Origin of the sequence: Pseudomonas xanthosomatis (assembly GCF_019139835.1) — a bacterium.
In the GTDB taxonomy this organism is placed as follows: Bacteria; Pseudomonadota; Gammaproteobacteria; order Pseudomonadales; family Pseudomonadaceae; genus Aquipseudomonas; species Aquipseudomonas fakonensis.
Window position 1 is genome coordinate 2393233 of sequence record NZ_CP077075.1, and the last position, 56363, is coordinate 2449595.

Consider the following 56363-nt stretch of genomic DNA (forward strand, 5'->3'; position numbering starts at 1 on the left):
ATTACGATGACGTCTACGTCTACAACGGCGATTTCGCCTGGGACAACCAGTCCGGGTTCTTCGGCAACCAGGGCATGACCACGTTCATCGGCCGCAACGACTTCGTCAACCCGGTGTTCTCCGACCCGACCTGGGGCGTGTCCGACCAGGACATGTTCGACCGTGGCAACGAAGAACTGGCCAAGCACGATGGCAAGAAGCCGATCTACGCGCTGCTGCAGACCCTGTCCAACCACACCCCGTACGCGCTGCCCAAGGACCTGCCGGTGGAGAAGGTCACCGGCCAAGGCCGCCTGGACGAGCACCTGACCGCCATGCGCTACTCCGACTGGGCGCTTGGGCAGTTCTTCGAGAAGGCGCGCAAGGAGCCGTACTTCAAGCAGACCCTGTTCGTCATTGTCGGCGACCACGGCTTCGGCAACCACGACCAGGTCACCGAACTGGACCTGGGCCGCTTCAACGTGCCGCTGCTGCTGATTGCACCGGGCATCCAGGAAAAATTCGGCGCGGTCAACCACACCGTGGGCACCCAGGTCGACATCGTGCCGACCATCATGGGCCGCCTGGGTGGCCAGACCCGCCACCAGTGCTGGGGCCGTGACCTGCTCAACCTGCCCGAGGGCGACCAAGGCGTGGGCATGATCAAGCCATCGGGCAGCGAGCAGATCGTCGGCCTGGTGCAGGGTGACCGCATCCTGATCGAGTCCAAGGACATGAGCCCGCGCATGTACCGCTACCAGCTGGGTAGCCAGTTCAAGGCCGAGCTGATCGAAAGCCCGGACCAGGCGCAAATGCTGCAAAAGCTCGAGGCGTTCATCCAGACCGCTACCAAGAGCCTGCTGGACAACACCGCAGGTGTAGTGCACGGCACGCCCAAGTAACACCCCATGCGCCAGCCGGCCCCCCGCAGGGGCCGGTTTGCCTGTGGTGCGGACTGAACAAATCGCCACGCCCAGGGTCAAGCAATTACAGGCATCACACACCCGATGTTCTTTGATTGAGAGGGCGATTCAATGAAAGAGTGGGAAGTCATCTTTGCTGACCAGAAGGGCGAGCCGACCAGCTTGCTGCTGCACGGCGACCAGTGCCCCAGCGAGGAGGAGGCGGCCCGCGCCATTCGCTCGCACCTGTTCCCGGTCATGGACGAGCTCGACCTCAACGACTTCCAGGACCGCGCCCCATCCCCCACGGCACGCTGGCTCAAGGAGCAGAACGGCGTAGTCATCACCAGTATTCACGAAGCCCTTTGAGCAAAGGTTGGCGTGGTGCCTGGGCAGGCACTACGCTCTTGGAGTGCGCCGGCCTTTTCTGCGGGCCTGCGTCCATTCGTTTCGCGTCTTGCATCAGCTCGAGCTGCTGGCCCTGCCGGCAGGTGCGTAGTGCACGGAAAGTCTATCCATCGCTTTATTTGGGAGGACGTTTCATGAGCAGCCAGAACGACGACATCAGCAGCAGTGTCCTTCGCCAGATGAAAGCTGGCGGTTTCGATTTCACCCGTATCCACCCCATCGAGTTCTATGCGGTATTCCCCGACGAAGCCGGCGCCCGCCGCGCGGCGCGGCAGTTTCGCGGCGAGTCGACCAACGCCCAGGTGAGCGAGCGCGACGATGGCGCCTGGCACCTGGAACTGAGCAAGGTGATGTATGCCAGCTACGGCGGCATAGGTGCGTTCGAGGAAGATTTCGAGCGTGTGGTACTGCCCTGTGGCGGGGAAGTCGAAGGGTGGGGGGTGCGCCAGGAACGCCTGATTGCCTAGCTGCCTTGCGGTACAGGCAGCGCAAAACAGCAGACTTCACATCGGCGTTCGAGCAGCGGGATCACTGCACTTTGCGCCCCGCCATATGCTTCAGATAAGCCAGCAACGCATCCAGCTCGGCCTCGCTCAGCACCTGCTCCGGGAACCCGGGCATCTTCGCCTGGGGCCAGTGCCGCAGGCTTTGCGGGTTGCGGATGTACTGGCGCAGGTAACCTTGCTGAAAGTATTCGGTTGGGTTGTGCGGCAGGTTGAGGTCCGGGCCGAACTGGGCATCACCAGCGCCATTGAGGCGGTGGCAGGCCAGGCAGTTTTGCTGGAACAGGGCAAAGCCCTGGCGCACCGGCTCGCCGGCTGCCGGGTCTGGCAGCAGGGCCGGGAAACGTGTTTCAACAGGCGCCAGGCGCCGAATCGTGGCGATCTGGAACGGCCACTGTTCCGGGCGAATGCCGCTGGCCTGCGGTTGGGTCCATACCAGGTAGAAGGGCCCGGCCCCCGGTTTGCCGGGGGCCAGCGCCGGCCACGCGTGGGCGGGGTCTTCAACCGCCAGCCAGGCCTGCGCCGGGCCTTGCTGCAGCAACGGCCCGGCTGGCATCTCGGCGGCAAAACCGTCCAGTGCCACGGCCTGCAGGTGATCCTGCGGCCCCACACCCTCGAGCAGCACCGCCAGCGGCACCGCGCGGTAGTGCATGCTGCGTTTGTAGGCGACGTCCTGCTCGATGGTGATATCGCGTGCTTGCGGGTGGGCGAGCAGTTGCTCGCTTTGCCAGGTGCGCTGCTGGCTACCCAGTTGCAGGTTAAGCGGTGCCGCAGCCAGGGGCAGCGTGGCCAGCAGGCAGAGCAGGGCGAGGTACAGGCGCATAGGCAATCTCCAACCATCAAGGTCGGCAGATTACCTGTGCGTTGTCAGAAAACACCACAGCAGTTGTCAGCCAAAGAGCCGGGTAAGGTTCGGCAAGATCAGCAGCAGTGTGGTGGCGAAGAGAATGAGCCCGGCTTGGCGAACTTTCGATTGTCTGAACATGGCGGACCGCCTTCATTGTTGTTATTCCTGAAAAACCCTAGGCTTCCCTGCTGGCGTCGGGTCGATCGCAGCGGCGTTGTGCAGTGCCGCGCCTGCATACCTCATGTTTACGGGTATACAACCAACAGTAGGGCGGCGGGCATTGCAGTTTCAGAACGCTTTGATCTAAGTTTTCCAGCATCGATTGCCAGTCGTTTTAAGGCCAGTGGCCATGCCGCTGGCACGTGCTGCCTAGACGAGTGCGCGGGCAGGGTTACCAAGGGTTACAGGGCCTACCGTTCGTCTGGACATCCTACTTGCTTGTACGGGGCTTTCGCGTCAGTCTCTACAGAAAATTCCTACCTACGTCGTTCAGGACTACCTCTATGTCGTTACGCATCTGCATCCTTGAAACCGATGTCCTGCGACCGGAACTGGTTGCGCAGTACCAGGGCTACGGAAGGATGTTCGAGCAGCTGTTCTCGCGTCAGCCGGTTGCCGCCGAGTTTTGCGTGTTCAACGTGATGAACGGCGATTACCCGCCTGACGGCGAGCGCTTCGATGCCTACCTTGTGACCGGCAGCAAGGCGGACTCGTTCGGTAGCGACCCGTGGATCCAGACGCTCAAGGCATACCTGCTCAAGCTCTACGAGCGTGGTGAAAAACTGTTGGGTGTGTGCTTTGGCCACCAGTTGCTGGCACTGACCCTCGGTGGCAAGGCCGAGCGCGCCGACAAGGGCTGGGGCGTGGGTATCCACCGTTACAGCCTGGCAGCCCATGCGCCATGGATGGACCCCGAGGTGACCGAGCTGACGCTGCTGATCAGCCACCAGGACCAGGTCACTGCGTTGCCCGAAGGCGCCACAGTGATTGCCTCCAGCGATTTCTGCCCGAACGCGGCCTACCACATTCGCGACCAGGTGCTGTGCTTCCAGGGGCACCCGGAGTTCGTCCACGACTATTCCCGGGCGCTGCTCGATGCGCGCCAGGAATATTTGGGCGATGAGGTGTACCAGAAGGCCGTGGCCAGCCTTGCCACCGAGCACCAGGGCGACCTGGTGGGCGAGTGGATGCTGCGCTTCATCCAGCAGCCGGCCAAGGCCCGCGATAGCGCGGCGTGAGTCTGTACCGGCCTCATCGCCAGCACTAAGGCCATGAGGCCCCTGTAGGAGATTCTATGGTCTCAGGGAAGCCCATTAGCTGACTTTGGGTTGATATTCGTCCTGCCCCTTCAGCAGGGCGAATACTACGCGGGCAAGCTTGCGAGCGAGTATGACCAGCACCTGGGTAGTGCGTAGCCCCTTAGCTATGTAACCCTCGTAGACATCCCGCCAGATCGCGGTACGGCGAGCAGACATCGCGGCGTTGTGCAGCAAACGTCGTGCTTCAGGATCCCCTCGTTTGGACAAACTGCGGCGGTTATCTTTCTGGCCTGATTTCGATACCCGAAGATCCAAACCCAGAAACGCAATGAAGGCATCCGAGTTTCGGAAGTCTCCTCGTTGAAAAGCAGTAATCAGGCGAGCGCCAGTCAACAGTCCGATACCCTCGACCTGCATGCATCGCTTCAGTTGATCTTTTAGCCCGGCTGCTTGCAACTGGTCACAAATGGTCTTTTCGACAAGTGCTTCCAATCGCGCCATGGCCTTCAGATGCTTGGTTATTGCTGACTTGAGCAGCGGCTCGTTAGCCCAGCTTTGCTTCAAGCTCACTCGGGCTTGAACCACAGCAGCACGGCGGCGAAAAAGGCTGATAAGACGGCGGTAGAGACCGCTGGGAGGACTCCAGGGACGTAGTTCCTGGCCCTCGTTCTTGAGGTATCGAGCGAGCAGCTTGGCATCTAGCGCGTCGGTCTTGGCTCGGATGTTGACGCCCTTGCGGTAGTGGCTAAGTTCGTAGCCACCCACCATGTAGATGATGCAGTCAAACTCGTAGGCGAGGTCTGCAAACACCAAGTGATAGATATTCGTGGCTTCGATGGCGACAGCTACTTTTCCCGGCAACGCTTTGAGCCATTTCTTGATGGCTGTTTTGTTGTTGGGAATGGTCTCCAACTGATCGGAATCAGCGTGATAGATCACCAGCTCATCCTTGGCGACATCCACGCCAATGATCGGTAGTGAGACAGTAACTGGCATTGCCATTGGGCTTCCTCCCCGTATAAGGTTTCAGGACTTGAAGGGCCACCCAGAGGCGCAGGCTTGTTTCTATCGTCGGTTGCGAGCCAGAAGCATTCTTTATCGGCGCTTGGGTGAAAGGAGGAGGGGTGAAATCTCCTACGGTCTGTACTGCTGCTAACAGTCAGAAGCCGACTTTGTCCCTCCTCCTCCCTTCAAGTCCTACCATACAAGCCGGCTTTCCGGCGATGAGGCCGGTATCAGGCAGCACAACGCTCGACTTGCCCCGCAATACTGCTACAGCCAGCCCGACTTCTTGAAGCTGGCAAACAACCCCGCACAGCCCAGCCCGATCACCCCCAGCACGGCAAAATACCCGTAGTGCCAGCCCAGCTCCGGCATGTTCTGGAAGTTCATCCCGTAGATGCCGGCAATTGCCGTGGGGAACGCCAAAATCGCCGCCCAGGCTGCGAACTTGCGTTGGGTGATGCTCTGGCGTGACGACTCCAGCAGCATGCCGATCTCGATGGTCTGGCTGGCGATATCGCGGATGCCGGCCAAGTCCTCCATCTGCCGCGTCACGTGGATCTGCACGTCACGAAAGTACGGGCGCATGTTCTTGTCGATGAACGGGAAGCTCAGGCGCTGCAGCTCCTCGCTTACCTCCACCATGGGCGCCACGTAGCGGCGCAGGCGCAGGATATCGCGGCGCAGGCTGTGCAGGCGCTGGATGTCTTCTTCCTTCAGCGAGTTGCTCAGCACGCTTTGTTCCAGCTCCTCGATCTCGCCGTGTATCGCTTCGCTGACCGGCTGGTAGTTCTCGGTGACGAAGTCGAGCAGGGCATACAGCACGAAGTCTTCACCGTGCTCCAGCAGCAGCGGGCGCGCTTCGCAGCGCTGGCGCACCAGGGCGTAGGATTTGGAGTGGCCGTTGCGGCAGGTGATGATGTAGCCGTTGCCGGCGAAAATGTGGGTTTCGATGAATTCCAGCCGGCCTTCATGGCGCACTGGCGAGTAGGTGACGATGAACAGCGCGTCGCCGAAGGTTTCCAGCTTTGGCCGGCTGTGTTTTTCCAGGGCATCTTCGATGGCCAGTTCGTGCAGGCCGAACTGGCACTGCAGGTTGGCCAGCTCTTCGGCGTCGGGCTCTTCCAGGCCGATCCAGACGAAGTGCCCGGGCTTGCGCGCCCACTCGGCGCCTTCGTCGATACTGATGTTGGTGACCTTGCGACCGGCGCTGTACACCGCCGCTGCGACGACTCGACCCATGGTTGTCCGCTTATCCGGTTGAACACGACACACAGCTTGGGCCGTGGGGCGGGTTGGGGCAACCTTGTGCAGTGAAGATTTGTGCCGGCTACTCGCCTTGCCGGCGCCAGAGCCTTAATGCTCTGGGTCACTCTGCGCCCAATTCACCTTCCATATGGTCGATGCAATGCTGCATCTGCGCCCGGCACTGCTCGATCAGCGCCGGCAGGTCCTGGGTGGTCAATCCGGCAGTGGCGATGGGGGCCAGCGAGCGCACGATCACCGTGCGCTGGCGCCAGCTATCGAGCCCAAGGCGCTGCGAGTAACGGCTGACGCACACCGGCACGATCGGCACGCCGGCCTCGATTGCCATGTGGAAGGCGCCCTTCTTGAAGGGCAGCAACTGTTCGCTTGGGTTGCGCGTGCCTTCGGGGAAGATCCAGATCGAGGTGTGATTGCGCAGGGTACGGGTGGTGGCCTGCATGGCCCGGCGTGCCTGGTAGGCGTTGGCGCGGTCCACCAGCACGTTGCCGCCCAGCCAGAACAGTTGGCCGAACAGCGGGATCCAGCCGAGGCTCTTTTTGCCGATGGCGACGGTGCGGCGGGGCACGACCTGGCCGAGGATGAACAGGTCGAAGTTGGATTGGTGGTTGGCGATGATCACGCAGCCTGGCGGCTGGTCCCACAGCGGAGCTACCTCGGCCTTGACCCTGATACCCATGAACCAGGCAGCGGGGATGCTGTACAGGCGGGCGAACAGGCGGCTGTTGTCGGGATTGAACGGGCGCAGCAGGCCGATCACCAGGCCCGCCAGGCCCACCAGCAGAAAGTGCAGGGCCAGCAGGAGCATGCGGAGCAGATAGAGCATGGTATGACTCGCAGCAGACAGTCGCGACGCAGTGTACGACTGTGCACTGTGGGGGCAAATTTCGCCTGGGCGGCGGGGGCTATGTGCTTTTGGGGGCTGGAATCTTGGGGGCGTTGGTTGGTTGGTTGGTTGGTTGGTTGGTTGGTTGGTTTTGATAGTTGTATGCGCATTCATTATTTGTAGTGACGCTTATTCGAGGGTGTCAGAAATTTTGTGTTCGGGCATAACATGAGTAAGAGGTGCATGTATGCCAACCAAAAAGAAACCCCTGCGTGACCTGCCCCAAATCCCCAAAGAGCTGCTAGAGCAGTTCGGTGAGGGCCTGATGACTGCCGAAGCTATCGAGGATGCCTCTGCGGCGTTCAAGAAGGCCCTGATCGAACGCGCCCTGAGTGCCGAGCTGGGCCATCACCTGGGTTATCCGCCGGGCGCGCAGCGCCCAGAGGATGAAACCAATCAACGTAACGGCAAGAGTGGCAAGACTGTTTTAACCGGGGACGGCCCATTGCGGCTGGATATCCCCGTGACCGAGACGGCAGTTTTGCGCCCATTCTGATTCCCAAGCATGAGCGGCGTTACACCGGTTTCGATGACAAGATCATCGCCATGTATGCACGTGGGATGACGGTCAGAGAGATCCGCGCCTTTTGTCCGAGCAGTACGGGACGGATGTTTCACCCGATTTCATCAGCTCTGTGACCGCCGAGGTCATGGAAGAAATCGGCGCGTGGCAGCAGCGGCCGCTTGAGCCTATGTACCCGGTCATTTTCTTTGATGCATTGCGGGTGAAGATCCGTGAGGAAGGCCTGGTGCGCAACAAGGCCATTTACCTGGCGCTGGGCGTTCTGCCGGACGGGACGCGCGATATCTTGGGCATCTGGATTGAGAACACCGAGGGTGCGAAGTTCTGGATGAAGGTGTTCAACGACCTCAAGACGCGAGGTGTCGACGATGTCCTTATTGCCGTGACCGATGGTCTTAAAGGCATGCCAGAGGCCCTCAGCGCAGTGTTTCCAGAGACGACGCTACAGACGTGCATCGTCCACCTGATCCGCAACAGCCTGACTTTGCAGCCTGGGACAAGCGGCGGGCACTGGCCAAGGCGCTCAAGCCGATCTACCAGGCCATCAATGCCGAAGCGGCTGAGCAGGCGCTCGATGAGTTTGAAAGTGGGCCTTGGGGCAAGCAATATCCAACGGTCGTTGCGGCCTGGAGACGCGCTTGGGATCGAGTGATCCCCTTCTTTGTCTTCCCGCCGGCCATCCGGAAAGTGATTTACACCACCAATGCCATCGAAAGCATCAATGCCCAGCTGCGCAAGATCATCAAGACCCGGGGTCATTTCCCGAACGATGAAGCAGCCACCAAGCTGATCTGGCTGGGTCTGAGAAACATCACGGCGAACTGGGGCTCAGCGGCGCATGATTGGAAAAGTGCGATGAATCAATTCGCGATTTTGTACGGGGATCGATTCATCAGGCCAACCTGGTGAAAATCAGGGCCTGCTTGACGGCAGGCCGCTACCGGCCCGCACACAAAAAAACTGACACTCCCCTTATTCACCTTTCCGCCCTTACGGCCATCCCTTTCAAGGTCTTTTCGTTTTGGCAGCCTTGATCACCCGGTCTGTTGAAACGTGGGCATGTACCGCCGTTCCCTGTACCCAGGTTTTGGGCTTGGCCACCTTGGGGCCTCGTGGGTTTTTCTCAACCTGCTTGGGCTGGATGTTCTTGGCCAGTTCCAGCAGGCGCCGACCTAATTCTTCTATAGGGACAACCGGTATGTGCTCCGATGGTAGGGCGATCTGCATACCCTCGTAGCCCCCTCGGATCTGGACCGCCAAGTGATAGATCGACGCCTCCCAACTCTCCGGCAGCGTCTCGCGGTGGGCTTGCTCAACACTGCGTTTCAGCAATGCCAGAACGTTGTAGGCCAAGACCGCAGTGGTGAACCCAAAGCGCAGCACGCGGGCTGCCGAGGGTTTCAATTTCACTTTCCAGAATGGCTTCTAGTCGCAGAAACATCCCTTCGATGCTCCAGCGACGACGATACAAATCTGCGATCTGCTGTGTGCTGATGCTCTCGGGCAGGTTGCTCCAGAACATCAGACTGGTATCGCCTGAGTCGTTTTTTGAATGGAGCGTCAACTCGACCCGCCGCCACGTGTGCCCGCCCCTCACCTCGATAGATTGCTCGCGTACCATACCTGTTGCGACGGGCATCGGCGCTTGCCACTCGCCTTCCTGGATTATGCGTGGGTGCTTGGCTTGCTCACGAATGACAAATGAAGTTTTCACCTGCCCGCACGCCTCCATCACAGGAAGCGTGCAGTAGAGCCGGTCAGCGATCCAAACCTGATTGGGCTGGGCATCAGCCAGTAGCGGTAGGACGCAGACTCGCTCACTTGCGTAGGCGTCTTCGCAGGGTTGCAGGTCAATTACCTGATCCAGATCGGGATCGTAGACCACTACCGAAAACCCCGGACGGGCAGCCCCGCGCTCCTGGCGCAACGCGCCAAGACGCTTTTCGGTGGAGGCCAGGTGGCTGCCATCAACCACCCGAATTTGCCAATTGGGAAGCATGGCCGAGCAGCCCAACTCATGGATCGTTGGAGTCAGTCGCTGTGCGCAACCTGTCACCAGGGCACGTAGTAGCGCAGGTTCTGTTCGACTGATTTTGTCGTAAAGCGCTGCCAGGCTGACCGGGAGATCGTCCAACTGCTTTGCCGCAGCATGTAGCGACGGCTTCAGACCCAGCGAAACGAGCGACATGAGCTTGACGATGGTCGAGAACAACAGCTCACGAGAGTACTGCCGCTGGCGGTGCTCTTCGAAAACCTGATCGACCCACTCAGGCGCAATAGCTTGCTCCAAAGCGAGTTTGGCCATGACGCTGGCCGGTGCTTTTTTCTCGAATCGCGCTAGAACATCAGCCCACATCACTCGGGTCTTCCTGACTGGATTTCAGCAGATTCTACCGAAGACCTTGAAAGGGATGGCCCTTACGGCGGCTTACTTTTGTCTTGGCAAAAGTAAGCAAAACCGCTCGCTCCCATCATCCGGCCCCTGCGCTGCGCTCCGGGGTACCCTCACTCCGGGCTTGCTCCGGGGGTACGCGCCGACAGGCCGTCCCTGGCCCGATCGGCGCTCGACCGGCATCCATGCCGGTCGCCCCCCTACGCAATCCCTGCGTTCGGCCTCCTGAAGTCGCGAAGTTAGTGGCGGCGCCTGTGAGTACGCAGCTCGGTCGCTAGTTGCCACCGTGGGAACTCAGGATTGAATCGCGGGGCAAGCCCGCTCCCACGTGGTTCAGCGTGCGCAGTTCTAACGTGGGAGCGGGCTTGCCCCGCGATGGCTTTAGAACAAACCAACATCCCAGCTCTTGATCTGGCTGTTGATCTTGCTTCTAAGCGCGCAATAGCCCAGACAACACAAATCGCGACTTCAGGAGGCCGAGCGTAGGGATTGCGTAGGAGGGCGACCGGCATGGATGCCGGTCGAGCGCCGATCGGGCCAGGGACGGCCCGTCGGCGCGTCCCTCCGGAGCAAGCCCGGAGCGAGGGAACCCCCGAAGCGCAGCGTAGGGGGCCGGATGATGGGAGCAGACGGTTTTGCTTACTTTTGCCACGACAAAAGTAAGCCGCCGTAAGGGCGGAAAGGTGACGAAAAGCCGCCATCGTCAACGAATGCGCATACATCTACAAAAGCAATCACGATAAACCCCGAACTCGAACCCGAACCCCTCAACTCACCCCATATGCCCCTGATCCAGCAAAATCGCCTCATCCAAAGCCTCCAACAACCCCTTGCGCACTTTCAGCTTGGTATTCTTGTGCGCCAGCATGTTCAGCTTCTTCAATTCCCGGGCAACCAGACGTGCCTCATCGAGCAACCGCTCAGCCGGTACCACCTTGTCAAGAAACCCCGCATCCAGCGCATCCCGAGGCTCGAACATCTCGGCATTGATCACCGACCGGTGGAAGGCCGAACGGCGCAGGCGATCGCGGGCCAGTTCGATGCCCGCATGGTGCATGGTCATGCCGATCTGCACTTCATTCAGGCCGATCTTGTACGGCCCCTCGACACCAATGCGGTAGTCAGCCGACAACAACAGGAACGCACCCTTGGCCACGGCATGGCCAGGGCAGGCGACGATCACCGGGAACGGGTGCGAAAGCAATCTACGGGCAAGGGTGGAACCCGCAGTCACCAGGCCTACCGCCTCCTTGGGGCCGGCAGTCATCACCTTGAGGTCGTAACCGCCAGAAAGAATGCCCGGCTGGCCGGTGATGATCACCACCGCGCGCTCTTCCACCGCGCGGTCCAGGGCGGCGTTGAACGCCTGGATGACATCCGGCGAGATGGCGTTGACCTTGCCGTTGTTGAGGGTCAGGGTGGCGACGCCGTCTTCGGCGTGGTAGGTAATCAGCTCGCTCATGGCAGAGTCCTTTAGGTGGCGTGGCGACGACGTTACCCAGCACCGCCAGCCAGGTAAAGCAGCAAGGCTGACTGGCCAGTCAGCCTTGGCCCGTGATCCCGCAGCACAGCGGGGCAGGCCTTTCAGTTGCGGTAAAAGCGCTGGCGACAATGGCAGCATTGCCCTGATGCCCGCGGCTTTTCGGCAGGTGGGCTTAAGCGCATGAAAATTCTGAAAAAAATGCTTGCCAAAGAAAAGACCTTCGACTAAATTAGCGCGCCTCGACAGGCTGAACAGCTTGAAGAGAAACGGTGAAGTGTCCGAGTGGTCGAAGGAGCACGCCTGGAAAGTGTGTATACGAGAAATCGTATCAAGGGTTCAAATCCCTTCTTCACCGCCACATTCTGCGAAAAGCCCCCGAATCGAAAGGTTCGGGGGCTTTTTGTTTTGGCCTTTAAAACCCTGGATCGCGTGGCGGTGATTGATTTTATCTGCAGGGGCTGGACGTCTCCGGCGTGCAGAAAGCCGCGTTGCTTTTGGGGTAGGGGGCGGAGAGTTCAAAGGGGCATACCGCTAAAAGGGTGATGCTTTTTTGATATCACTGGGCAATACTCCATGCAACTCTGCATGGTTATGAAAGCTGTCGCTGCCCCTCGCGTTCTGTATCGGAATGGTGTTCCCTCGCAGCCCTTGGCTGGCGCTCGAATACGCCAGGTGAAGAAGCTCCGTACTTGCACCTGATGCAAGCTAATGAGTGGGATTGCAGAGCGGCCATGCGTAATTTTCCGCTTTGACTATCAAGGATCGAGCCGAATGACCCCCCGCCCGAAAACCATTATTGAAGTGCCCATCGAACAGGTCGAGCAGGCTCGCCAGGTAGCGATCAACAATCTGCTGGCGCAAGAGGTGTATGAAAAGATAAGACGACACCTCACAGAAACCCTGGCACGGCTGCCAGAGGGTTATGCAAAGAGTTTTTCGGATCTGGACGACCACCGCAGCCATGAAGCCATCCTCATCGATGGTGGTCGAGGTACAGGTAAAAGCTCGGTGCTGGTCAATCTTGCGACCTATCTGCAGCACGAGCGCGACTTCCTGATACTGAAACCCGTGGACCCGACGCTGTTGGAAAACGGTGACGACTTGCTGCTGAACGTCATCGTGGCGGCCTTGATGCGCGACAAAAGCGTGAAGCACGCGCTCCAGCACAATGAACAAGGCGCCGAAAGCTTTTACGACCAGTTGCACAAGCTGGGGGCCGCGTTGGAGGGCATCCAGACCCAGAAGGATAAATATGGCCTGGATAAGCTGCGCGCGTTCATGAGTGATCAGGCGTTGGCCGAACAGGTACATGAACTGTTCAGGCGCGTGCTGGCGCTGGTCGACAAGAAAGTCGTCGTCCTTCCCATTGATGATGTCGATACTTCGCTCTCGCTGGCCTTCGAGAACATTGAGGTGGTGCGTAAGTATTTAACCTCACCTTTTGTCATCCCGCTGATCAGTGGCGATCTGAATCTTTACAACGAAATCATCTGGCGCCAGTTCTATCAACGCCTCACCAGCCAGGCGAGAGACGTTGAGGATGCGTCTAGGCAGCGTGCCCGTGACCTTGCGGAAGACTATCAGCGCAAGGTGCTGCCGCTGCCCAAGCGTATCGAACTGCCTCAACTGACAACATATCTCGACGATCCGAACATCATGCTGACTGCTGCGGGGAGGGCATTGTTCCCGTTGCCGATATTACAGCACTGGTTGGACGCCTTGCTGAACGAGCGGGTGAATGGTGAGGGCAATAGCCGGCAACGGTTTCCACTGAAGACTGTTCGCGAAATGTCCCAGTTCATCAATGCGACCAAGGGGCTGATAGTCGGGCTGCCGGCGCAACTGGGGCTCAGCCCGAACATGCTGGTTGATGTTGACGCTTTCAATAAGATCAAACGCTCCTTGTTTATGTCTGATGAGATTTCCGAGGCAGTGCAGGTGTTTGCAGACAGTTATCGAAAAGCTCAAGTTACCCTGGCGGACGGCAAGCGAACGAGTCGAACCGAGCGTGAGCGCGCCTACAGTGCCCTGAGGCGTCGTGTCCAGTCGGCGAAACCTGCATTGAGAGAGGGGCATCGCGAGCATCTGCAACAATGGTATGAAGCGATTGCCGGATACTTCCGCTATCAGCGCAGGGGCGGGGCGGCGTACCTGACTGCCGAAACCAGCATGAGTTGGTTGTCTGAAGGTGATGCCTCGGATGACGGCACGGTCTTGAATCATGACCTGTTCCAACCCTTGAACCATAATCAGAAAATTTTTGAAAACTTCGACCTGGCCTACGATGCGCGCAAAAGCTGGAACGCGACGCTGAAAGGCTTTGTTCCTGATTTGTGGTTGGAGCGGCTGCCAGAAAAAACAATTCTGGCATACCCGACGCCGGAAAGAGGGTACCCGGTCAGCACGCAAAAAACAGGGCCGTGGGCGCTTTCCCAGCATGTCAAAAAAGAGAAGTACTTAGGGGATGCCGAGTTTGTCAGGCGCTTACTGGTACATTGGAGTTTCTTCTCCCCAAGCAAGCGTTCGAACCTGGTGCTGGGTGGGCGTGTTTTCGAACTGCTCATCATGAGCATGGTGCGCGATGTATCGTATGTGGAAATCGCGCAGTTGCTTGATCGTGCGCCATTCCACTCGGTTGCGGCACTGGCGGATACGAAAAGCTTGACGGTATCCGACTCGGATGCCGAGGCGGGGGGCGTGCGTGAAACGGTGGAACCACCGCTCCTGCCCGATGAAGAGTATCAAGAGGATCAATTGGATGCCGCCATCATTCAATTGGCGTCCGATATCAATTCGTGGAGGAAGGATCTTTCGGTGCAGGTGCCACCAAGCTGGCTGGTCTATAATGTAATGAATAAAGTGTTTAATCAGACTCACTATATTTATACAGCAGCTTCGAAGGGTGATAGCGATGCAAGGTTGCTGCGGAATATGGTTGATTTGGGGGTGCAGATTTATAACGCAATCTGGGCGGCGTTTGGCAGTTTTGAAAAAGGTGAGTTGTTTGGGTTTCCAAGGGTGATTGCTAATGTCAATATGACTGAGGCGGGCAAGGAGTTTGAAAAAAGCGTACTGTATAGGCAAAATATTTTGCCGTTCTTACACACAAATCGTAGCCAACAATCCTTTGATTTCAGGACGGGGTCCTATACATTTGCATTGGAGTCGCATCCGCTGCGAGAGTTGTTGTCTGATGTGTTTTCTGAGTTTGACTCGATAGAGGCTAAAGCTGCGGTAAAAGAAAGTTCATCTATTTCTCAGGGCGAGTATGAGGCTGAAAGTTCTCGCCGTCTTTCAAAATATGTAGCTAATTACTTTCGTGGTCTAGCCGCCACCGAAATCAGAAGTATGGATCCTGTAGAGTTGCATGAGCGGATTGAGGGTGTTTACCGAATGTGCCAGCGGGCTGGTATTGAAGCTGCGTTTCGTAGAGTTCCTAATGAAACGGGCATTGCTCGACGCATGCTCAGGGTGTCTTTGGAGCAGTTCGAAAAACTCACCGGGTTGCCTTTTCACGGACTGAACGCCAAAGACGATGCTTGATCAATCCCTGTTCGAACTCGCCAATGCCAGCTGTTTTTCCAGCCAGGCATTGGCGCGGCTGATCCGTGGGTGGCTGCTCAGTCCTGGCCATTTCAACGACTCCCTGGAACGTCGGCATTTCCATGAGCAGTGCGTGCTGGCACTGCGCAATGACCTGGATGCCGATTATCCTCGGCGTTTTCGCATCAACGATATGGCCCAGTCGTTGGCGGTGCTCTGGCCACAGACGATGTTCTTCGGGCCAAGGGGAGGCGAATTGCCGGTACTGGATGCCCTGTTCGATCAGTTGTTCCTCGAGAACGGCGACGTCATCCATTACCGCGATGACTGCATCCAGGCATACGTACGCAGTGCTGCTCGCCTCGACCCTACGTTGCTGGTCGGTTGGCGCATCGCCAGGCGTCTGCGCGAGTCGCCCAGGTTGAACTGCAAGGATCTGATGCGGATCGTGGCTGCCCAGCAACCCTTCTACAGCCCACTGCCCCATGAGGGCCGAGCCTTTGCAGAGAACCACGTTCATCTGGGGGGCGTCCATTATGATGGCCTGGTGCTCATGTCGGGGTTGAGCGAAGCGCTCCAGGGGCTGGCCCATGAGCCAGCACTGGAGGCGCTGCCGTCCTTGCAGGCGCTTGCGCAACGCCTTTTGATGGACATTCGAGGTGTCGAGTCCTCGGTCAGCGCCCGGCAGATATTTGGCGATACTCATGGCAGTCGAAAGTACGGGCAACAGCCCACTGCAATCAATTGGCGCTGGTTGGCACAAAAGCAGATCGAGCATGCCGACGATCCGCGTTCAGCACACTGGTTACGGTTGCAGATCGCGCGAAGCATTGCCAAAGGTGATATCAGCAATGCCTGGTTGTGGTTCGTCATTTGGTGCTGGAACCTTTACCAGCAAGTGGACTGTTCCAGCGACCTGCGCATGGCGATCTTTTTCCTGCTCAATTCCCTGATGAACCTGCGGCGCCAGCTGTTGATGGATGGTCAAGGCCTCACTCGGTTCGTCGAGGTATACAACAATCATGCGCGCCGTAATTTCGGCTGGGAGCATCAATACACCGATGCTGCTCGCCGGGTATTCCAGGGGCGCAACGATGTGGCCGAACTCAAGGTCACGCACCATCGGTTCAGCCCCGAAGCAGTCGTTCAGTGGCTGGGTCATATGGGTTCAGCGGCTGGCCTCAAGCCGTTTTCCCGGATACGGCCCGTACCTCAGGTGGAACATCTGCCTCTGCGTGAGCGCTTCGAGCGCTGGCATTTCTGTATCCATTTGATCCGTGATCCTGCCTTCCAGAGTAATCCCGCTCTCGTCTGGCAAGAGGCCGGTGAAATAGCACGTAAATTGGCGAGCGATGCATCCTGGGAGCGCGAAGAGTTACTCAATACGTCGCCACTGTGGGCTGGCAGGTTGCAGCCAGCGCGCTGGGTGCGTGGCCTGGATGTGGCGGGTGATGAAAATGCGGTTAAAACCGAGGTCTTCGCGCCCTCACTGCGCTGGTTGCGTCAGGGCTTGCAAAACAGGCCTTACCGGCGCGAGCCCAGCCTTGGCCTGCACCTGAGCGTGCATGCAGGTGAAGACTATGCGCACCCGCTCTCGGGCATGCGTCATGTCGATGAAACGGTCGTTTTCTGCGACATGCGTTCAGGTGACCGCCTGGGGCATGCGTTGGCCCTTGGAATTGCGCCTGACACCTGGCTGCAGCGCCACGGTGAGGCCATTCTGGATCTGGATGAGTATGTGGACAACCTGGTCTGGGCTTGGCATCACGCCCGGGAGATGAGTCCGTATCTTGGGTTGGCGGCACAAGTGGTGCCTAAGCTCGAAATGACCCTGGCCAGGCTCGTTCCTTACCTCTCCTGGAGCAACAGCCGCGAGCCTGCTCCAAGTCCGCAGCTACTGCATCAGGCCTGGTTGCTGCGGCGTAACTGTTATCACTACTGGAGTCGCGAACGGCTTGGTGGGCTGGGTGACGCCAAATTCAAGGCAGCAGTGCCTGATGCCGAATTGCTCGATGATACCGACTCAATGGCTGCGAAGTTGTGGCGCAGACGCTGGCAAACCCTGCGTGTGGGAAAGGTGGGTGTCGATGAGCCGTTGATCCCGGCGCAAATCGCCAATCCAGGCGCTTTCAAGGTTCGCATCAGTCAGGATGATCGCGATCAGGCCCGGGACAGGTTTGCGGAAAACGCCCTGAAGTTGATCACCGTGCGTGAAACTTCGAGCGAAGTGAAGTTCATGCATGCTTTGCAGGACTGGCTGCTGGACCGATACGATCGGTTGGGTCTGGTGATCGAGGCAAACCCGACTTCCAATGTCTATATCGCACGTCTGACTAGCCACGTCGAACATCCCGTGTTCCGCTGGTACCCTCCGGATGAGTCGACCCTTCTACCAGGGGCCAGCAACAACTTGTTCGGTCTGCGCCATGGGCCTAACCGGTTCTGCATCAACACCGACGACCCCGGCATCATGCCCACGACCTTGCGCACTGAGTTCGAACTGCTCCGGGAAGCTGCGCTGGAGCATGGCGTATCACGGACTCAGGCCGAGAGTTGGCTCGAGAGGATCAGGGTGTTCGGCGTGGAGCAATTCCATCAAAAGCACGAAACGTTGTGGCGTTGAGTTTTATCGCATCCAGTCAGACGCTCCATTGGCGTCGCGCATTCAATGAAAGGGGTCATCATGCGCATAGGAAGAAATCTAGGACGGCAGGAAACCGCCGGGCGCCTGATGCATTACCTTGAGAATACCAAGGGAGTAGATTGGGGGGCGTCAGGTAAGACGGCGTTGGGCACCGTATTCAATGAGCTCGCCCAGCTGGCTTATGATGATGTTCGCTATTACGACAAGGCTCGAAAGCGGCACCGTCGGTTGTCGCAATTTACCCGTTTCGTTGCCTGGGCTTGTGGTACCGCTGGTCTTTTGGCACCACCGTTGGCGGCAATCAGGCCAGAGTTCAAGGATCTGGCAGCCTACGCCTACCCGGCGCTCGTGGTGGGTGGGGCAACGTTGGTCTTCAATCGTCTGTTTGGTTCGACCAAGGGGCATGTCCGTTATGTGACGGCGCAGTTGGCCCTGGAGCACCGCATCACCCGTTTTCATCTGCAGTGGTCGCAGTGGTTGGCCAAGCATCCCGAAGAGTCTCTCGCACAGGCACAGGTCGATGAGGTTTTCCAACTGTTTTCCGACTTTGCAGGGGATACCTACAAGATCGTCCAGCAGGAAACGACTGCCTGGGGGCTAGCAGTGATCGCTGACATGGAAGAAGTCGGCAAGCAACTGCCCAAAGCCGACAACCCGGGGGCTGGCGCCCCGCAGGCCAACCCGAGGCCGGCAGATCCCAAAGCAGACAGGCAAGGATAAAGTACAGGTCAAAAGGTCTTAGGCTTTGTACGAAAAGTGCCTGCGCGACGATCATGCTGCGTTGAAAACAGGCTGGTGCGCCAGCCCGGTCGGAATGCTCATTTACAACCTGTAAAGTCGAGCGCGACTCCGACCGTTCCTCGCCTGTTTTCGCCTTGCCTGATCGCCGCTCGGCGACTTTTCGTACAAACCCTAGAAACTCACCGAAGCCGACAACCTGGCCGTACGCGGCGCCCCCGGGAACAGATAGTTGTCCCCCAGGTAATCCCCCACATCGCGCCAGTAGCGCTTGTCGAACACGTTATCCACGGTCAGGCGCAGCACCGTGTCGTAGCCACCGATTTGCGTGCGGTAGCGGCTGCCGATATCGAACACCGTGTAGCCGCCCACTTCGACGTTGCCGGCCTGGCTTGCGTACTTGCTGGCGCTGTAGCGCGCGCCGCCGAGCAGGGCAAGGCCAGGGACGGGCAGGGCGTAGTCGGCCTGCAGCGCCGCGCGCAGGCGCGGCACGTTGATCGCCTGGTGGCCCTCGTAAGTATCGGTGCCGCTGTTCTGCACCCGCGCGCGGATGGCTGCGGCGCTGGCGTGGATCTGCAGGTTCGAGGTGACGTGGCCGCTGGCGCCCAGCTCCAGGCCGGTGTTTTTCTGCTGGCCTTGCTGCACGTAGGTGAAGCCGGTGCCCTCGGGCCGGGCGTACTGGTAGGCCTGGCGGATCTGGAACAGCGCAGCACTGAAACTCATGCCCTGCCAGTCGCGCTTGATGCCCACTTCCAGTTGGCGCGACAGGGTAGGGGCGAGGATTTCACTGGCGTTGCTGGCGTACCAAGGCGCGGTGCCGCCGGCCGACAGGCCTTTGGAATAGCTGGCGTACAGCGTGGTGTCCGGCTGCGGCTTGTAGATCAGCGCGGCGTTTGGCAGCAGCTGGTACTGGCGGGTATGGCGGCCGGCAACGCCGTTCTCACCCCAGGTCTTTTCGTCCAGGCGCACTTCGCGGGCGCCGATCACGGTCTGCCAGTGTTCGTTGAAGGTGATGCGGTCGCTGAAGAACAGGCCGTACTGGCGGCTGTCCAGGCGGCGCTCGCTGTCGCCGACCGGGGCACTGGACGGTTGTACGGCGGGCGCGTCCTCGCCGATGTTGCCGTCGCCCACCAGCATGTTGTAGTAGGGGCGCTGGTCGAGGGTGCGGCGCTGGGCGCTGGCGCCCAGGGTCAGTTCATGGCCAACACCCAGCGCCTGGAAGCTGCCGTCGAGCGTGGCCTGGGCCTCGTCGGTGCGGCGGGTGTCGTCGGGGCTGCGAAAATCATAGATGTCGTAGTCGCCCGAGGGGCTGAAGTGCGCGGCATTGCCGCCGTCGCTGCCCCAGGCGAAGGCGCTGTAGTCGTCGATCACCACCTCGCTGCGCGAGGCGCTGAGGGTGCTGTTCCAGTTGTCGTTCAGGCGGTACTTGAAGCGCCCGCCCAGGTTCAGCGAGTCGTTCTGCACAGGCTTGGCCCACTGCTGCCAGGCCAGGTGGTCCTTCGGGTTCACGCTGTGGGGCAGCGAAGTGCCGCCCAGCAACTGATAGCCCGGCACCGAATACTGCTCGCGGTGCTGGTACTCGGCATCCAGTTCCAGCACGGCATCCGGGTTGATCTGCCAGTCGAACGCCACCGAGGCGAAGTCGCGCTTGCCGTCGGCATGGTCGACGTAGGAGCGGATGTCTTCGTGGGCCAGGTTCACCCGCAAACCGAACTGGCGTTCAGCACCGAACCAGCCGCCCAGGTCGGTGGCCAGGTACCGCTCGCCCTGCTCGTTGCTCGACACGCTGACGCTGCGCACATCCTCGGTGCGCTTGGTCACGTAGTTGACCAGCCCGCCAGGCTCGGACACGCCGCTCTGCAAGCCCGACAGGCCCTTGAGCAGTTCCACCTGCTGCTTGTTTTCCAGCGCCACGTTCTGCTCGCCGGCGATGGTCTGGCCGTTGATCTTGTAGCTGCTGGCGGCGTTCAGCTCGAAGCCGCGCACGTTGAAGTTCTCGTAGTAACCCACCGGTGCATAGCTCTCGCCCACCGAGGCATCGCTTTGCAGCACTTCGCTGAGCTTGCGCACCTGGCGGTCGTCCAGCAGTTGGCGGCTGAACACGCTGACCGCCGCCGGGGTGTCCAGCACCGGCGCTGCGTGCAGGCCGCCGACCTGGGTCTCGCGCACCTGGTAGCCCTCGCTTGCATAGCTGTCGGTGACGCGCACCGGGGCCAGGGTCACGCTGTCATCGGCCAAACCCTGGCCACTGTGCAGGGCCAGGCCCAGGCCGAGCAGGCCAAGGGGCAGGCGGGGGCGAAGCGGGGTCATGCAAGGCTCCTTGAAGGGGCGCGCGTCAGCGGTGCGGTGGTGGCTGTCGGGCAGGCGCGGCCGCCGGCGTTGCGCCGGGCAGGCGGACAAAAAGGGCGCCATGTTAGCAGGCGCGCAAGCACGCGTGCCCGCTAAAAAGCGGGCACTTATGGGGAGTAACGATTAAGCCCGGTGAAAATTCAGGCGGCGACCGGGCGCTGATGCCGGCGCCAGCTGTCGTCAATCTTCGACCAGGTCTTGCCATCGGTGATGGCCATCAGCTTGCGCCCATCCTTGAAGGTGGCAAGGAAGGTGACTTCATCCTCCTTGCCGCCCAGCAACAGCCCGGCCAGCAGCCCCACCGGGCCTGCCACCAGCGCACCGGCCATGCCCCAGCCGATGGCGCTGCCCAGGCTGCGAGTGGACTCGAGGTTGGCAAGCTTCAAGTCGGTGATGCGGGTCAGTGAAATGCGCTCGCCAGGCGAGGGGCTGCGCGGGGTCTTGAGTGTGAGCGCTCCATTGCGATACTCGCCTTCACCTTGCAAGAAATCGCCGGATTGCACCGTGAGTCTTGTCATCGTGTCGTCCTGTCGGGAAAGGGCTTCTTGACCAGCGCCTACTGAGCGCTCCGGCCGTTATCAAGTCAACGGCCAGGCGACGGAGGGTCATGTGGCCGGTTGTCGCGGTAACTATGGAAGCAGACAAGGCAAGGGTTCGAATGAACATTAAAGGGTCGCGTTTTCATAATTAAACTTCGAACTTATGAACATGAAACCCGGCGGTCATTAACGGGACTCATGGTTTTACAAGTGTCTGGTTGTACAAGGGGCTATTCGCAAAGAGTTGCTGTTTTCGAAAATGAACAAATATGCAAAAAATTGCTGGACAGAAAGTTTCTGAATGTGTCAGTTTTTTTGCGCCTCATAAGGGCGAGTGACAGGATGAACTCGCCAGGTGGGAGATTCCTGTCGGACATCAACTGCTTTTTGTACACAAGGAAGTTACCTGCATGTCAAAAGCCACACTCAATGCCGTTGCGCCAACTGCGGCCGCGCTGCAACCCCACGGGCCGAGTGCCACTGCCGGGCTGGTTGAGCGTTTTGCCCACCAGTACGACCGTGGCGGCGCCGATATCAACGGCAAGCCCTCGTTCAGCGTCGACCAGGCGGCGGACTTTCTGCTGCGCGATGGCGCCGCCTGGAAAGACCTGAACAAGGACGGCACCATCAGCCTTACTTACAGCTTCCTCACCCGCGCACCGTCGGACTTCTACAGCCGCGACCTGGGCAGTTTCAGCCAGTTCAGCAGCCTGCAGAAAGACCAGGCCAAGCTCGCCATGCAGTCCTGGGCGGACGTGGCCAAGGTCACCTTCACCGAGTCGGCCAGCGGTGGCGACGGCCACATGACTTTCGGCAACTACAGCGCCAACGACGGCGGCGCGGCGTTCGCCTACCTGCCGTTCGATCAACCCGGCTCGCACAAGGGCGAGTCCTGGTACCTGATCAACAGCGGCTACCAGGTCAACACCAACCCCGGCACCGGCAACTACGGGCGCCAGACCCTCACCCACGAAATCGGCCACGTGCTGGGCCTGTCGCACCCCGGCGACTACAACGCAGGCGAAGGCAACCCCAGCTACCGTGACGCCTCCTACGCTCAGGATTCGCGCGGCTACAGCGTCATGAGCTACTGGAGCGAGAGCAACACCGGGCAGAACTTCATCAAGGGCGGCGGGCAGTACTACGCCTCGGCGCCGCTGATGGATGACATCGCGGCCATCCAGAAGCTCTACGGCGCCAATTACGCGACCCGCTCCGGCGACACCACCTACGGCTTCAACTCTACCGCCGATCGCGACTACTTCTCGGCCACCTCGGCCTCGTCGAAAGTGGTGTTTGCGGTGTGGGACGGTGGCGGCAACGACACCCTGGACTTCTCAGGTTTTACCCAGAACCAGAAGATCAACCTCAACGAGGCGTCGTTCTCGGACGTGGGTGGCATGGTCGGCAACGTGTCCATCGCCAAGGGCGTCACCGTGGAGAACGCCATCGGCGGTTCGGGCAACGACTTGCTGATCGGCAATCAGGTGGCCAACCTGCTCAAGGGCGGTGCCGGCAACGACATCCTCTACGGTGGTGGCGGTGCCGATACCCTGTGGGGCGGTAGTGGTGCCGACACCTTCGTGTTCGGCGCGGTCAGCGACTCGACCCGGGCCGCGCCGGACCGGATCATGGACTTCACCTCGGGTGTGGACAAGATCGACCTGTCGGGCATTGCCGCGTTTGCCGTGGACCACCTGCCGCTGACCTTCGTCAACGCCTTCACCGGCCATGCCGGCGAGGCGGTGCTGAGTTACGACCAGGCGACCAACCTGGGCAGCCTGGCCATCGACTTCACCGGCAACAGCCTCGGTGATTTCCTGGTGACCACCGTTGGCCAGGCCGCAGTCACCGACATCGTGGTCTGATGCGCGGGGGCGGCGCTGCGGCGCTGCCCCTTCTGCCGAAGAGGCCAAGCGATGCGAATGAGCAACCCTTTGATCGCGCTGTGTGCGATCCCCCTGATGTGGATGACCGAGGTAGCCATGGGCAGCAGCCTGTTACTCCCCAACCCCGCGCAACTGGCCGGGCGTTGGCAGCTTTACGCCGAACAGTCGCAGGGCCAGCCCTGCGAGTTGCGCCTGGGCGCCAGCGAAGGCCAGCTAGGCGGTGACCTGGCATGCGCCGAGCACCTGCTCGGGCTGCGCCCCGGCAGCTGGCTGGTAACCCCCGATACCCTCGCCCTGGTGGGTGCTGACGGCAGCAGCGTGGTGCATTTCAGCCGCGAAGGTGCCCAGCGTTATACCTGGGCCGCGCCGGACGGCACGCAACGGGTACTCGAGCGCTTGAACCCATAACCCCGCCTGGAACTTGTAAAGTTCCAGCCAGACAGGGCGAAACATGAAACTTCCGAGCCACAAGCCCGGGGCGCCCTTGTGGGCGGCGCTCGGCCAATATAAATCGACCTTGATCAGCGTGGGCTGTTTTACCGCGCTGATAAACCTGCTGATGCTGGTGCCGTCGATTTATATGCTGCAAGTGTACGACCGTGTACTGAGTTCACAGAACACCACAACTTTATGGGTGCTGACGCTTATGGTCGTCGGCTTCTTCGTTTATATCGGCGCGCTGGAAGCGGTGCGCAGTTTCATCGTTATCCGGGTGGGCAACCAGTTGGAAAAAAGTTTCAACCTGAATGTTTACCGCGCCGCCTTCGAACGCAACTTGCGCCAGCGTGACGGGGCCGCCGGGCAGGCCCTGGGTGACCTTGCCCAGCTGCGCCAGTTCGTCACCGGCCCTGCACTGTTCGCGTTCTTCGACGCGCCGTGGTTCCCGCTGTACCTGGCGGTGATCTTCGTCTTCAACGTCTGGCTGGGGGTGATGGCCTGCGTCGGCGCCGCGCTGCTGATTGGCCTTGCGCTGCTCAACGAGCGCCTGACCCACGCCACCCTGGCCGAGGCCAGCCACTACCAGCTGCAATCGACGCAACTGGCCGGCAGCCAGCTGCAAAGCGCCGAGAGCATACAGGCCATGGGCATGCTAGGAGCCCTGCGCCAGCGCTGGTTCGCCCTGCATGTGCGCTTTCTCGACCTGCAAAACCGCGCCAGCGACACCTCGGCGGTGGTCACCGCCATCAGCAAGGGCCTGCGCCTGTGCCTGCAATCGCTGGTGCTGGGGCTGGGTGCGTTGTTGGTGATCGAGGGGCAGATGACCCCGGGCATGATGATCGCAGGCTCCATCCTCATGGGCCGGGTGCTCAGCCCCATCGACCAACTGATTGCGGTGTGGAAGCAGTGGAGCGCCGCGCAGCTGGCCTACCAGCGCCTGGACGGCCTGCTGCGCGAACACCCCGAGCCCGCGGTGCCGATGCCGTTGCCGGCACCCACCGGGCAACTGGCCGTCGAACAGGTTAGCGCCGGCCCGCCCGGGCGCACCCTTGCGACCTTGCAGCAGGTCAGTTTCAACCTGGCCCCGGGCGAGTTGCTGGGGGTGCTGGGCGCCTCGGGCTCGGGCAAGTCGACCCTGGCCAAGGTGCTGGTGGGCGTATGGCCGACCTTGGCCGGGCAGGTGCGCCTGGACGGCGCCGAGCTCAGTCAGTGGGACCGCGAGGCCCTGGGCCCGCACATCGGCTATTTGCCGCAGAACATCGAGCTGCTGCGTGGCAGCATCGCCGAGAACATCGCCCGCTTCGGCGAGCTGGACGGCCACAAGGTGGTCGAGGCGGCGCGCCTGGCCGGGGTGCACGAACTGATTTTGCGCCTGCCGCAGGGCTACGACACGCGCCTGGGCGAGGCGGGCGCTGACCTTTCCGGCGGCCAGAAACAGCGCATCGCCCTGGCCCGGGCCCTGTATGGCAGCCCCTGCCTGGTGGTTCTGGACGAACCCAACTCCAACCTCGACAGCCTCGGCGAGGCGGCCTTGGCCAATGCCCTGCAACAGCTCAAGGCCCTGGGCCGCAGCGTGGTGCTGGTGACCCACCGCAGCGCCGCGCTGGGCCAGGCCGACAAGCTGCTGGTGCTCAACGAAGGCCGCTTGCAGGGCTTTGGCCCGGCCCGTGACATTCTCCACGCCCTGGGCCAGGGCCCGGCGCAACGCCCACTGCAGGCCGGGGGTGGCGCATGAGCCGGCATGAGCGCGACGCGCGCTTTCATGTGCGCCTGGGCTGGTGGCTGACCCTGGCAGGCTTCGGTGGCTTCATGGCCTGGGCCAGCCTGGCGCCGCTCGACCAGGGGGTGCCGGTGCAGGGCACGGTGGTGGTGTCGGGCAAGCGCAAGGCGGTGCAGTCGATGGCGCCTGGGGTGGTCAGCCGGATCCTGGTCAGCGAGGGCCAGCAGGTGCACCAGGGCGAGGCGCTGTTCCGCCTCGACCGCACCCGGGTACAGGCCGATGTCGCTGCCTTGCAGGCCCAGTACCGCACCACCCGCGCCAGCCTGGCGCGCTGGCAGGCCGAGCGCGACAACCGGGCGCAGTTGGCGTTTGCCGCCGAGCTGCTGGGCGATGACGACCCGCAGCTGGGGCTGATTGTCGAGGGCCAGCGCCAACTGTTCGACAGCCGCCGCCAGGCCCAGGCCCGCGAGCAGGGCGCGCTGGCCGCCAGCATCGACGGCTCCCAGGCCCAGCTGGCCGGCATGCGCCGGGCGCGCGGCGACCTGCAGGCGCAGGCCGACTCGCTGCGCGAACAACTGGACAACCTGCGCCCACTGGCCGGCGACGGCTATATTCCGCGCAACCGCGTGCTGGAGTACCAGCGCCAGCTGTCACAGGTGCAGCGCGACCTGGCACAGAACGCTGGCGAAAGCGCGCGGCTGGAGCAGGTGATCGTCGAGGCCCGGCTCAACCTGCAGCAGCGCCGCGACGAATACCAAAAAGAGGTGCGCACGCAACTGGCGGAGGTTCAGGTCAAAGCCGCAACGCTTGAGCAGCAGCTCAACTCGGCGCGCTTCGAGCTGCAGCACAGTGACATCGTCGCCCCCGCCGACGGCATTGCCGTCAACCTCGGGGTGCATACCGAAGGCGCCGTGGTGCGGGCCGGCGACACCCTGCTGGAAATCGTCCCGCAAGGCACGGCGCTGGAGGTGGAAGGGCGCCTGCCGGTCAACCTGGTGGACAAGGTGGCAGTGCAGATGCCGGTGGACATCCTGTTCACCGCGTTCAACCAGAACCGCACGCCGAGGGTCAGTGGCGAGGTAGCGCTGGTGTCGGCCGACCAGTTGCTCGACGAGCGCACCGGCCAGCCTTACTACGTGCTGCGCAGCACGGTCAGCGAAGCGGCGCTGGCGCGCCTGAACGGCCTGGTGATTCGCCCGGGCATGCCGGCCGAGCTGTTCGTGCGTACCGGCGAGCGCTCACTGCTCACTTACCTGTTCAAGCCCCTGCTCGACCGCGCAGGGTCCGCGTTGACCGAACAATAAGGACCGCCCGTGAAGACCTTTGCATTTGCCAGCCTGCTGGCCGCCTGTGCCTGCTGGCCGGCGCAGGCGGCCATGGGCCCGTTCCAGGTGTATGAACAGGCGCTGCGCCGCGACCCGGTCTACCTGGCTGCCTTCGAGCAGCGCGAGGCCGGCCAGGAGTACCGCGCCATCGGCCGAGCCGGGCTGCTGCCGAGCCTTTCGTACAACTACAACAAGGGGCGCAACGACTCCCAGGTGCGCTACCTGGGGGATTCGCGGCGCCAGCAGGAGGACCGCACCTACAGCAGCATGGGCTCGTCGTTTACCCTGCAGCAGCCGTTGTTCGATTACCAGGCCTACGCCGCCTATCGCAAGGGCGTGGCCCAGGCGCTGTACGCCGACGAGAGTTTTCGCGACCAGAGCCAGCAGTTGCTGGTGCGGGTGATGACGAGTTACACCCAGGCGCTGTTCGCCCAGGACCAGATCGCCATCAGCGTGGCCAGCAAGCAGGCGTACCGGCAGCAGTTCCAGCAAAACCGGCGCCTGTTCGCTGCCGGCGAGGGCACCCGTACCGACATCCTCGAGGCCCAGGCGCGCTTCGAGCTGGCCGATGCCGAGGAAATCCAGGCGCGTAACGACCAGGATGCCGCGTTGCGCGAGCTGGGGGCGTTGATTGGTGAACCGGCAGTCAGGGCCGAAGACCTGGCGCCGCTGGACAGCGCATTCGCCCTGCCGCAGGTCGAGCCCCAGGGCTACGAAGCCTGGCAGGCGCGGGCACTGGCCGAAAACCCGCAACTGGCGTCATCGCGCCAGGCGGTGGAGGTGGCGCGCCAGGAGGTTGAGCGCAACCGCGCCGGGCATCTGCCCAAGGTTACCGCCTATGCCAGCTCGCGGCGCCAGCAGTCGGACAGCGGCAACACCTACAACCAGCGCTACGACACCAACACCGTGGGTATAGAGGTGAGCCTGCCGCTGTTTGCCGGTGGCGGCGTGTCGGCCTCTACGCGCCAGGCCAGCCGGCACATGCAGCAGGCCGAGTACGAGCTGGACGGCGCCACCCGCAGCACCCTGATCGAGCTGCGCAGGCAGTACAACGCCTGCCAGTCCGGCGCCAGCCGCTTGCGCGCCTACGAGCGGGCGCGGGTGGCGGCCGAGGCGCTGGTGGTGTCGACACGCAAGAGCGTGCAGGGCGGCGAGCGGGTCAACCTCGATGTGCTCAACGCCGAGCAGCAGCTGGCCACCACCCGCCGCGACCTGGCCCAGGCGCGTTACGACTACCTGCTGGCGTGGATCAAGCTGCATTACCAGGCGGGGGTGTTGAGCGATGTGCAACTGGCGCGGGTGGATGAAGCCTTTGTCAGTGCCAGGCATTGATTCACCGCCCCCTGTAGGAGCCGGCTTGCCGGCGATAGGGCCCACCCAGGCGTTCGCCGGCAAGCCGGCTCCTACAGGTACAGCGCCGGATTCGGATTTTGCACGACCCTGTGGGAGCGGGCTTGCCCGCGAATGTCATGACGCGGTGGAAGGGGCAGGTGTCAGGCCACCGCCGCTTCCAGCTTCACCCGCTTGCGCTCGGCCAGCGCCCACACCAGCAAGGCCAGTGCGCCGATCACCAGGCCCGTGACGACGATGCCGTTCCAGCCGTACACCTCGAACAGTTGCGTGCCCAGCAGCGACCCCAGCGCGCCACCGATGAAATAGCAGGTGATATAGCCGGCATTGAGCCGGGTGCGCGCCTCGGGGCGCAGCACGATCACCGCGTTCTGGTTGCTCACGTGCACCAGTTGCACCGCCAGGTCCAGCAGCAGTACGCCCAGCAGCAAGGCTGCCAGCGAGCTCTGGGCAAAGCCCAGCGGCACCCACGACAGCAGCAGCGCAGTCAGGCCCACGGTGGTGCCCAGTGCACCCTTGCCGCGGTCGGCCAGGCGCCCGGCCCAGTTGGCGGCCAGCGCCCCCGCTGCACCGGCCAGGCCGAACAGGCCGATCACCGCGTCCGAATAGTGGTACGGCGCATTGCTCAGCAAAAACGCCAGCGGCGTCCAGAACAGCGCGAACAGGCTGAACGACAGCAGCCCCAGCAGCGAGCGCAGGCGCAGTACCGGCTCTTCGGCGAACAGGCGGAACACCGAGCCGATCAGCGCCGGGTACTTGAGCCCCGCATGGCTGTGGTGCTGCGGCAGGCTGCGGTACAGGGCCACGGCGGTGATCGCCATCAGCACGGCGGCCAGCACATAGATGCTGCGCCAGCCGCCCAGCTCGGCCATGAAGCCTGCGGCGGTACGGGCCAGCAGAATACCCAGCAGCAGGCCGCTCATCAGCGTACCCACGGCGCGGCCGCGCTGGTCGGGGGCGCTCAAGGCAGCGGCCATGGGCACGAGAATCTGCGCCACCACCGAGAACAGCCCGGTCAGCGCGGTACCGACGATCAGCCACGGCAGATTGGGCGCGCAGGCGCTGATCACCAGGCCTGCGGTCGAGATCAGCACCATGGTCACGATCAACCGGCGCTGCTCGAACAAGTCTCCCAGTGGCGCCAGCAACAGCAGGCCGGCGCCATAGCTGAGCTGCGCGGCGATGACGATGCTGCCGGCACTGGCGGTGCTCAGGCCGAACTGCTCGGCGATGCTGTGCAGCAGGGGTTGTGCGTAGTAGTTGCTGGCCACCGCCAGGCCGGTGGCGGTGGCCATCAGCAGGATCAGGGCGCGACTGAGTGTCGGGGTGTGCATGGGAGTTCTCGTGGCAGGCAATGTGGAATGCGGACAAGTATCAGGAAGTGTCTGGCATGACGCCAATGTATAGTTTTCAACTTGTCCATCTTGAAAACAGATAGATCATGAACCTCAAGCAACTGGAATACGCCCTGGCGGTGGCCGACAGCGGCAGTTTCACCCGCGCCGCCGAGCGCTGCCATGTGGTGCAGTCGGCGCTCAGCCACCAGGTGGCGCGCCTGGAGGCGCAACTGGGGGTGAGCCTGTTCGAGCGCACCTCGCGGCGGGTGCGCCTGACCCCGGCCGGCGAAGCCTTCGTGCAGAGCGCGCGGCCGGCGGTGGAGGCAGCGCGGCGTATCGCCGACGATGTGGCCGCCGCCTGCGGGCAGGTGCGCGGGCGCCTGTCGATCGGTGAAATCAGCTCGTTGACCGCGCTGGACCTGGTGGACGTACTGGAGGTTTTCCACAGCCGTCACCCGGGTGTGGACGTGCGCTGGCTGACGGCGAAGAGCGAACTGCTGGTGGCCGATGTGATCGAGCGGCGCCTGGATGTGGGCTTTATCGGCCTGTGGCAGGGCGAAGTGCTGCAGGGCGTACAGCACCGCCTGCTGGCGCGGGAGGAACTGGTGGCGGTGTTGCCGGTCGGGCACCGGCTGGCGGGCAACACGCAGTTGGCACTGGCGGAGCTTGCCGGCGAGGTGCTGGTCGACTTCCCCGAGGGCACGGGTGCGCGGCGCCAGACCGACGAGGCGTTTCAGGCTGCGGGGCTGGTGCGCCGGGTGCAGTTCGAGATCGGGCATATTCGCCTGGTGGAAAAGTTCGTGCAGCGCGGCATGGCCGTGGGGCTGGTGCCCGAACGCATCGCCCGGGGCTTTCAGGGGGTGGCTACAGTGGCGCTGGCGGGTGCGCCGGTGCGCCACCTGTATGCCGTCTGGTCACCCAGCCCGACACCGGCGGCGCGGGCGTTTCTGGAGGTGATGGAGCAAAGTCTGTCTACCACAGGGTAATGCGCTCCTACAGAGGGGGTAGGCCCTTGGATCAGGCCGAGAACCCGCCATCGGCCAGCAGGCTGGCACCGGTGATGTAGCCGGCTTCCGGGCCAGCCAGGTAGGCCACAAAGCTGGCGATCTCTTCTGCTTGCCCATAACGCCCGATCGCCATCAGCGGAATCAGGCTCTCGGCGAACTCGCCGCTGGCCGGGTTCATGTCGGTGTCCACCGGGCCAGGCTGCACGTTGTTCACGGTGATGCCCTGCGGCCCCAGGTCGCGGGCCATGCCTTTGGTCAGGCCGACCAGCGCCGACTTGCTCATGGCGTAGGGCGCGCCGCCGGCAAACGGCATGCGCTCGGCGTTGGTGCTGCCGATGTTGATGATGCGCCCGCCCTGGCCCATGTAGCGGGCAGCCGCCTGGCTGGCAACGAACACGCTGCGTACGTTGATGGCCAGGGTGCGGTCGAAGTCGGCCAGGTCGAACTCGGTGATCGGCGCCACCGCCAGCACGCCGGCGTTGTTGACCAGGATATCGATGCGGCCGAAGGCTTTTGCCGCATCGTCCACCGCCAGTTGCAGCGCCGCGGCGTCTGCGCTGTCGGCGCGCAGGGCCAGGGCCTGGCCGCCGGCGGCCTTGATCTCCTCGGCCAGCGCTTGGGCGGGGCCTGCGGAGCTGACGTAGGTGAAGGCAACCTGAGCACCTTCTTTGGCCAGCCTGCGGACGATGGCGGCGCCGATACCACGCGAGCCGCCTTGGACGAAGGCCACTTTGCCTTCGAGGGTAAGTTGCTGGGACATGCTGATCTCCTGCTGGAAGCAAGGCCGGATGCCTTGGATGGACGCAGTATCGACCGATGATTACCTGCTGATAAGATGGCAATCGCTATTAGCAGACTAAACCTTTGGTTGGGAATCATGGCCACGGAATCGTTCAATGCCCTCGAGTGCTTCATTCGCAGCGCCGAGGTGGGCAGTTTTGCCGAGGCGGCCCGCCGCCTGAGCATCACCCCGGCGGCGGTGGGCAAGCACGTTGCCCAGCTGGAAGCGCGCCTTGGGGTGCGGCTGTTCCAGCGTAGTACGCGCAAGCTGACCCTGACCGAAGCCGGGCTGCGTTTTCTCGGTGAGGTCAGCGACAGCTTTCGCACCATCCAGTACGCCGTGGCCAACCTGGCCAGTGCCGAAGGCCAGCCGGCCGGCTTGCTGCGGGTAAGCATGGGCACGGTGTTCGGGCGCTTGTATGTGCTGCCGTTGCTGGGCGAATTTTTGCGCAGGTTCCCGGCCATCACCCCGGACTGGCACTTCGACAACCGCCAGGTGGACCTGATCGGCCAGGGTTTCGATGCCGCCATTGGCGGCGGTTTCGACCTGCCACCCGGGGTGGTGGCGCGCAAGCTGACCCCGGCGCACCGGGTGCTGGTGGCTTCACCGGCTTACCTGCAGCGCTGCGGGGCTGTGCAAGACCCGCAGAGCCTGCAGCGGCACGACGGCATCCTGATCCGTTCGCCGCAGACCGGCCGGGTGCGCTCGTGGCCCTTGACCAGCCGCTGGCAGGAACAATGCCCGCTGCAACTGCGCCAAGCGATGACCATGAGCGATTCCGACGCCGCGTGCGCTGTGGCCGAGCAGGGCCTGGGCATCGCCCTGGTGAGCCTGCCGTTCGCCGTGCCGTACCTGGCGGCCGGGCGCTTGCAGCGGGTGTTGCCGGACTGGTACGTGGACGATGGGCATATCAGCCTGTACTACGCCGGGCACAAGCTGCTGCCGGGCAAGACCCGGGCGTTCATCGATTTCTTGGTTGAGCAGTTTGCCGTGCAGGGTTTGGCCGATACATTCAATGCCCTGCAGGAACCTGCCGGCAATCTCCAGTAGGAGATCACCCAGCCCTTTCGGGCTGCGCTGTCGCGCAAAGAACAGAATTCGCAAGCGCGCCACATACCCTGTGGGAGCGGGCTTGCCCGCGAACACCGGCGAAGCCGGTGCCAGACACCGCGTCGCCTGCTTCGCGGGCAAGCCCGCTCCCACAGGTCCTTGCTAAATCAATGAGTTGTGTGCAGTTCTGTGAGAGATGGCTTGCCGGCGATAGGGCCATCAGCTTTGCCACACGGCCTGAACCTGGGTTGGCAGGCCCGGCCTCATCGCCGGCAAGCCGGCTTACAAGGGCGCTTGTCAGGTTACATCGATGATGTACTGAACCTGCGCCACCCCGTTGACCACCAGGCTCACCTCGTCATCCAGCTTCTTGCCCATCAGTTGCTGCCCCAGCGGCGCGCGCGGGGTGATCACGGTCACCAGTGCGTCGCCTTCGCCAATCTTCAGCCCGGCGCCCTCGGGCCCGATGAACACCCGGCGCTGCTGCCCGTCTTCATCCTCCAGCGTCACCAGGCAACCGACCTGAATACCCCGCGCCGGGTCGTAGTCACGCAGCACCAGTTGCTGGTAGGTCAACAGCGCCTGGCGAATCTCGGCGGTACGCCGGGCCTGGCCGGTGGCCAGGTACGACGCCTCGAGCCCGAGGGTGTCGTACTTGTTCTCGGCGATGTTCTCTTCGGCGGTGGCGGTTTCGTAGGCGGTCTGGGCGGCGCGGCGCAGCACCTCGACGTCGTGCTCGAGGGTGGCCAGGATGCGTTGCAGCAGGGCAGGCTTGTCCATGGTCAGTAGCAGAACTCCAGCACGTTGGCCTGGCTCTTGTCGGTGGGTGCGGTGCGATTCTGCTGCAGCCAGAACTGGCACTTGGGGTTGTTCAGGTTGCGCGGGTTGCCTTGCGCTGCGTCGTCGGCCTGCTGTTCCTGCTGTTGCTGCAAAATGTCCTTGTAGCGCTCGAACATCTGCGCCTGGGCGTCCTGCGGCTGGGCCGGCGCCGCTGCTGGCGCGGGCTGCACAATCGCCGGGGCGACGGCCTGGGCCACCGGCTGTACCTGCTCTGGCCACAGGCGCAGGGCCAGCCACAGGCTGACGGCGATGGCCACGGCGCCCAGCCACAGGCCCAAGGCGATGCACAGGGTCAGTTGCACGGGCTTGAGGCGGATGTTCAGTTCGCGGCGGCGGGGCATGGCGGCCTCCTGGCAGGGGCGGTACGGTGGCGGCATTGTCGCATGGCGTGGCAGGTTTTTTCAGCGTCGCGCTTTAAAGCGGCGGCAATTGTGCGCAAAATCCGCGCTCGTTTTTTGCAGGTACCGTGATGAAAGCCACCTGGGACATCTTCTGCACCGTCGTCGACAACTATGGCGACATTGGCGTGACCTGGCGCCTGGCCCGCCAGTTGGCGGCCGAGCATGGCCTGGCGGTGCGCCTGTGGGTGGATGACCTGCAGCCGTTCGTGCGCCTGTGCCCTGCGGCTGACAGCAGCGCCGAGCAGCAATGGCAGCAGGGTGTGCTGGTGCGCCGCTGGCCGGCCCGCTGGACGGGCGAGACGCCTGGCCAGGTGGTGATCGGCGCCTTTGCCTGCCAGTTGCCCGACGGGCTGGCCGAGGCCATGGCCGCCCAGCCCAGGGCGCCGCTTTGGCTGAACCTCGATTACCTGAGCGCCGAAGACTGGGTCGAGGGCTGCCACGGGCTGCCGTCGCCGCAGGCCAACGGGTTGCGCAAGATGTTCTTCTTCCCGGGGTTCAGCGAAAACACCGGCGGGCTGCTGCGCGAAGCCTCACTGCTGGCGCGCCGCGAGGCGTTCGGGGCCGACGCGCGCACGGCCTTTTTACGCGGGCTGGGCGTCGAGGTGCAGCCTGATGCGCGGTTGATCTCGCTGTTTGCCTACGAAAACCCGCAACTGGGCAACTGGCTCGATGTACTGGCCGCCGATGACAGCAACGCCACCCATCTGCTGGTGCCCCACGGGCGCATTCTTGGCGACCTTGGCCAATGGCTGGGGGAGGGCGAGCTGGCGGTGGGCGCGCTGCATCGGCGCGGCGCGCTGACCGTGCAGGTGCTGCCGTTCGTCAGCCAGGACGACTACGACCGCCTGCTGTGGAGCTGCGATTTCAACGCCGTGCGCGGTGAAGACTCGTTCGTGCGCGCGCAATGGGCCGGGGCGCCGATGCTGTGGCACATCTACGTGCAGCAAGAGAACGCCCACTGGGAAAAGCTCGACGCGTTCCTGGCGCTTTATCGCCAGGGGTTGTCGGACGCTGCCGGGCAAGCGCTGGTGGAGCTGTGGCGTGCCTGGAACATGGACCAAGCGATGGGCCAGGCCTGGCAAAACCTGCAAGCGCACTGGCCGGAACTGCGCCAGCACGCCCGTCAATGGTGCGCTGCGCAGGCCGCTCGGCCGGACCTTGCCACGAGGCTGGTACAGTTTTATCGAAATTCGCTATGATACGCGGCCTCGATTTTTATAAATCCATCCAGATTCGGATACTTCGTAATGAAAACTGGTAAAGAACTGAAACCCGGTACCGTACTGCGTATCGACAACGACCCGTGGCTGGTACAGAAAGCTGAGTTCACCAAGTCGGGCCGTAACAGCGCGATCATGAAGACCAAGCTGAAGAACCTGCTGACCGGTTACAAGACCGAAACCGTATACGGTGCAGACGACAAGCTGGACGACGTGATCCTGGATCGCAAAGAAGCGACCCTGTCGTTCATCAACGGTGACGAGTACACCTTCATGGACACCACCGACTACACCATGTACGAACTGAACGCCGAGGACATCGAAGCCGTTCTGCCGTACATCGAAGAAGGCATGGAAGACGTCTGCGAAGCCGTGTTCTTCGAAGGCCGCCTGGTATCGGTAGAACTGCCGACCACCATCAGCCGTCAGGTTGTCTACACCGAGAACGCCGCCCGTGGCGACACCTCCGGCAAGGTCATGAAGCCTGCCAAGCTGAAGAACGGTACCGAAATCTCGGTTGCCGACTTCATCCAGATCGACGAGTGGATCGACATCGACACTCGCGACAACAGCTTCAAGGGCCGCTCCAAGAAGTAATTCTTCTTGCTTGCGAGCACCAAAAACCCGGCCTTGGCCGGGTTTTTTTGTGCCTGTTAAACCCTGTCGGTTTCACCGCTTCTGCAGGAGACCACACAGCCCTCTAGGGCTGCGCTGTCGCGCAGAGAACAGGTCTTGCAGATGCGCCACGCCCCCCTGTGGGAAGCGGCCTCGTGTCGCGATGGGCTGCGCAGCAGCCCCGGCAGTTTTGCATGAGGCCGAGGCCTTGGGGCCGCTTCGCGCCCCATCTCGACCGGACGGCGCCCCGGCAAGGCCGCTTCCCACGGGAACCGTGTTAAATCAATGAGTTGTAGTTTGTTCCATGAGAGCCGGCTTTACACGCTCACGTGCAGGCGTACATCCACATTGCCGCGGGTGGCGTTGGAGTACGGGCAGACCTTGTGCGCCTTCTCCACCAGTGCCTCGGCATCGGCCTGGGCCAGGCCCGGCAGGTTGATGTTGAGGTCGATATCCAGGCCGAAACCGCCCGGGATCTGGCCGATACCCACCTTGGCGGTGATCGACGCATCGGCCGGCAGGGCCTTTTTCTCCTGGCCGGCGACGAACTTCAGGGCGCCGATGAAGCAGGCCGAGTAGCCGGCGGCGAACATCTGCTCAGGGTTGGTGCCGTCACCGCCGGCGCCGCCGAGCTCTTTCGGGGTGCTCAGCTTGACTTCCAGCTTGCCGTCGCTGGAGCGGGATTTGCCGTCGCGACCGCCGGTGGAGGTGGCTTCTGCGATGTACAGCGGAGTGACCTTTTGCATCTTGAGCCTCACGTGTGTGCTGTGCGCCGGTGGCGCTGGGTGGGTGTGGATCTAAATTAGCGCGCAATTAGTTTGCGCGCAAGATAAATATTTGGCCATGACGCCAAACGGCCAGATCACAGCATAGACGTCAGAGGCTTTCTTGCAGGTGTGTGCGCAGTTGCAGCAGGTCGGCCTGCAGTTTGCGCAGCTGTTCGGCGCTGCGCCCGCTGGCCTTCAGAATGCAGTGCGGAACCTGGCGGGCCTCTTGTTGCAGTTCGCGGCCTTTGTCAGTCAGTTCCACCAGCACCACCCGTTCGTCCTCGCGGCTGCGGGTGCGCTTGAGCAGGCCTTCGCTTTCCAGGCGCTTGAGCAGCGGGGTGAGAGAGCCGGGGTCGGTGAGCAGGCGCTGGCTGATCTCGCCCACGGTCAGGCCGTCTTCCTGCCACAGCACCAGCATGGCCAGGTATTGCGGGTAGGTCAGGCCCAGGGCCTGCAGCAGTGGCTTGTAGACCTTGGTCATCAGCAGCGACGTGGAGTGCAGGGCGAAACACACCTGGTTGTCCAGCAGCAGCTCGTCGCAGGGGGCTTGGGTGTCGGCGTTCATGCAAGTCCTTGAATTCGGTCAGGTGAGAAATCTAGCACGCGATTTGTTTGCGCGCTTATTGCCAGCGCAGCTCGCTGCGCAGGGCCAGGTCCCAGGGGGGCACCGGGCTGAAACGGCTCTTGAGGAATTCGAGCAGCAAGCGGCTGCGAGAGTTCGTTTCATGTTCAAGGCGCAGTGCATAGATGCCTGTGGTTTCCGGTGTTGGAAGGCCGTTGTCGCAAAACAACGGGATCAGTTCACCGCGCAGCAGGTACTCGCTGATCAGCCAGGTGGGCAGGTGTGCTACCCCCAAGCCGGCCAGGGCGCCGAACAGCAGGGTTTCGGCGTTGTTGGCGGTCATGCGCATGCGTGCCGGGCGATACAGCCGGGCCTGGCCGGCCACCGTAAAGCGCCAGGCGAAGGGCGGCGCCAGGCCATCCCAGTCCAGGCCATCGTGCTGCGGCAGCTCGCTGGGGCAGGCCGGTACGCCGCGGCTGGCCAGGTACGCGGGGCTTGCGCAGGCGATGCGCACCATGTACGCCAACGGTGTGGCTACCAGGCGGGTGTCGGCCAGGGGGCCGGCGCGCAGCACCAGGTCGACCTCGCCCAGGTGGCTGCCGTGCAAGTCGACGAAGCTGTCGATCAGGCGTAGTTGCACGTCAAGCCCCGGGTAGGCCACCAGAAAATCGGCAATCGCCGGGGCCAGGTGGCGGCGCCCGAAGGCGGCCGGGGCGTCGATGCGGATCAGCCCTTCCGGGGCGTTGCTCAGCGACACCGCCTCGGCGCGGGCCAGGCGCAGCTCCTCGATGATGCGCCGGGCCCGTTCGGCGAAGGCGTTGCCGGCCGGGGTGGGGCGCACGGCATGGGTGCTGCGCGAAAACAGGCGGCTGCCGACGGCGGCCTCCAGGTTGTCGATGCGCCGGGCAACGGCAGACGGGGTCAGCGGGTGGCGGCGGGCAGCGGCAGAAAAACTGCCGGTGTCGAGCACGTCGAGGAACAGGCTGAGTTGTTCGGTGAGAATGTCGGGGCTCATGGCGGGCTCTGCTTGTGCGTAATGCGCATAGCCATTGTGCGCTGCTGTGCGTTTCCCCGCCAGCCGCGACTGGGTAGCATGCCTGCATCGTTTAAGCAGGTTGGATGAGGCAGATGGTCGAGTGGTTGTTGTATATCGTGTTGGGCGCGGGGCTGGGCACCATGGGCGGGCTGTTCGGCATTGGCGGCGGGTTGATCGCCATCCCGGCGCTGGGCGTGCTGTTTGGCCTGGACCAGCAACTGGCCCAGGGCACTGCGCTGGTGATGGTGGTGCCCAACGTGCTGCTGGCGCTGTGGCGCTACCACCAGCGCAACCGCATCGAGCTGCGCCATGCCGTGCCGCTGTCGCTGTGCAGCTTTGTGTTTGCCTGGCTGGGGTCGATCTGGGCGGTGGGCATCGATGCCCATGCCATGCGCCTGGGCTTTGTCGGCTTTCTGGTGGCGTTGGCGGTGTGGAACGTGGCGCGGATGTTCCTGCGCGTGGCACCGCCGAGCAGTGAACTGCGCTACCCGTGGCCGTGGCTGGGTGTGCTGGGCAGCTTTGCCGGCACCATGGGCGGCTTGTTCGGGGTGGGCGGTGCGGTGGTGGCAACGCCGATACTGACCAGCGTGTTCGGCACCACCCAGGTGGTGGCCCAGGGCTTGTCGCTGGCGCTGGCGGCGCCCAGCACCATGGTGACCCTGGCGACCTACGGCGTGCACCACAGCGTGGACTGGAGCATTGGCATTCCGCTGGCGGTGGGCGGCTTGCTCAGCATCAGCTGGGGGGTGAAGCTGGCCCACGCGCTGCCAGAGAAGGTGCTGCGCGGGATGTTCTGTGTGTTTTTGGTGGTGTGTGCGGTGATGCTGGGGTTTGAGCTTTAATCACGGCTCCTACAGGGGGCTGCGTTACTTGAACCCCTCGACGATGTACCCGGCCATGCAGTCGGTGATTGGCGACTGCTGCTGCGAATTGCGCAGCAGCATCACATTGGCCACGTGCAACTGCGGCAGCCCGTCGCTTTCATCGAGCATGCGCAGGTTGCCGCCGATCAGGCTCTGCAGTTGCGCGGTCACCGCCAGCCCGGCGCTGACGATGGCGAACAGCGCTGCCAGGCTTGGGCTGGTATAGGCGATGCGGTACTCGATACCGTGCTGCTCCAGCGCGTTGCAGGTCCAGGCGCGGCAGAAGCAGTCGGTGTTGAACAGCGCCAGTGGTATCGGGCGTTGCTCCTGCGGGCAAAAGCCTTGCGCTGCGGCCCACACCAGGCGCTCCTGGCGCAGCAACTGGCCCACTTCGTTGCCTGGCTCGCGGGTGACGATGGTCAGGTCGAGGTCCTGGCGCTGCATCAGGTGCTTGGAGGAGTCGCAGTGCACCTCGACATGTATCAGCGGGTAGTCCTGGGCGAAGCGGGTGAGGATGCCGGGCAGAAAACGCATGGCGTAGTCGTCCGGCGTGCCGATGCGCACCACCCCGACCATGTGCGGCATGCGCAGGGTATTGAACACCTCGCCATGCAGCTTGAGGATGCGCCGGGCATAACCCAGCAGCACCTCGCCTTCGGCAGTCAGGCGCACCTGGCGGCCTTCGCGCTCGAACAGCTGGCGCTGCAGAATGTCTTCTTCCAGGCGTTTCATCTGCATGCTCACCGCCGACTGGGTGCGGTTGACCACTTCGCCGGCACGGGTAAAACCGCCTTGCTCGGCAATCGCGACGAAGGTGCGCAGCACATCGGCGTCGAGGCTCTGGTACTGGGACATGGCATCAATCCTCTAGATGCATGGCATCAGAAACATTCGTTGGATTGATCCTAGGCCTGGGCAGAGACTGAAGCCATCCACACGGAGGGCTTCACGATGAAAGGTCATGCAAGCTTCACCCAATCACCTGTCCTGTCCCACCTGCTGCGTTGGTACGAGCTGTACCAGCAGCGCCAGGAACTGGCGCGCATGAGTGACGCCACGCTGCACGATTTGGGGCTGTCGCGGGCCGATATCCAGCAGGAGGCCGAGCGGCACTTCTGGGATGACCCGCTGAGCAAGGGCTAAGGCCGGAGTGATGGCCTTCGCGGGTAAACCCGCTCCTACAGGGGAAGTGCACATCTTGTGGGAGCGGGCTTGCCCGCGAATGCTATGGTGCAGGCACTGCATCATCACCAGGAGCGCGCGCAGTGAGCCTAGCGTTATCCATCCCCCAGGCCCGCCGCCTGGCCTTGTCTGCCCAGGGCTTCGGCAAACCACCAGAACGCACTCCGAGCCTGGCGGCAATCAAACGCACCTTGCAACAGCTGGGCGTGGTGCAGATCGATTCGGTCAATGCCTTGGTGCGTTCCCACTACCTGCCGCTGTTCTCGCGCCTGGGCGATTATCCACAGGCTGCCCTCGAGCAACTGGCCTGGGGCAAGCCCCGCCAGCGCCGCCTGTTCGAGTACTGGGGTCACGAAGCTTCACTGTTGCCGCTGGAGCTGTACCCGCTGATGCGCTGGCGCATGGCAGATGCTGCGCAGGGCCGGGGCATCTACCGGCAACTGGCAAGCTTCGGCCGCGAGCGGCGCGAGGTCATCGACCGCGTGCTGGCCGCCGTGCAGCAGCAGGGCGCGCTGGGCGCCGGCAGCCTGTCCACCCGCGAAGAACGTGCCGGCCCCTGGTGGGACTGGAGTGAAGAGAAGCTCGCTCTGGAATGGTTGTTCGCCGCAGGTGAGGTGACGGTGGCCGGGCGCCGAGGGTTCGAGCGGCTGTACGACCTGCCTGAGCGGGTGGTGCCGGCAGATGTGCTCGACCAACCCGTGCCTGATGAAGCCGAGGCCCAGCAGGGCCTGCTGTTGCACGCCGCCAACGCCCTGGGTGTTGCCACCGAGCAGGACCTGCGCGATTACTTTCGCCTGTCGCCCCAGCAGAGCAAGGCCGCCCTGGCCGAGCTGCTGGCCGATGGGCGGTTGCAGGCCTGCACGGTTCAAGGCTGGAAGCAGCCAGCCTACACAGCAGGCACCCCGCGCATTCCCCGGCGCATCCGCACCAACGCCTTGCTGTCGCCTTTCGATTCGCTGGTCTGGGAGCGCGCCCGCACCGAGCGGCTGTTCGACTTCCGCTATCGCCTGGAAATCTACACCCCGGCGCACAAGCGGGTGTACGGCTACTACGTGTTGCCGTTCCTTTACCAGGAGCGTATTGCCGCGCGGGTGGACCTGCGCGCCGAACGCGCCCACGGGCGCCTGGCGGTGCATGCGGTACACGAGGAGCAGGCAGGGCTGGATGAGGAGGGCTATCTGGCCCTGGCCGCCAACTTGCAGCGGCTGGCGGCCTGGCTGGGCCTTGAGAGCGTGCAGCTCAACTGCCCCCGCAGCGAGGGCAGTCGGCTGCGTCAGGCGCTGCTCAGCGGCGCACCTGCTTGAGGGTTTCGGCAATCAGGAAGGCCAGCTCCAGCGACTGATCGGCGTTCATGCGCGGGTCGCAGTGGGTGTGGTAGCGGTCTGACAGCGCGTCTTCGGTGATGGGGCGGGCGCCGCCGATGCATTCGGTGACGTTCTGCCCGGTCATTTCGATATGGATACCACCGGCATGGCTGCCTTCGGCCTGGTGCACCTGAAAGAACTGCTTCACCTCGTCAAGAATCTGCGCGAAGTCGCGGGTCTTGTAGCCGCTGCTGGCCTTGATGGTGTTGCCGTGCATCGGGTCGGAGCTCCACAGCACCTGGCGGCCCTCGCGCTGCACGCTGCGGATCAGCCCCGGCAGGTGGTCGCCGACCTTGCCGGCGCCCATGCGCACGATCAGGTTGAGGCGGCCCGGGTCGTTGTCCGGGTTGAGCACGTCGATCAGGCGGATCAGTTCCTCGGTGTTCATGCTCGGGCCGACTTTCACCCCGATCGGGTTATGCACGCCACGCAGAAACTCGACATGGGCGCCGTCCAGCTGGCGGGTGCGGTCGCCGATCCACAGCATGTGCGCCGAGCAGTCGTAGTAGTCGCCGGTCAGGCTGTCGCGGCGCACGAAGGCTTCTTCGTAGTTCAGCAGCAGCGCTTCGTGGGCGGTGAAAAAGCTGGTTTCGCGCAGTTGCGGGGCGCTGTCCAGGCCGCAGGCGCGCATGAACGCCAGGGTTTCGTCGATGCGGTTGGCCAACTGGTGGTACTTGTCGGCCAGCGCCGAGTTGGCGATGAAGTCCAGGTTCCATTTGTGCACCTGGTGCAGGTCGGCAAAGCCGCCCTGGGCGAAGGCGCGCAGCAGGTTGAGGCTGGCGGTGGCCTGGTGGTAGGCCTGCAGCAGGCGATCGGGGTCGGGTATGCGGCTGGCGGCGTCAAAGCCGATGCCGTTGACGATGTCGCCGCGGTAGGCGGGCAGGGTGAGGTTGCCGATGGTCTCGTCGTTGGCCGAGCGCGGCTTGGCGAACTGGCCGGCCATGCGCCCCACCTTCACCACCGGGCAGCCGGCGGCGAACGTCATGACGATGGCCATCTGCAGCAGCACCTTGAAGGTGTCGCGGATCTTCGCCGCCGAGAACTCGGCAAAGCTTTCGGCGCAGTCGCCGCCCTGCAGCAGGAAGGCGCGGCCCTGGGTCACCTCGGCGAACTGCCGGCGCAGTTCGCGGGCTTCGCCGGCGAACACCAGCGGCGGGTAGCTGGCCAGGGTCTGCTCGACCTTGTGCAGGTGGGCGGCGTCGGGGTAGGCGGGTTGCTGCTGGATCGGCAGGGCGCGCCAGCTGTCAGGGCTCCAGGGTTGGTTCATTGCAGGCTCTGTTGTTATCGGTTCGGGCGTGCAGCCATGGTACAGCCGCCGGGCCGCTTGTTGCACCACCGGCATTGGCGGACAATGCGCGTTTTGCGCAGGCGGTGGTTGGCATGGCGACGGAGCGGGAAGAACGGCTGCTGGCACGGGTGGAGGACGCCTTCGGCGTGATCAGCGTGTACGAGGTTGAAGACTACCGCTTCCTCGAGTTCGGCGATGCCGTCGAGCAAAGCTGCACCTTCACCGCCGACCCAAGCTGGCTGGAGTACGACTACACCCGCGCCATGCTGGTGGGCGCGCTGTGCCACCCGCTGCCAGAGAGCGCGTTGTTTCTCGGCCTGGGCGCCGGCACCCTGACCCAGGCGTGCCTGAAGTTCCTGCCGCTGGACGATGTCGAGGCCATCGAGCTGCGCCCCGATGTGCCACGCCTGGCCATGGAGTACATGGGCCTGGAGGACGACCCGCGGTTGTACGTGCGCATCGGCGACGCCCTGGAGCTGCTGCCGACCGCGGAAAAGGCCGACCTGCTGTTCGTCGACCTGTACACCGACTACGGGCCGGGTGTCGGGCACCTGGCCTGGCGCTTTCTGGAGAACTGCCAGAAGCAGCTCAACCCCGGTGGCTGGCTGGTGATCAACCAGTGGGCCGGCGACGATGGCCGGCCACTGGGGGCGGCGCTGCTGCGCGGCTTGTACCACCGGCATTACTGGGAGCTTCCGGTGAAGGAGGGCAACGTGATCCTGCTGGTGCCGGCAGACCTTGAGCAAACGCTGGACATCGACGCGCTGCGGGCCCGGGCCGAGGCGCTGGCGCCGCGCCTGGGGTATTCGCTGGAGTACCTGATCAAGGCGGTCAGGCCGGCTACCTGAAACTGTTTCTGGCGATGCGGTTCGTGTAGGAGCGGCCTTGTGCCGCGAAAGGGCCGCACAACGATTGGCGGGGCTGCTTCGCAGCCCTTTCGCGGCACAAGGCCGCTCCTACAGAAAAACGATTCAGCTCCAGCTGCATTGATAGCTCGATACTGGCCTTTGCCACTGAAATATTTCTCCCGGTATTCAGCTAATTCGTATATAGTACGCGCCGGTCTTTTAGCGGACCCTAAAATCAGGTGGTGCAAATCCTCCGAATCCAGCTTCGGCTGCATGTCCGCTAGGCGGACCCTCTCACACGTTTCTTATTTCAATCGTTTTCGCAAATCCCCGCCGCCAAAGCTGCCTGGGTGACCGTTTGGTCTTTCAAGGCATGTGCAGTTTTGGAGCATGGGTCTTTGCGGATGCACCTAGAGGCAGACCCATGACCCAGGAAACCGGCGGATTCGCCGCTCTCGATCTCAATCCGAATATCGTTGCTGCTGTTCTGGCCACCGGCTACGAAGAGCCATCGGCTATTCAGCATCAGTCGATCCCGATCATCCTCGCCGGTCACGACATGATCGGCCAGGCGCAGACTGGCACCGGCAAGACCGCTGCCTTCGCCCTGCCGATCCTCAACAAGATCGACGTGAGCAAGCGCGAACCGCAAGCCCTGATCCTGGCGCCAACCCGTGAGTTGGCGCTGCAAGTAGCTACCGCTTTCGAAACCTACGCCAAGCAGATGCCGGGCGTTAACGTGGTGGCCGTGTACGGTGGTGCCCCGATGGGCCCACAGCTGCGCGCCATCCGCAACGGCGCACAAATTGTCGTTGCCACCCCGGGCCGCCTGTGCGACCACCTGCGTCGCGACGAGAAAGTCCTGTCCACCGTGCAGTACCTGGTACTGGACGAAGCGGACGAGATGCTCAAGCTCGGCTTCATGGATGACCTCGAAGTGATCTTCGACGCCATCCCGGCCTCGCGCCAGACCGTACTGTTCTCCGCTACCCTGCCGTCGTCGATCCGTTCGATCGCCGAGCGTCACCTGCGCGAGCCCAAGCACGTCAAGATCCAGAGCAAGACCCAGACCGTCACCGCGATCGAGCAGGCCCACCTGATGGTCCACGCCGACCAGAAGATCCCGGCCGTGCTGCGCCTGCTGGAAGTCGAAGAGTTCGACGCACTGATCGCCTTCGTGCGCACCAAGCAAGCCACCCTGGACCTGGCCTCGGCCCTGGAAGCCAAGGGCTACAAGGCTGCTGCGCTGAACGGCGACATCGCCCAGAACCAGCGTGAGCGCGTGATCGACTCGCTCAAGGATGGCCGCCTGGACATCGTCGTCGCCACCGACGTCGCTGCCCGTGGCCTGGACGTACCGCGCATCACCCACGTGTTCAACGTCGACATGCCGTACGACCCGGAGTCCTACGTGCACCGTATCGGCCGTACTGGCCGTGCCGGTCGCGATGGCCGTGCGCTGCTGCTGGTCACTCCGCGTGAGCGCCGCATGCTGCAGGTGATCGAGCGTGTCACCGGGCAGAAAGTTGCCGAAGCCCGCCTGCCCGGCCCACAAGCCGTGCTGGATGCGCGCATCAAGAAGCTGACCAAGAGCCTGGCGCCGCTGGTGGCCGAGTCCGAGGCCAGCCACGGCGAGCTGTTCGACCGCCTGACCGCCGACCTGGGCTGCAGTGCCCGCGCCCTGGCTTCGGCCCTGCTGCGCAAGGCCACCAATGGCCAGGCGCTGGACCTGGCCAGCGTTGAGCGCGAGCAGCCGCTGGTGCCAACCTACACTCCGCGTGAGCGCACCGGTGAGCGTGCCGAACGTGGTGAGCGTAGCGAGCGCAGCAGCGGTGACCGTGAGCGCCGTGCGCCGATGCCGCTGGCCGAAGGCCGCGTGCGTTGCCGTACCGCCCTGGGTGCCCGTGACGGTATCGCGGCCAAGAACCTGCTGGGGGCGATCCTCAACGAAGGTGGCCTGGCCCGTGACGCCATCGGCCGTATCCAGGTGCGCGACAGCTTCAGCCTGATCGAGCTGCCGGAAGATGGCCTGGAGCGCCTGCTGACCAAGCTCAAGGACACCCGCGTGGCCGGCAAGCAGCTGAAGCTGCGTCGCTACCGCGAGGATTGATCCTCACGCAGTAACGAAGAATCCCGGGCCAAGGCCCGGGATTTTTTTGGCCTACATGAGCTTAGGCTTCCCCTGTAGGGGCGGCCTTGTGCCGCGAAAGGGCTGCGCAGCAGCCCCGGCGACTTTGCATGATGCCCAGATCCTGGGGCCGCTTCGCGCCCCTTTCGCGGCACAAGGCCGCTCCTACAAAGGGAGCGTTGCCTGTTCAATCGAACCGGTAGATATCCATCCCCAGCGCCCCCAGGGTGAAGCCCTGGTGCACGATGCCAAAGCGCTCGCCGGCGCCCACGGCGAAATACAGCGGCAGCAGGTGTTCATCGCTTGGGTGGTTGCGCACGGCAAACGGCGCTTGTTGCCGGTAGTCCAGCAAGGCTGCCTGGTCATTGGCCTGCAGCTTTTCCACCACCCAGTCACGAAACGCCAGCGCCCAAGGCTCGATCACATCAGGCCCCGCGTGCCAGTCCAGCTCGCCGAGGTTGTGGGTGATGCTGCCCGAGCCCACCAGCAGGATGCCTTCTTCACGCAGCGCCCGCAGCGCCTCGCCAATCTTCAATTGCAACGCCGGCCCGGCCTGGCTGGGCAGCGATACCTGGATCACCGGAATGTCCGCCTGCGGGTACATCAGCGACAGTGGCACCCAGGCGCCATGGTCGAAGGGCCGTTGCGCATCAAGCCGGGCCCCGAGCAACTGCGCCACCCGCGCGGCCAGCGCCGGCTCGCCCGGTGCCGGGTACTGCACCGCGTACAGCGCCGGCGGGAAGCCGCCGAAGTCGTGCCAGGTTTCTGGCTGCGGGTTGCTCATCACCAGCAGCTCGCGGCTCTCCCAGTGCGCCGATACCACCACGATCGCCTTGGGCCGGGGCAGGGCGCGGGCCAGCCCAGCCAGCGCAGGGCCGCTGGCGCCGGGTTGCAGGGCGAGCATGGGTGAGCCGTGGGAAATGAACAGGCTGGGCAGCATGGTAAAGGTCCTGGCGGGTAAGATGCTGTCATCTTCGGTCAGGCAACGATCGAGATCCAATATAAGTTTTTACGGCTATCAATCGAAAAACCGGGAGGAATTATGGAGCCAACGTTCTGGCACAAGCGGTGGGCAGACAACCAGATCGGCTTTCATCAGGCCCAGGTAAACCCGTACCTGCAAGCACACTGGCCGGCACTGGGCCTGGCACCCGGCGCCAGGGTGCTGGTGCCGTTGTGCGGCAAGAGCCTGGACCTGGCCTGGCTGGCCGGGCAGGGGCATCGGGTGATGGGCGTGGAACTGTCGCGCCGGGCTGTGGAAGATTTTTTTGCCGAGCATGGGCTGACGGCGCAGGTTGCGCGGCGTGGCGCGTTCGAGGTGTGGAGCAGTGGCGACGTCGAATTGTGGTGCGGGGATATTTTTGCGTTGCGTGCCGAAGATGTGGCCGGGTGCACCGGGCTGTACGACCGGGCGGCGTTGATTGCCTTGCCGCCTGAGATGCGTCAGCAGTACCTGGCGCTGCTCGGTGAGCTGCTGCCGGCCTGCAAGGGCCTGCTCGTGACCCTTGATTACAACCAGGCGCTGATCGACGGGCCGCCGTTCTCGGTGGCGGATGACGAGGTACGGGCGGGCTTGGCCGGGTGGCAGGTGGAAGTGCTCGAGGCGCCGGAAATTATCGGGGAGAGCCCCAAGTTTCAGAAGGCCGGAGTGTCGAGCCTGGTGGAGCGGGTGTACCGCATTCGGCGATAGGGGCGCCACAGTCGATAAAAAAGGGCGACCGAAGTCGCCCTTTTCACTCACATCTGTCTATCAACCGCGGCGGCGCAGGGCGTCGATGCGGTCTTCCAGCGGCGGGTGGCTCATCAGCAGGCCGGCCAGGCCGTGCTTGAGGCCGCCATTGATGCCGAAGGCCTTCAGCGTATCGGGCATGTGCACCGGCAGGCCTTGTTCCGAACGCAGGCGCTGCAGGGCGCCGATCATTGCGCCAGTGCCGGCCAGCTGGGCGCCGGCTTCGTCGGCGCGGAACTCACGGCGGCGCGAGTACCACATGACGATGATGCTGGCCAGAATGCCCAGCACCAGCTCGGCGACGATGGTGGCAACGAAGTAGGCGATACCGTGGCCCTCTTCGTTCTTGAAGATCACCCGGTCGACGAAGTTGCCGATGATGCGGGCGAAGAACATCACGAAGGTGTTCACCACGCCCTGCACCAGCGCCATGGTGACCATGTCGCCGTTGGCCACGTGGCCGATTTCGTGGGCCAGCACCGCACGCACCTCATCGGGCGAGAAGCGCTCGAGCAAACCTTGCGAAACCGCCACCAGGGCGTCGTTGCGGTTCCAGCCGGTGGCGAAGGCGTTGGCCTCGTAAGCCGGGAAGATACCCACCTCGGGCATTTTGATCCCGGCCTCGCGGGACAGCTCCTCGACGGTTTGCAGCAGCCATTGTTCATGGCGAGTGCGCGGCTGGCTGATGATCTGGGTGCCGGTGCTCATCTTGGCCATCCACTTGGAGATGAACAGCGAGACCAGCGAGCCCGCGAAACCGAACACGGCGCAGAACACCAGCAGCTTGCCGAGGTCGAGGTTGACCCCGTTGGCGGCCATGAACCCGTTGAAGCCGAACAGGCTCAGGGTAATGCTTGCAACCAGCACCACCGCGAGGTTGGTGGCTACAAACAACAGAATGCGCATCATGGTTGTCACGTTCTCCTGACGGAAGGAATTGTTGCGTACTGCGGGGGTATATAAGGGGGAGGGGACGGCGATTCAACCGGCCGACTATTTCAAACTGTGTACGCGAGGGAGTATGGCAGAGGATGTCGAGAGGGCTGTCAGATAGAGCGTTGCAGATTGTAAGAATGAATAACCCTGTAGGCGCCGGCTTGCCGGCGATCAGGCCAGCAGCGCCAACAAAGCGCAGGCCTGGCCCTATCGCCGGCAAGCCGGCTCCTACAGGGAATGCATTACTGCGAGTAAGTGCGCAGGAAGTTGCCGATGCGGCCGATGGCCTGCTCCAGGTCATCCACCCGCGGCAGGGTGACCACCCGGAAGTGGTCCGGCCACGGCCAGTTGAACGCGGTGCCCTGAACGATCAGCAGTTTTTCGGACAGCAGCAGGTCGAGGGCGAACTTCTCGTCGTTGAAGATCGGGCACACCTTCGGGTCGATGCGCGGGAAGGCGTACAGCGCGCCCATCGGCTTGACGCAGCTCACCCCGGGGATGTCGTTGAGCAGCTCGTAGGTGCGGTTGCGCTGCTCCAGCAGGCGGCCGGGCGGCAGCACCAGGTCGTTGATGCTCTGGTAGCCACCCAGGGCGGTCTGGATGGCATGCTGGGCCGGCACGTTGGCGCACAGGCGCATGTTGGCCAGCATGTCGATGCCTTCGATGTAGCTCAGGGCGTGCTGTTTCGGGCCGGAGATGATCAGCCAGCCGGAGCGGAAGCCTGCTACGCGGTAGGACTTGGACAGGCCGTTGAAGGTCAGGCACAGCAAGTCCGGCGCCAACGACGCGGTGCTGATGTGCACGGCCTCGTCGTAGAGGATCTTGTCGTAGATTTCATCGGAGAACACCACCAGGTTGTGCTGGCGCGCCAGCTCCAGCATGCCCAGCAGCAGCTCTTTGGAGTACACAGCGCCCGTGGGGTTGTTCGGGTTGATGATCACCAGGGCCTTGGTGTTCGGGGTGATCTTGGCCTTGATGTCTTCAAGGTCGGGGAACCAGTCGGCCTGCTCGTCGCACAGGTAGTGCACCGGCTTGCCGCCGGCCAGGCTCACCGCGGCGGTCCACAGCGGGTAGTCGGGGGCCGGGATCAGCACTTCGTCGCCGTTGTTGAGCAGCGCCTGCATGGACATGACGATCAGCTCGGATACTCCGTTACCGAGGTAGATATCCTCGATGCTGACGCCTTCGATCTGCTTTTGCTGGCAGTACTGCATGACCGCCTTGCGCGCGCTGAACAGGCCTTTGGAGTCGCTGTAGCCTTGGGCGGTGGGCAGGTTGCGGATGACGTCCTGGAGGATTTCGTCCGGCGCCTCGAAGCCAAACGGTGCCGGGTTGCCGATGTTCAGCTTGAGGATGCGGTGGCCTTCCTCTTCCAGGCGTTTGGCGTGCTTGAGCACTGGGCCGCGAATGTCGTAGCAGACATTGGCGAGCTTGTTCGATTTGCTGAACTGCATGATGAGATCCCGGTTGAGAATACGCGCGCGCCGCCGTCGAAAGGTTTGAAAGGGCGGGACGCGGGTGCCAGACTTGGCGCCTGGCACACGAAGCCAACTAATATACGTGCCACCCGCGCCAGGGAAAAGCCGGTGCGAGGTGAAATTCAAGCCTGCCGAGGTTCCCATGCAAAAGATCGACAAAACCCTGGACGAATGGCGTGCCATGCTCGACCCGGCCCAGTATCAGGTGTGCCGCCTGAAGGGCACCGAGCGCCCGTTCAGCGGCAAGTACAACAGCGAGCGCCGTGATGGCATCTACCACTGCATCTGCTGCGACCTGGCGCTGTTCGATTCGCAGGCCAAGTTCGATTCCGGCTGCGGCTGGCCGAGCTTCTACCAGCCGATCGAGGAGAGCGCGATGATCGAGATCCGCGACACCTCCCACGGCATGATCCGCACCGAGGTCACCTGCGCCCGGTGCGACGCCCACCTGGGCCACGTGTTCCCCGACGGCCCGCCACCCACCGGGCTGCGCTATTGCATCAACTCGGTGTGCCTTGATTTCAAGCCCCGCGACTGACCTGGAGCCGCCCCATGGATGATGCCCTGCTGAACACCCCTTGCGTTACCCTCGATGGCACGCAAAAAAAACTCGGCGACTTCGCCGGCAAGGCGCTGCTGGTGGTCAACACCGCCAGCCAGTGCGGCTTCACCCCGCAGTACAAGGGCCTGGAGCGGCTGTGGCAGGACTATCAGGGCCAGGGCCTGGTGGTGCTGGGCTTCCCCTGCAACCAGTTCGGCAAGCAGGAGCCGGGCGATGCCCGGGAGATCGCGCAGTTCTGCGAGCTCAACTTCGGGGTGAGCTTCCCGTTGTTTCGCAAGGTCGAGGTCAACGGCCCCGGCGCCCACCCGCTGTTCGTCGAGCTCAAGCGCCGTGCCCCGGGCCTGCTGGGCTGGCAGAAGATCAAGTGGAACTTCACCAAGTTCCTGCTCGACCCGGCCACCGGCAAGGTGACGCGCTACGCCCCCACCACCAAGCCTGAAGCGCTGCAAGCCGACATCGAGCGCCTGCTCAGCCGCTGAGCGGCACCCAGTGGTCGATCAGCGCCACCAGCTCTTCGCGCCGGAACGGCTTGGCCAGGTAGTCGTTCATGCCCGCGGCGCGGCAGCGCTCGCGCTCCTCGGGCATGGCGTTGGCGGTCAGCGCGACGATCGGCAACTGCGGCCAGCGCCCGCTCTGGCGGATGCGTCGGCTGGCCTCGTAGCCGTCCATCACCGGCATGTTGCAGTCCATCAGCACCAGGTCGAAGGTGGCCTGCTCCAGGCACTCCAGGGCCTCGGCGCCTTGCGCCGCCACCTGCACCTGGCAGCCGAGCTTGCCGAGCATGCCCTTGGCCACCAGCTGGTTCACAGGGTTGTCCTCCACCAGCAGGATGCGCGCACGGCGCTCCTGCCCAGGCGGGAGTTCGTGGGGTAGCGGGGCGTTGGGTTCGCCGTGCAGGGTGCGCCGCAGGGTGTGATACAGGGCGTTGCGCGCCAGCGGCCGGGCCAGTTGCTGCAGGGGCGCCAGCTGCGTGGCCTGCTCGCCGGGCAAAAAGCTGCCGTAGGCGGTCACCAGCACGATGGGGGCCTGTACTTGCGGGCGCAGGTCCAGCACCCGGTCCAGGTCGTCGGTGATCAGCACGTCCACCGCCTGGTCGGCCAGTTCCCGGGCATCGTCGAAGCGGGCGTAGTCCAGGCCCCAGCGCGGCAGCAGCACCTGCAGCAGCTCGGCCAGGCCGCTGTCGGCATTGCCCAGGGCCACCACCCGCCCGGCCAGCATTACCGGCGGCACCGCTGGCGTGTGGGCCGGCAGTGGCAGCTCGGCGCTGAAGCGGCTGCCAAAGCCGGTTTCGGACTGTATGTGCAAATGGCCCTGCATGGCCTTGCACAGGTTGTGGGTCAGGGCCAGGCCCAGGCCGGTACCGCCGTACTGGCGGGTGATGCCGGCGCCGGCCTGGGTGAACGGCTGGAAGATCCGCGCCTGGGCCTCCTCGGGGATGCCGATGCCGGTGTCGCTGACCTCCAGGCGCACGCCGCCGACGATGCTGGCCAGGCGCACATCGACGCGGCCGAAGCGGGTGAATTTCAGGGCATTGGACAGCAGGTTGCTGACGATCTGGCGCACCCGGGTGGGGTCACCGAGCACCGTGCTGGGGAAGTCTGCGGCAATCAGGCAGGTCAGCTCGACGCTGGTGGCGGCGTTTTGCGACAGCAGGTTGGCGGTGTCCTCGACCATCGCGCCGAGGTCGAATGGGATGCGTTCGAGCTCAAGCTGGCCGGCGTCGAACTTGGACAAATCGAGAATGTCGTTGAGCAACTCCACCAGTACCTTGCCCGAGTCGTGGGCGATCGACAGTTGCTGGCGCTGCTCCGGTGCCAGGCCGCTGTCCAGGGCCAGGGCGATCATGCCCAGCATGCCGTTGAGCGGGGTGCGGATCTCGTGGCTCATGTTGGCCAGGAAGGCGGCGCGGGCATGGGCCATGTCCAGGGCGCGCTGGCGGGCGTCGTCCAGCTCCTGGTTGGACTGGCTGAGGCGGCTGTTGCTGGCCTTGAGCTCTGTGGTGCGGGCGGCGACGATATCTTCCAGCTCGTTCAGGTACTGGGTCAGGCGGTTTTCGGCGTTGCGCCGCTGCTGGATTTCGGTGGCCATGCTGACGAACTGCTGGTTGGCGACTTTCACCAATACGCCGATCTCGTCGTTCTCGTGGCCTTTGGGGCAGTCCACCCGGGTTTGCCGGGGCGTGCGCGTATCGCCTGGGCCGCTCAGGGCGGCGATCACCGTCACCAGCGGCTTGGTCAGCATCAGGTAGAACAGCGCCAACAGAATGCCGGTGAGCACCAGGCTACGGGCGAAGCCGTTGAGCAGGGTGACCCCGGCACGGTCGAGAAAGCGCCCGCCGAAGGCGTAGGTGTCGACGTCCAGGTACAGGGTGCCGAGAAACTCGCCGGGCATGTGGGCCAGGTACAGCCGGTCCTGGAACTGGCGCTGCTCGCCGAACAAAAAATCCGATAATGGCCGGTAGCGGCTTTCCAGGCGCGGGCGCTCGACGTCGGCCAGCACCGTGTCGTTGTTGTCGATCAGCCGTGCGCGGACCAACGCCGGTGACTTGAGCAGGCCGCCGGTGAGTTCCTGGGCAAGTTCGGTGTCGATGTTGTAGGCAATGCGCGAGGCGGTGTCGTGGCTGATTTTCAGCAACGCCTGAATTTCACGGTTGATGGACGCGTCTTCGCTGGCATAATCGATGCCGATCTGGATGAGACTGAGCAATGTTCCCAGGATGAAGCCGACCAGGACTGTCAACCGGGCTTGCTTGTATGACAGGCGATTGGTGAACTTGATATCCATGGGTCCCAAGCCGGTTTGATTGCTCCGTGCGCGCTGCGCAAGCATAGCCGATCAGCCCCTGGCTGCTGGCGGGTCTGTCAAACATTCAGCCTTGGCCGCCATCGCGGGGCAAGCCCGCTCCCACGTGCTCGATTACAGCGTGGGAGCGGGCTTGCCCCGCGATGGCGGCCCGACGCTCTCATTGCCTGCCTTCAGGAGTCATCATGGACGCCCGCCTTACCGCTTTTCTCGACCGCGCCGAATCGGTCCTCGCGCGCCTCGAACCCTTGCTGCCCGCCCCACGCCCAGACATCGACTGGTCCCACACTCTTGCCGCCCGCTGGCAGCGGGACGGCCGCAGCGGCTATCTGCTGCCGCTGGAAGTGAGCCTGGACATTCGCCTGTCCGACCTGATCGGTGTCGACAAGCAGCGCGAGCAACTGGGCCGCAACACCCACCAGTTCATCAGCGCCATGCCCGCCAACCACGCCTTGCTGTGGGGCTCGCGCGGTACCGGCAAGTCGTCGCTGGTGCGTGCGCTGTTGGCCGAGCACGCAGGCGAGGGCCTGCGCCTGATCGAGATCGAGCGCGACCACCTGGCCGACCTGCCGCGGGTGGTGGAGCAACTGCAAAAGCTGCCGCAGCGCTTCATCCTGTTCTGCGACGATTTGTCGTTCGAGGCCGGGGAGGGCGACTACCGGGTGCTCAAGAGCGTGCTAGACGGCTCGCTTGAGCAGGCGCCAGACAACGTGCTGCTGTACGCCACCTCCAACCGTCGCCACCTGGTGCCGGAGAAACAAAGCGACAACGAAAACTGGAAGATGGTCGACGGCGAGCTGCACCCCAACGAAGCGGTGGAGGACAAGATCGCCCTGTCCGACCGCTTTGGCCTGTGGCTGTCGTTCTACCCGTTCAGCCAGGAGCACTTCCTCGATGTGGTCGAGCACTGGATCGGCCAGCTGGCGCGCCCGGCCGGGCTGCGCTGGGCGCGTACCGAAGAGCTCGAAATCCTTGCCGTGCGCTGGGCCACCGGCCGCGGCAACCGTAATGGCCGTTGTGCCTATCAGTTCGCCCGCTACTGGGTCGGGCTGCAATTGCTGGAGCAGAAATAAATGATCGACCTCAACGCCAGTGGCAAAGGCCTCGATGGCTATGACCTGCTGGCTGCGCAAGTGCAGGCGCTGTTTGCCGACGAGCGCGACTTTATCGCCAATGCCGCGCAATTTTCGGCGTTTCTCTATAACCAGGTAGACGAGCTGAACTGGGCCGGCTTTTACCTGAACCGCAACGAAGAGCTGGTGCTCGGCCCGTTCCAGGGCCAGGTAGCCTGTGTGCGCATCCCGTTCAGCAAGGGCGTGTGCGGCGCGGCGGCGGCTACCCGGCAGACCCAGCGGGTGGAGGATGTGCATGCCTTCCCCGGGCACATTGCCTGTGACAGTGCATCCAACAGCGAGTTGGTGATTCCGTTGGTCAAGGATGGCCGGCTGATCGGTGTGCTCGACCTGGACAGCCCGAAGCTTGCGCGCTTCAGCGAAGCGGACCAGGTGGGGCTGGAGCGCCTGGCGGCGATCTTCTTGCAATTGAGCGATTGCTGAAATGAACAAGGGGCCATTGAATGGCCCCTTTTTTGTGCGGCCCTTGTAGGAGATCACCCAGCCCTTTCGGGCTGCGCTGTCGCGCAGAGAACTAGTCCCGCAGATGTACCGCGGCCCCTGTGGGAAGCGGCCTTGTGTCGCGATGGGCTGCGCAGCAGCCCCGGCAATTTTGCATGAGGCTGAGGCCTTGGGGCCGCTTCGCGCCCCATCTCGACCGGACGGCGCCCCGGCAAGGCCGCTTCCCACGGGAACCGTGTTAAATCAATGAGTTGTAGTTTGTTCTATGAGAGCCTCGGATCAATCGTAGATGACGCGCTTTTTCCAGGTTTCGTCGTCATCGGTCTTCAACCCTTCGGTCAGGGCGTTCTGCTCGTTCTCGGCAGGCTCCATCTGGTCCAGTACCTGGGCATTGGAGCGGGCCAGCAGTTTTTCCATGTAGGTGAGCTGCTCTTCGTACTGTTTGGGTTCGGGCTGCTTGCGCAGGTACTGCACGCCGCGCTCGAAGGCCAGGCGCGCCTGGCCTGGCTGGTTTTGCTGCAGGGCCTGCTGGCCGAGGTTGTTGAAGAACTCGATGTGCAGCAGCACCAGGATGTGGCGGATTTCCTTGACCCAGTACTTGCCTTCGTTGGTGGCCAGGAAGCTTTCCTGGGTGGCGCGTACTATCTGGTTGTGCAAAAGCTCCAGCAAGAAGCGCACGTCCTTGGCCTTGACCTCGGTAACGATGGGCGAGGGCGGGTTGCTGACCGGGATCTTGTCGCCCTGGGCGATCAGGCCCTCGAGCTCGGCGATGCGTGCTTTCAGTTCGCTGCTGTGCTTGTCCAGCGCCAGCTGGCGCTGGTTGAGGTTGAGCTCAAGGCGGGTCAGCAGCAGCTTGAGCGCCGGGGTCATGAACTGGCCGGGGAAGGTTTCGCTGATTTCGCCGCAGCGGCGCAGGCGGTCGGCCAACTCGACCTTGAGGCGTGCCCGCTCGAGCTTGCCGTTTTCGACCACGTTGTTGAGGTAGCCGATCACGATCAGCAGTGCGATACCCGCAACGATAAGCAGGGTGATCAGAAGTGGTGTCACCGTTAACGCCTCATCATGTAGAAGTGTTGCATCTGTATATAGAGAGTGTAGTGAGTTCGCCGGGGCCCGAACAGTGCAGCCCGGCAGATGCCCGAATAGCCAAACAGGCCCCTGTGGGAGCGGGCTTGCCCGCGAAGAGGCCGGCACAGGCACGACTCACGTTGCTATCGGCCAACGCCCGGATTTCTCCAGCTGTGGCGCATTGCCATGAGCTTGCCGGCCTGCCGCCAGAAAAGCAACGTCAAACCCCGGGCGCCCCTTGCGCAGGGCCGCAAGACACAGCGAAGTCATTGATTTAAATAAATTTTGATAAAGGGCTTGACGCTATGCCGAGGCGTCCCTAGAATGCGCGCCACTTGCAGCGTAAAGCACACAGCGAAACGCTACAGGGAGTGAAAGCAAGCATGTAAATGCGAGCAGCGTGTCCCCTTCGTCTAGTGGCCTAGGACACCGCCCTTTCACGGCGGTAACAGGGGTTCGAGTCCCCTAGGGGACGCCATATTGCGGGAATAGCTCAGTTGGTAGAGCACGACCTTGCCAAGGTCGGGGTCGCGAGTTCGAGTCTCGTTTCCCGCTCCAGTTTCTCCGGCACTGCTTCGGCATGGCAGGAAAAGAAAGCCCAGTCTGAATCGTGAGGTTCATGTGCTGGCGGCGCTGAAAAGCGCAGGCTTAGTCCCCTTCGTCTAGTGGCCTAGGACACCGCCCTTTCACGGCGGTAACAGGGGTTCGAGTCCCCTAGGGGACGCCATATTTGCGGGAATAGCTCAGTTGGTAGAGCACGACCTTGCCAAGGTCGGGGTCGCGAGTTCGAGTCTCGTTTCCCGCTCCAGTTCAAACACAGCGCTACGGCGATGTGTCGGTGGTGAAAGGGCTCAAGCCAGTCACGCCAAAAGCAGTAAAGCTTCACTTTGCGGGAATAGCTCAGTTGGTAGAGCACGACCTTGCCAAGGTCGGGGTCGCGAGT

General features: G+C 63.0%; 47 protein-coding genes, 6 tRNA genes and 2 pseudogenes (2 of these 55 only partly in view). 33 read left to right on the plus strand and 22 right to left on the minus strand.

The window, feature by feature from the left end; all coding sequences use genetic code 11:
* From KSS93_RS10675 to KSS93_RS10685, 3 genes are all read left to right on the plus strand, one after another.
* A protein-coding gene (locus KSS93_RS10675; RefSeq protein WP_217888251.1) for an LTA synthase family protein crosses the window boundary here: on the plus strand, positions 1-881 show its 3' end. It extends 1177 nt beyond the left edge of the window; only the last 881 of its 2058 coding nucleotides appear in the window; the start codon falls outside the window, past its left edge; its stop codon occupies positions 879-881.
* A gap of 132 nt (positions 882-1013) precedes the next feature.
* Positions 1014-1250: a hypothetical protein gene (locus KSS93_RS10680; RefSeq protein WP_217888252.1), complete on the plus strand. Its 237-nt coding sequence runs from the start codon at positions 1014-1016 to the stop codon at positions 1248-1250.
* Positions 1251-1423: 173 nt separating this feature from the next.
* Entirely contained in the window at positions 1424-1756 is a 333-nt protein-coding gene (locus KSS93_RS10685) for a ribonuclease E inhibitor RraB (protein ID WP_217888253.1), read from the plus strand.
* A gap of 61 nt (positions 1757-1817) precedes the next feature.
* Here KSS93_RS10685 and KSS93_RS10690 read toward each other — a convergent pair whose 3' ends face one another.
* Positions 1818-2615, minus strand: a complete 798-nt coding sequence (locus KSS93_RS10690; RefSeq protein WP_217888254.1) for a cytochrome c — start codon at positions 2613-2615, stop codon at positions 1818-1820.
* Positions 2616-3142: 527 nt separating this feature from the next.
* On the opposite strand from KSS93_RS10690, the gene KSS93_RS10695 reads away from it, so the two are divergent.
* Positions 3143-3877 (plus strand): amidotransferase, encoded by a 735-nt coding sequence (locus tag KSS93_RS10695; protein WP_217888255.1) that lies wholly within the window; start codon positions 3143-3145, stop codon positions 3875-3877.
* 75 nt (positions 3878-3952) lie between these two features.
* On the opposite strand, the gene KSS93_RS10700 is transcribed toward KSS93_RS10695, so the two are convergent.
* The 3 genes from KSS93_RS10700 to KSS93_RS10710 form a co-directional block, all read right to left on the minus strand.
* Positions 3953-4900 carry an IS110 family RNA-guided transposase gene (locus KSS93_RS10700; RefSeq protein WP_217884790.1) on the minus strand — a complete coding sequence of 316 codons (948 nt, stop codon included), beginning with the start codon at positions 4898-4900 and terminating at the stop codon, positions 3953-3955.
* Between the two features lie 270 nt (positions 4901-5170).
* Positions 5171-6142 carry a magnesium and cobalt transport protein CorA gene (locus tag KSS93_RS10705; protein ID WP_217888256.1) on the minus strand — a complete coding sequence of 324 codons (972 nt, stop codon included), beginning with the start codon at positions 6140-6142 and terminating at the stop codon, positions 5171-5173.
* 127 nt (positions 6143-6269) lie between these two features.
* The gene (locus KSS93_RS10710; protein WP_217888257.1) at positions 6270-6989 is read right to left on the minus strand and encodes a lysophospholipid acyltransferase family protein; all 720 of its coding nucleotides are present in this window, start codon (positions 6987-6989) and stop codon (positions 6270-6272) included.
* A 247-nt stretch (positions 6990-7236) separates the two neighbouring features.
* Between KSS93_RS10710 and KSS93_RS10715 the strand changes: the two are divergent.
* Positions 7237-8481 (plus strand): annotated as a pseudogene (locus KSS93_RS10715) (IS256 family transposase).
* Between the two features lie 96 nt (positions 8482-8577).
* Here KSS93_RS10715 and KSS93_RS10720 read toward each other — a convergent pair.
* Both KSS93_RS10720 and KSS93_RS10725 read right to left on the minus strand, forming a co-directional pair.
* Positions 8578-9877: pseudogene (locus KSS93_RS10720) on the minus strand (IS4 family transposase).
* An 859-nt stretch (positions 9878-10736) separates the two neighbouring features.
* On the minus strand, positions 10737-11426 hold the full coding sequence (locus tag KSS93_RS10725; protein ID WP_217888258.1) for a crotonase/enoyl-CoA hydratase family protein: 690 nt from the start codon (positions 11424-11426) through the stop codon (positions 10737-10739).
* A gap of 289 nt (positions 11427-11715) precedes the next feature.
* Here KSS93_RS10725 and KSS93_RS10730 point away from each other — a divergent pair.
* The 4 genes from KSS93_RS10730 to KSS93_RS10745 all read left to right on the plus strand — a co-directional run bounded on the left by KSS93_RS10730 (position 11716) and on the right by KSS93_RS10745 (position 18354).
* Positions 11716-11805, plus strand: a tRNA-Ser gene (locus KSS93_RS10730).
* Positions 11806-12218: 413 nt separating this feature from the next.
* A complete protein-coding gene (rdrA, locus tag KSS93_RS10735) occupies positions 12219-14990 on the plus strand; it encodes an antiviral RADAR system adenosine triphosphatase RdrA (protein WP_217888259.1) in 2772 nt (923 codons plus the stop codon).
* Complete coding sequence (gene rdrB / locus KSS93_RS10740; RefSeq protein ID WP_217888260.1) at positions 14983-17613, plus strand: antiviral RADAR system adenosine deaminase RdrB; 2631 nt, start codon at positions 14983-14985, stop codon at positions 17611-17613. Before rdrA ends, rdrB begins: the two co-directional genes overlap by 8 nt.
* Positions 17614-17658: 45 nt before the next feature.
* Positions 17659-18354 (plus strand): SLATT domain-containing protein, encoded by a 696-nt coding sequence (locus KSS93_RS10745; protein ID WP_217888261.1) that lies wholly within the window; start codon positions 17659-17661, stop codon positions 18352-18354.
* A gap of 192 nt (positions 18355-18546) precedes the next feature.
* Here the strand turns inward: KSS93_RS10745 and KSS93_RS10750 are convergent, their stop codons facing one another.
* Both KSS93_RS10750 and KSS93_RS10755 read right to left on the minus strand, forming a co-directional pair.
* Positions 18547-20682 (minus strand): TonB-dependent siderophore receptor, encoded by a 2136-nt coding sequence (locus KSS93_RS10750; RefSeq protein ID WP_217888262.1) that lies wholly within the window; start codon positions 20680-20682, stop codon positions 18547-18549.
* A 179-nt stretch (positions 20683-20861) separates the two neighbouring features.
* Positions 20862-21239, minus strand: a complete 378-nt coding sequence (locus KSS93_RS10755) for a hypothetical protein (protein WP_217842370.1) — start codon at positions 21237-21239, stop codon at positions 20862-20864.
* A 431-nt stretch (positions 21240-21670) separates the two neighbouring features.
* Between KSS93_RS10755 and KSS93_RS10760 the strand changes: the two genes are divergently transcribed.
* The 5 genes from KSS93_RS10760 to KSS93_RS10780 all read left to right on the plus strand — a co-directional run bounded on the left by KSS93_RS10760 (position 21671) and on the right by KSS93_RS10780 (position 27964).
* The gene (locus KSS93_RS10760) at positions 21671-23128 is read left to right on the plus strand and encodes a serralysin family metalloprotease (protein WP_217888263.1); all 1458 of its coding nucleotides are present in this window, start codon (positions 21671-21673) and stop codon (positions 23126-23128) included.
* A 57-nt stretch (positions 23129-23185) separates the two neighbouring features.
* Complete coding sequence (locus tag KSS93_RS10765; RefSeq protein WP_225917327.1) at positions 23186-23557, plus strand: AprI/Inh family metalloprotease inhibitor; 372 nt, start codon at positions 23186-23188, stop codon at positions 23555-23557.
* Positions 23558-23600: 43 nt separating this feature from the next.
* A complete protein-coding gene (locus KSS93_RS10770; RefSeq protein ID WP_217888265.1) occupies positions 23601-25322 on the plus strand; it encodes a type I secretion system permease/ATPase in 1722 nt (573 codons plus the stop codon).
* Positions 25319-26611: an HlyD family type I secretion periplasmic adaptor subunit gene (locus KSS93_RS10775; protein ID WP_217888266.1), complete on the plus strand. Its 1293-nt coding sequence runs from the start codon at positions 25319-25321 to the stop codon at positions 26609-26611. The genes KSS93_RS10770 and KSS93_RS10775 overlap by 4 nt, the downstream gene beginning before the upstream one ends.
* Before the next feature lie 72 nt (positions 26612-26683).
* Positions 26684-27964, plus strand: coding sequence for a TolC family outer membrane protein (locus tag KSS93_RS10780; protein WP_217888707.1), 1281 nt, complete (start codon positions 26684-26686; stop codon positions 27962-27964).
* Between the two features lie 161 nt (positions 27965-28125).
* On the opposite strand, the gene KSS93_RS10785 is transcribed toward KSS93_RS10780, so the two are convergent.
* Positions 28126-29316 (minus strand): MFS transporter, encoded by a 1191-nt coding sequence (locus KSS93_RS10785; protein ID WP_217888267.1) that lies wholly within the window; start codon positions 29314-29316, stop codon positions 28126-28128.
* A gap of 107 nt (positions 29317-29423) precedes the next feature.
* Between KSS93_RS10785 and KSS93_RS10790 the strand changes: the two genes are divergently transcribed.
* On the plus strand, positions 29424-30305 hold the full coding sequence (locus tag KSS93_RS10790) for a LysR family transcriptional regulator (RefSeq protein ID WP_217888268.1): 882 nt from the start codon (positions 29424-29426) through the stop codon (positions 30303-30305).
* A 31-nt stretch (positions 30306-30336) separates the two neighbouring features.
* Here KSS93_RS10790 and KSS93_RS10795 read toward each other — a convergent pair whose 3' ends face one another.
* Entirely contained in the window at positions 30337-31086 is a 750-nt protein-coding gene (locus KSS93_RS10795; protein WP_437182114.1) for a 3-oxoacyl-ACP reductase family protein, read from the minus strand.
* A 117-nt stretch (positions 31087-31203) separates the two neighbouring features.
* On the opposite strand from KSS93_RS10795, the gene KSS93_RS10800 reads away from it, so the two are divergent.
* Positions 31204-32157, plus strand: coding sequence for a LysR family transcriptional regulator (locus KSS93_RS10800; protein WP_217888269.1), 954 nt, complete (start codon positions 31204-31206; stop codon positions 32155-32157).
* A gap of 297 nt (positions 32158-32454) precedes the next feature.
* On the opposite strand, the gene KSS93_RS10805 is transcribed toward KSS93_RS10800, so the two are convergent.
* Both KSS93_RS10805 and KSS93_RS10810 read right to left on the minus strand, forming a co-directional pair.
* Positions 32455-32937, minus strand: coding sequence for a GreA/GreB family elongation factor (locus tag KSS93_RS10805; protein ID WP_217888270.1), 483 nt, complete (start codon positions 32935-32937; stop codon positions 32455-32457).
* A gap of 2 nt (positions 32938-32939) precedes the next feature.
* On the minus strand, positions 32940-33338 hold the full coding sequence (locus KSS93_RS10810) for a hypothetical protein (protein ID WP_217888271.1): 399 nt from the start codon (positions 33336-33338) through the stop codon (positions 32940-32942).
* A 128-nt stretch (positions 33339-33466) separates the two neighbouring features.
* Here KSS93_RS10810 and earP point away from each other — a divergent pair, with 128 nt between their 5' ends.
* Both earP and efp read left to right on the plus strand, forming a co-directional pair.
* Positions 33467-34597 (plus strand): elongation factor P maturation arginine rhamnosyltransferase EarP, encoded by a 1131-nt coding sequence (gene earP / locus KSS93_RS10815; protein WP_217888272.1) that lies wholly within the window; start codon positions 33467-33469, stop codon positions 34595-34597.
* 48 nt (positions 34598-34645) lie between these two features.
* Complete coding sequence (gene efp, locus KSS93_RS10820) at positions 34646-35215, plus strand: elongation factor P (RefSeq protein ID WP_013971530.1); 570 nt, start codon at positions 34646-34648, stop codon at positions 35213-35215.
* Positions 35216-35550: 335 nt separating this feature from the next.
* Here the strand turns inward: efp and KSS93_RS10825 are convergent, their stop codons facing one another.
* From KSS93_RS10825 to KSS93_RS10835, 3 genes are all read right to left on the minus strand, one after another.
* On the minus strand, positions 35551-35979 hold the full coding sequence (locus KSS93_RS10825) for an organic hydroperoxide resistance protein (protein ID WP_217842381.1): 429 nt from the start codon (positions 35977-35979) through the stop codon (positions 35551-35553).
* 130 nt (positions 35980-36109) lie between these two features.
* On the minus strand, positions 36110-36565 hold the full coding sequence (locus tag KSS93_RS10830; RefSeq protein WP_217888273.1) for a MarR family winged helix-turn-helix transcriptional regulator: 456 nt from the start codon (positions 36563-36565) through the stop codon (positions 36110-36112).
* A gap of 55 nt (positions 36566-36620) precedes the next feature.
* Positions 36621-37577, minus strand: coding sequence for a LysR family transcriptional regulator (locus KSS93_RS10835; RefSeq protein WP_217888274.1), 957 nt, complete (start codon positions 37575-37577; stop codon positions 36621-36623).
* A 113-nt stretch (positions 37578-37690) separates the two neighbouring features.
* Here KSS93_RS10835 and KSS93_RS10840 point away from each other — a divergent pair, with 113 nt between their 5' ends.
* Positions 37691-38440: a sulfite exporter TauE/SafE family protein gene (locus tag KSS93_RS10840; RefSeq protein WP_217843540.1), complete on the plus strand. Its 750-nt coding sequence runs from the start codon at positions 37691-37693 to the stop codon at positions 38438-38440.
* Positions 38441-38464: 24 nt separating this feature from the next.
* Here KSS93_RS10840 and KSS93_RS10845 read toward each other — a convergent pair whose 3' ends face one another.
* On the minus strand, positions 38465-39316 hold the full coding sequence (locus tag KSS93_RS10845; RefSeq protein ID WP_217888275.1) for a LysR substrate-binding domain-containing protein: 852 nt from the start codon (positions 39314-39316) through the stop codon (positions 38465-38467).
* 96 nt (positions 39317-39412) lie between these two features.
* Between KSS93_RS10845 and KSS93_RS10850 the strand changes: the two genes are divergently transcribed.
* Positions 39413-39604: a DUF1127 domain-containing protein gene (locus tag KSS93_RS10850; RefSeq protein WP_217842385.1), complete on the plus strand. Its 192-nt coding sequence runs from the start codon at positions 39413-39415 to the stop codon at positions 39602-39604.
* Positions 39605-39726: 122 nt separating this feature from the next.
* A complete protein-coding gene (locus KSS93_RS10855) occupies positions 39727-40947 on the plus strand; it encodes a winged helix-turn-helix domain-containing protein (protein WP_217888276.1) in 1221 nt (406 codons plus the stop codon).
* Here KSS93_RS10855 and KSS93_RS10860 read toward each other — a convergent pair.
* Positions 40928-42274 (minus strand): class II 3-deoxy-7-phosphoheptulonate synthase, encoded by a 1347-nt coding sequence (locus KSS93_RS10860; protein ID WP_217888277.1) that lies wholly within the window; start codon positions 42272-42274, stop codon positions 40928-40930. The genes KSS93_RS10855 and KSS93_RS10860 overlap by 20 nt on opposite strands.
* Before the next feature lie 113 nt (positions 42275-42387).
* On the opposite strand from KSS93_RS10860, the gene KSS93_RS10865 reads away from it, so the two are divergent.
* On the plus strand, positions 42388-43143 hold the full coding sequence (locus KSS93_RS10865) for a spermidine synthase (RefSeq protein ID WP_217888278.1): 756 nt from the start codon (positions 42388-42390) through the stop codon (positions 43141-43143).
* 424 nt (positions 43144-43567) lie between these two features.
* Positions 43568-45253: a DEAD/DEAH box helicase gene (locus tag KSS93_RS10870; protein ID WP_217842389.1), complete on the plus strand. Its 1686-nt coding sequence runs from the start codon at positions 43568-43570 to the stop codon at positions 45251-45253.
* A gap of 205 nt (positions 45254-45458) precedes the next feature.
* Here KSS93_RS10870 and KSS93_RS10875 read toward each other — a convergent pair whose 3' ends face one another.
* Positions 45459-46211, minus strand: a complete 753-nt coding sequence (locus KSS93_RS10875; RefSeq protein WP_217888279.1) for a DODA-type extradiol aromatic ring-opening family dioxygenase — start codon at positions 46209-46211, stop codon at positions 45459-45461.
* 102 nt (positions 46212-46313) lie between these two features.
* On the opposite strand from KSS93_RS10875, the gene KSS93_RS10880 reads away from it, so the two are divergent.
* A complete protein-coding gene (locus tag KSS93_RS10880) occupies positions 46314-46961 on the plus strand; it encodes a thiopurine S-methyltransferase (protein ID WP_217888280.1) in 648 nt (215 codons plus the stop codon).
* A gap of 60 nt (positions 46962-47021) precedes the next feature.
* On the opposite strand, the gene htpX is transcribed toward KSS93_RS10880, so the two are convergent.
* The gene (gene htpX, locus KSS93_RS10885; protein ID WP_217888281.1) at positions 47022-47909 is read right to left on the minus strand and encodes a protease HtpX; all 888 of its coding nucleotides are present in this window, start codon (positions 47907-47909) and stop codon (positions 47022-47024) included.
* A 269-nt stretch (positions 47910-48178) separates the two neighbouring features.
* Positions 48179-49390 carry a pyridoxal phosphate-dependent aminotransferase gene (locus KSS93_RS10890; RefSeq protein ID WP_217842393.1) on the minus strand — a complete coding sequence of 404 codons (1212 nt, stop codon included), beginning with the start codon at positions 49388-49390 and terminating at the stop codon, positions 48179-48181.
* A 166-nt stretch (positions 49391-49556) separates the two neighbouring features.
* On the opposite strand from KSS93_RS10890, the gene msrB reads away from it, so the two are divergent.
* Together msrB and KSS93_RS10900 are read left to right on the plus strand one after the other, a co-directional pair.
* Positions 49557-49952: a peptide-methionine (R)-S-oxide reductase MsrB gene (msrB, locus tag KSS93_RS10895; RefSeq protein WP_217888282.1), complete on the plus strand. Its 396-nt coding sequence runs from the start codon at positions 49557-49559 to the stop codon at positions 49950-49952.
* Positions 49953-49966: 14 nt separating this feature from the next.
* On the plus strand, positions 49967-50455 hold the full coding sequence (locus KSS93_RS10900) for a glutathione peroxidase (RefSeq protein ID WP_217888283.1): 489 nt from the start codon (positions 49967-49969) through the stop codon (positions 50453-50455).
* Here the strand turns inward: KSS93_RS10900 and KSS93_RS10905 are convergent.
* Complete coding sequence (locus tag KSS93_RS10905) at positions 50445-52805, minus strand: hybrid sensor histidine kinase/response regulator (RefSeq protein WP_217888284.1); 2361 nt, start codon at positions 52803-52805, stop codon at positions 50445-50447. The genes KSS93_RS10900 and KSS93_RS10905 overlap by 11 nt on opposite strands.
* 158 nt (positions 52806-52963) lie before the next feature.
* Here KSS93_RS10905 and KSS93_RS10910 point away from each other — a divergent pair, with 158 nt between their 5' ends.
* Positions 52964-53851 (plus strand): ATP-binding protein, encoded by an 888-nt coding sequence (locus KSS93_RS10910; RefSeq protein WP_217888285.1) that lies wholly within the window; start codon positions 52964-52966, stop codon positions 53849-53851.
* Entirely contained in the window at positions 53852-54334 is a 483-nt protein-coding gene (locus tag KSS93_RS10915) for a GAF domain-containing protein (protein ID WP_217888286.1), read from the plus strand. It begins immediately after the preceding gene.
* A gap of 297 nt (positions 54335-54631) precedes the next feature.
* On the opposite strand, the gene KSS93_RS10920 is transcribed toward KSS93_RS10915, so the two are convergent.
* The gene (locus KSS93_RS10920; protein WP_217842399.1) at positions 54632-55399 is read right to left on the minus strand and encodes a hypothetical protein; all 768 of its coding nucleotides are present in this window, start codon (positions 55397-55399) and stop codon (positions 54632-54634) included.
* A gap of 423 nt (positions 55400-55822) precedes the next feature.
* Here KSS93_RS10920 and KSS93_RS10925 point away from each other — a divergent pair.
* From KSS93_RS10925 to KSS93_RS10945, 5 genes are all read left to right on the plus strand, one after another.
* Positions 55823-55898 (plus strand) — tRNA-Glu (locus KSS93_RS10925).
* A gap of 4 nt (positions 55899-55902) precedes the next feature.
* Positions 55903-55978: transfer RNA gene (locus KSS93_RS10930), tRNA-Gly, on the plus strand.
* A gap of 93 nt (positions 55979-56071) precedes the next feature.
* A tRNA-Glu gene (locus KSS93_RS10935) sits at positions 56072-56147 on the plus strand.
* 5 nt (positions 56148-56152) lie between these two features.
* Positions 56153-56228, plus strand: a tRNA-Gly gene (locus KSS93_RS10940).
* 81 nt (positions 56229-56309) lie between these two features.
* Positions 56310-56363, plus strand: a tRNA-Gly gene (locus KSS93_RS10945) (it continues 22 nt past the right edge of the window).

Coding starts and splice junctions, on each gene's coding strand:
- KSS93_RS10695 (WP_217888255.1), top strand. CDS start 3,143: ATGTCGTTACGCATCTGCATCCTTGAAACCGATGTCCTGCGACCGGAA.
- KSS93_RS10760 (WP_217888263.1), top strand. CDS start 21,671: ATGTCAAAAGCCACACTCAATGCCGTTGCGCCAACTGCGGCCGCGCTG.
- KSS93_RS10690 (WP_217888254.1), bottom strand. CDS start 2,615: ATGCGCCTGTACCTCGCCCTGCTCTGCCTGCTGGCCACGCTGCCCCTG.
- KSS93_RS10845 (WP_217888275.1), bottom strand. CDS start 39,316: ATGTCCCAGTACCAGAGCCTCGACGCCGATGTGCTGCGCACCTTCGTC.
- KSS93_RS10685 (WP_217888253.1), top strand. CDS start 1,424: ATGAGCAGCCAGAACGACGACATCAGCAGCAGTGTCCTTCGCCAGATG.
- KSS93_RS10900 (WP_217888283.1), top strand. CDS start 49,967: ATGGATGATGCCCTGCTGAACACCCCTTGCGTTACCCTCGATGGCACG.
- KSS93_RS10840 (WP_217843540.1), top strand. CDS start 37,691: ATGGTCGAGTGGTTGTTGTATATCGTGTTGGGCGCGGGGCTGGGCACC.
- KSS93_RS10725 (WP_217888258.1), bottom strand. CDS start 11,426: ATGAGCGAGCTGATTACCTACCACGCCGAAGACGGCGTCGCCACCCTG.
- KSS93_RS10800 (WP_217888269.1), top strand. CDS start 31,204: ATGGCCACGGAATCGTTCAATGCCCTCGAGTGCTTCATTCGCAGCGCC.
- KSS93_RS10705 (WP_217888256.1), bottom strand. CDS start 6,142: ATGGGTCGAGTCGTCGCAGCGGCGGTGTACAGCGCCGGTCGCAAGGTC.
- KSS93_RS10745 (WP_217888261.1), top strand. CDS start 17,659: ATGAAAGGGGTCATCATGCGCATAGGAAGAAATCTAGGACGGCAGGAA.
- KSS93_RS10915 (WP_217888286.1), top strand. CDS start 53,852: ATGATCGACCTCAACGCCAGTGGCAAAGGCCTCGATGGCTATGACCTG.
- KSS93_RS10795 (WP_437182114.1), bottom strand. CDS start 31,086: ATGTCCCAGCAACTTACCCTCGAAGGCAAAGTGGCCTTCGTCCAAGGC.
- rdrB (WP_217888260.1), top strand. CDS start 14,983: ATGCTTGATCAATCCCTGTTCGAACTCGCCAATGCCAGCTGTTTTTCC.
- KSS93_RS10710 (WP_217888257.1), bottom strand. CDS start 6,989: ATGCTCTATCTGCTCCGCATGCTCCTGCTGGCCCTGCACTTTCTGCTG.
- KSS93_RS10785 (WP_217888267.1), bottom strand. CDS start 29,316: ATGCACACCCCGACACTCAGTCGCGCCCTGATCCTGCTGATGGCCACC.
- KSS93_RS10750 (WP_217888262.1), bottom strand. CDS start 20,682: ATGACCCCGCTTCGCCCCCGCCTGCCCCTTGGCCTGCTCGGCCTGGGC.
- KSS93_RS10865 (WP_217888278.1), top strand. CDS start 42,388: ATGGCGACGGAGCGGGAAGAACGGCTGCTGGCACGGGTGGAGGACGCC.
- KSS93_RS10680 (WP_217888252.1), top strand. CDS start 1,014: ATGAAAGAGTGGGAAGTCATCTTTGCTGACCAGAAGGGCGAGCCGACC.
- KSS93_RS10890 (WP_217842393.1), bottom strand. CDS start 49,390: ATGCAGTTCAGCAAATCGAACAAGCTCGCCAATGTCTGCTACGACATT.
- KSS93_RS10910 (WP_217888285.1), top strand. CDS start 52,964: ATGGACGCCCGCCTTACCGCTTTTCTCGACCGCGCCGAATCGGTCCTC.
- KSS93_RS10780 (WP_217888707.1), top strand. CDS start 26,684: ATGGGCCCGTTCCAGGTGTATGAACAGGCGCTGCGCCGCGACCCGGTC.
- htpX (WP_217888281.1), bottom strand. CDS start 47,909: ATGATGCGCATTCTGTTGTTTGTAGCCACCAACCTCGCGGTGGTGCTG.
- KSS93_RS10810 (WP_217888271.1), bottom strand. CDS start 33,338: ATGCCCCGCCGCCGCGAACTGAACATCCGCCTCAAGCCCGTGCAACTG.
- KSS93_RS10870 (WP_217842389.1), top strand. CDS start 43,568: ATGACCCAGGAAACCGGCGGATTCGCCGCTCTCGATCTCAATCCGAAT.
- KSS93_RS10830 (WP_217888273.1), bottom strand. CDS start 36,565: ATGAACGCCGACACCCAAGCCCCCTGCGACGAGCTGCTGCTGGACAAC.
- KSS93_RS10755 (WP_217842370.1), bottom strand. CDS start 21,239: ATGACAAGACTCACGGTGCAATCCGGCGATTTCTTGCAAGGTGAAGGC.
- KSS93_RS10790 (WP_217888268.1), top strand. CDS start 29,424: ATGAACCTCAAGCAACTGGAATACGCCCTGGCGGTGGCCGACAGCGGC.
- rdrA (WP_217888259.1), top strand. CDS start 12,219: ATGACCCCCCGCCCGAAAACCATTATTGAAGTGCCCATCGAACAGGTC.
- KSS93_RS10880 (WP_217888280.1), top strand. CDS start 46,314: ATGGAGCCAACGTTCTGGCACAAGCGGTGGGCAGACAACCAGATCGGC.
- efp (WP_013971530.1), top strand. CDS start 34,646: ATGAAAACTGGTAAAGAACTGAAACCCGGTACCGTACTGCGTATCGAC.
- KSS93_RS10875 (WP_217888279.1), bottom strand. CDS start 46,211: ATGCTGCCCAGCCTGTTCATTTCCCACGGCTCACCCATGCTCGCCCTG.
- KSS93_RS10835 (WP_217888274.1), bottom strand. CDS start 37,577: ATGAGCCCCGACATTCTCACCGAACAACTCAGCCTGTTCCTCGACGTG.
- KSS93_RS10770 (WP_217888265.1), top strand. CDS start 23,601: ATGAAACTTCCGAGCCACAAGCCCGGGGCGCCCTTGTGGGCGGCGCTC.
- KSS93_RS10805 (WP_217888270.1), bottom strand. CDS start 32,937: ATGGACAAGCCTGCCCTGCTGCAACGCATCCTGGCCACCCTCGAGCAC.
- msrB (WP_217888282.1), top strand. CDS start 49,557: ATGCAAAAGATCGACAAAACCCTGGACGAATGGCGTGCCATGCTCGAC.
- KSS93_RS10825 (WP_217842381.1), bottom strand. CDS start 35,979: ATGCAAAAGGTCACTCCGCTGTACATCGCAGAAGCCACCTCCACCGGC.
- KSS93_RS10860 (WP_217888277.1), bottom strand. CDS start 42,274: ATGAACCAACCCTGGAGCCCTGACAGCTGGCGCGCCCTGCCGATCCAG.
- KSS93_RS10905 (WP_217888284.1), bottom strand. CDS start 52,805: ATGCTTGCGCAGCGCGCACGGAGCAATCAAACCGGCTTGGGACCCATG.
- KSS93_RS10765 (WP_225917327.1), top strand. CDS start 23,186: ATGAGCAACCCTTTGATCGCGCTGTGTGCGATCCCCCTGATGTGGATG.
- KSS93_RS10850 (WP_217842385.1), top strand. CDS start 39,413: ATGAAAGGTCATGCAAGCTTCACCCAATCACCTGTCCTGTCCCACCTG.
- KSS93_RS10775 (WP_217888266.1), top strand. CDS start 25,319: ATGAGCCGGCATGAGCGCGACGCGCGCTTTCATGTGCGCCTGGGCTGG.
- KSS93_RS10700 (WP_217884790.1), bottom strand. CDS start 4,900: ATGGCAATGCCAGTTACTGTCTCACTACCGATCATTGGCGTGGATGTC.
- earP (WP_217888272.1), top strand. CDS start 33,467: ATGAAAGCCACCTGGGACATCTTCTGCACCGTCGTCGACAACTATGGC.